Annotated in this window: 47 protein-coding genes and 1 tRNA gene (2 of these 48 only partly in view); 24 read left to right on the plus strand and 24 right to left on the minus strand. The window is 60.6% G+C overall.

The genetic code is table 11. The features are described 5' to 3' along the window. Together uraD and AC1DYR_RS04800 are read left to right on the plus strand one after the other, a co-directional pair. Positions 1 to 1,496, plus strand: the 3' portion of a protein-coding gene (gene uraD / locus AC1DYR_RS04795; protein ID WP_477704058.1) for a 2-oxo-4-hydroxy-4-carboxy-5-ureidoimidazoline decarboxylase. 280 nt of this gene lie to the left of the window's left edge; 1,496 of the gene's 1,776 nt are visible here — the last part of the coding sequence; its start codon lies off the left edge, out of view; its stop codon occupies positions 1,494 to 1,496. Then, complete coding sequence (locus tag AC1DYR_RS04800; RefSeq protein ID WP_477704059.1) at positions 1,493 to 2,758, plus strand: M20 family metallopeptidase; 1,266 nt, start codon at positions 1,493 to 1,495, stop codon at positions 2,756 to 2,758. Before uraD ends, AC1DYR_RS04800 begins: the two co-directional genes overlap by 4 nt. Positions 2,759 to 2,765: 7 nt before the next feature. Here the strand turns inward: AC1DYR_RS04800 and AC1DYR_RS04805 are convergent, their stop codons facing one another. The 3 genes from AC1DYR_RS04805 to AC1DYR_RS04815 are packed head-to-tail and all read right to left on the minus strand — an operon-like array spanning position 2,766 to position 5,626. Further along, positions 2,766 to 3,659 (minus strand): phosphate/phosphite/phosphonate ABC transporter substrate-binding protein, encoded by an 894-nt coding sequence (locus AC1DYR_RS04805; RefSeq protein WP_477704060.1) that lies wholly within the window; start codon positions 3,657 to 3,659, stop codon positions 2,766 to 2,768. Continuing rightward, on the minus strand, positions 3,656 to 4,735 hold the full coding sequence (locus AC1DYR_RS04810) for a hypothetical protein (protein WP_477704061.1): 1,080 nt from the start codon (positions 4,733 to 4,735) through the stop codon (positions 3,656 to 3,658). The genes AC1DYR_RS04805 and AC1DYR_RS04810 overlap by 4 nt, the downstream gene beginning before the upstream one ends. Before the next feature lie 3 nt (positions 4,736 to 4,738). Next, positions 4,739 to 5,626, minus strand: coding sequence for a phosphate/phosphite/phosphonate ABC transporter substrate-binding protein (locus AC1DYR_RS04815; protein ID WP_477704062.1), 888 nt, complete (start codon positions 5,624 to 5,626; stop codon positions 4,739 to 4,741). 782 nt (positions 5,627 to 6,408) lie between these two features. Here AC1DYR_RS04815 and AC1DYR_RS04820 point away from each other — a divergent pair. From AC1DYR_RS04820 to AC1DYR_RS04845, 6 genes are all read left to right on the plus strand, one after another. Further along, positions 6,409 to 7,410 carry an ABC transporter substrate-binding protein gene (locus AC1DYR_RS04820; protein ID WP_477704136.1) on the plus strand — a complete coding sequence of 334 codons (1,002 nt, stop codon included), beginning with the start codon at positions 6,409 to 6,411 and terminating at the stop codon, positions 7,408 to 7,410. 111 nt (positions 7,411 to 7,521) lie between these two features. Further along, complete coding sequence (locus AC1DYR_RS04825; RefSeq protein WP_477704063.1) at positions 7,522 to 8,343, plus strand: ABC transporter ATP-binding protein; 822 nt, start codon at positions 7,522 to 7,524, stop codon at positions 8,341 to 8,343. 2 nt (positions 8,344 to 8,345) lie between these two features. Continuing rightward, on the plus strand, positions 8,346 to 9,113 hold the full coding sequence (locus AC1DYR_RS04830; protein ID WP_477704137.1) for an ABC transporter permease: 768 nt from the start codon (positions 8,346 to 8,348) through the stop codon (positions 9,111 to 9,113). A 297-nt stretch (positions 9,114 to 9,410) separates the two neighbouring features. Then, the gene (locus AC1DYR_RS04835) at positions 9,411 to 10,328 is read left to right on the plus strand and encodes a DUF3034 family protein (protein ID WP_477704064.1); all 918 of its coding nucleotides are present in this window, start codon (positions 9,411 to 9,413) and stop codon (positions 10,326 to 10,328) included. Between the two features lie 33 nt (positions 10,329 to 10,361). After that, entirely contained in the window at positions 10,362 to 10,820 is a 459-nt protein-coding gene (locus tag AC1DYR_RS04840; protein ID WP_477704065.1) for a group I truncated hemoglobin, read from the plus strand. Beyond that, positions 10,817 to 11,485 carry a cupredoxin domain-containing protein gene (locus AC1DYR_RS04845; protein ID WP_477704066.1) on the plus strand — a complete coding sequence of 223 codons (669 nt, stop codon included), beginning with the start codon at positions 10,817 to 10,819 and terminating at the stop codon, positions 11,483 to 11,485. Before AC1DYR_RS04840 ends, AC1DYR_RS04845 begins: the two co-directional genes overlap by 4 nt. Positions 11,486 to 11,504: 19 nt before the next feature. On the opposite strand, the gene AC1DYR_RS04850 is transcribed toward AC1DYR_RS04845, so the two are convergent. Together AC1DYR_RS04850 and AC1DYR_RS04855 are read right to left on the minus strand one after the other, a co-directional pair. Continuing rightward, the gene (locus AC1DYR_RS04850; RefSeq protein ID WP_477704067.1) at positions 11,505 to 12,098 is read right to left on the minus strand and encodes a hypothetical protein; all 594 of its coding nucleotides are present in this window, start codon (positions 12,096 to 12,098) and stop codon (positions 11,505 to 11,507) included. 30 nt (positions 12,099 to 12,128) lie between these two features. Next, positions 12,129 to 12,704: a DUF3455 domain-containing protein gene (locus AC1DYR_RS04855; RefSeq protein WP_477704068.1), complete on the minus strand. Its 576-nt coding sequence runs from the start codon at positions 12,702 to 12,704 to the stop codon at positions 12,129 to 12,131. 225 nt (positions 12,705 to 12,929) lie between these two features. On the opposite strand from AC1DYR_RS04855, the gene AC1DYR_RS04860 reads away from it, so the two are divergent. From AC1DYR_RS04860 to AC1DYR_RS04880, 5 genes are read left to right on the plus strand one after another with little or no spacing between them, the layout of a single operon-like run. Continuing rightward, the gene (locus AC1DYR_RS04860; RefSeq protein WP_477704069.1) at positions 12,930 to 13,544 is read left to right on the plus strand and encodes an RNA polymerase sigma factor; all 615 of its coding nucleotides are present in this window, start codon (positions 12,930 to 12,932) and stop codon (positions 13,542 to 13,544) included. Then, on the plus strand, positions 13,541 to 14,284 hold the full coding sequence (locus tag AC1DYR_RS04865; RefSeq protein WP_477704070.1) for an anti-sigma factor: 744 nt from the start codon (positions 13,541 to 13,543) through the stop codon (positions 14,282 to 14,284). The genes AC1DYR_RS04860 and AC1DYR_RS04865 overlap by 4 nt, the downstream gene beginning before the upstream one ends. Before the next feature lie 55 nt (positions 14,285 to 14,339). Then, positions 14,340 to 15,092 (plus strand): alpha/beta hydrolase, encoded by a 753-nt coding sequence (locus tag AC1DYR_RS04870; RefSeq protein WP_477704071.1) that lies wholly within the window; start codon positions 14,340 to 14,342, stop codon positions 15,090 to 15,092. Positions 15,093 to 15,125: 33 nt separating this feature from the next. Next, entirely contained in the window at positions 15,126 to 15,800 is a 675-nt protein-coding gene (locus tag AC1DYR_RS04875; protein ID WP_477704072.1) for a phytanoyl-CoA dioxygenase family protein, read from the plus strand. A 49-nt stretch (positions 15,801 to 15,849) separates the two neighbouring features. Then, complete coding sequence (locus AC1DYR_RS04880; RefSeq protein WP_477704073.1) at positions 15,850 to 16,683, plus strand: PhzF family phenazine biosynthesis protein; 834 nt, start codon at positions 15,850 to 15,852, stop codon at positions 16,681 to 16,683. Here the strand turns inward: AC1DYR_RS04880 and AC1DYR_RS04885 are convergent. Beyond that, positions 16,670 to 16,894 (minus strand): hypothetical protein, encoded by a 225-nt coding sequence (locus AC1DYR_RS04885; RefSeq protein WP_477701847.1) that lies wholly within the window; start codon positions 16,892 to 16,894, stop codon positions 16,670 to 16,672. The genes AC1DYR_RS04880 and AC1DYR_RS04885 overlap by 14 nt on opposite strands. 58 nt (positions 16,895 to 16,952) lie before the next feature. Between AC1DYR_RS04885 and AC1DYR_RS04890 the strand changes: the two genes are divergently transcribed. From AC1DYR_RS04890 to AC1DYR_RS04915, 6 genes are all read left to right on the plus strand, one after another. After that, positions 16,953 to 17,864 (plus strand): serine hydrolase domain-containing protein, encoded by a 912-nt coding sequence (locus AC1DYR_RS04890; protein ID WP_477704074.1) that lies wholly within the window; start codon positions 16,953 to 16,955, stop codon positions 17,862 to 17,864. A gap of 187 nt (positions 17,865 to 18,051) precedes the next feature. Next, positions 18,052 to 18,522 (plus strand): tetratricopeptide repeat protein, encoded by a 471-nt coding sequence (locus AC1DYR_RS04895; protein ID WP_457279459.1) that lies wholly within the window; start codon positions 18,052 to 18,054, stop codon positions 18,520 to 18,522. A 126-nt stretch (positions 18,523 to 18,648) separates the two neighbouring features. Continuing rightward, complete coding sequence (locus tag AC1DYR_RS04900) at positions 18,649 to 19,026, plus strand: DUF6632 domain-containing protein (RefSeq protein ID WP_457279460.1); 378 nt, start codon at positions 18,649 to 18,651, stop codon at positions 19,024 to 19,026. Positions 19,027 to 19,041: 15 nt separating this feature from the next. After that, entirely contained in the window at positions 19,042 to 19,728 is a 687-nt protein-coding gene (locus AC1DYR_RS04905) for a cupredoxin domain-containing protein (RefSeq protein WP_477704075.1), read from the plus strand. 110 nt (positions 19,729 to 19,838) lie between these two features. After that, a complete protein-coding gene (locus AC1DYR_RS04910; RefSeq protein ID WP_477704076.1) occupies positions 19,839 to 20,168 on the plus strand; it encodes a hypothetical protein in 330 nt (109 codons plus the stop codon). A gap of 292 nt (positions 20,169 to 20,460) precedes the next feature. Beyond that, complete coding sequence (locus AC1DYR_RS04915) at positions 20,461 to 21,321, plus strand: enoyl-CoA hydratase-related protein (protein ID WP_477704077.1); 861 nt, start codon at positions 20,461 to 20,463, stop codon at positions 21,319 to 21,321. Between the two features lie 55 nt (positions 21,322 to 21,376). Here the strand turns inward: AC1DYR_RS04915 and queF are convergent, their stop codons facing one another. The 7 genes from queF to AC1DYR_RS04950 form a co-directional block, all read right to left on the minus strand. Then, entirely contained in the window at positions 21,377 to 22,204 is an 828-nt protein-coding gene (gene queF / locus AC1DYR_RS04920) for an NADPH-dependent 7-cyano-7-deazaguanine reductase QueF (RefSeq protein WP_477700284.1), read from the minus strand. A gap of 72 nt (positions 22,205 to 22,276) precedes the next feature. Next, positions 22,277 to 23,170, minus strand: a complete 894-nt coding sequence (locus AC1DYR_RS04925; protein WP_477704078.1) for an alpha/beta fold hydrolase — start codon at positions 23,168 to 23,170, stop codon at positions 22,277 to 22,279. Between the two features lie 255 nt (positions 23,171 to 23,425). Next, positions 23,426 to 24,259: a 2OG-Fe(II) oxygenase gene (locus AC1DYR_RS04930; RefSeq protein WP_477704079.1), complete on the minus strand. Its 834-nt coding sequence runs from the start codon at positions 24,257 to 24,259 to the stop codon at positions 23,426 to 23,428. Positions 24,260 to 24,274: 15 nt separating this feature from the next. Beyond that, positions 24,275 to 25,051, minus strand: coding sequence for a peroxide stress protein YaaA (gene yaaA, locus AC1DYR_RS04935; protein ID WP_477704080.1), 777 nt, complete (start codon positions 25,049 to 25,051; stop codon positions 24,275 to 24,277). Between the two features lie 83 nt (positions 25,052 to 25,134). Then, complete coding sequence (locus AC1DYR_RS04940; RefSeq protein WP_477694808.1) at positions 25,135 to 25,725, minus strand: DUF3501 family protein; 591 nt, start codon at positions 25,723 to 25,725, stop codon at positions 25,135 to 25,137. A gap of 9 nt (positions 25,726 to 25,734) precedes the next feature. Then, a complete protein-coding gene (locus AC1DYR_RS04945) occupies positions 25,735 to 27,084 on the minus strand; it encodes a (Fe-S)-binding protein (protein WP_477671241.1) in 1,350 nt (449 codons plus the stop codon). 103 nt (positions 27,085 to 27,187) lie between these two features. Next, the gene (locus AC1DYR_RS04950) at positions 27,188 to 27,610 is read right to left on the minus strand and encodes a rubrerythrin family protein (protein WP_477647317.1); all 423 of its coding nucleotides are present in this window, start codon (positions 27,608 to 27,610) and stop codon (positions 27,188 to 27,190) included. A gap of 390 nt (positions 27,611 to 28,000) precedes the next feature. Between AC1DYR_RS04950 and AC1DYR_RS04955 the strand changes: the two genes are divergently transcribed. The 3 genes from AC1DYR_RS04955 to AC1DYR_RS04965 all read left to right on the plus strand — a co-directional run bounded on the left by AC1DYR_RS04955 (position 28,001) and on the right by AC1DYR_RS04965 (position 33,021). Beyond that, the gene (locus AC1DYR_RS04955) at positions 28,001 to 29,782 is read left to right on the plus strand and encodes an FAD-dependent oxidoreductase (RefSeq protein ID WP_477704081.1); all 1,782 of its coding nucleotides are present in this window, start codon (positions 28,001 to 28,003) and stop codon (positions 29,780 to 29,782) included. Continuing rightward, complete coding sequence (locus AC1DYR_RS04960; RefSeq protein ID WP_477704082.1) at positions 29,779 to 29,979, plus strand: DUF2783 domain-containing protein; 201 nt, start codon at positions 29,779 to 29,781, stop codon at positions 29,977 to 29,979. Before AC1DYR_RS04955 ends, AC1DYR_RS04960 begins: the two co-directional genes overlap by 4 nt. Before the next feature lie 114 nt (positions 29,980 to 30,093). Further along, on the plus strand, positions 30,094 to 33,021 hold the full coding sequence (locus AC1DYR_RS04965; protein ID WP_477704083.1) for a valine--tRNA ligase: 2,928 nt from the start codon (positions 30,094 to 30,096) through the stop codon (positions 33,019 to 33,021). 305 nt (positions 33,022 to 33,326) lie between these two features. On the opposite strand, the gene AC1DYR_RS04970 is transcribed toward AC1DYR_RS04965, so the two are convergent. Further along, the gene (locus tag AC1DYR_RS04970) at positions 33,327 to 34,340 is read right to left on the minus strand and encodes an NAD(P)-dependent oxidoreductase (protein ID WP_477704084.1); all 1,014 of its coding nucleotides are present in this window, start codon (positions 34,338 to 34,340) and stop codon (positions 33,327 to 33,329) included. Between the two features lie 125 nt (positions 34,341 to 34,465). Between AC1DYR_RS04970 and galU the strand changes: the two genes are divergently transcribed. After that, a complete protein-coding gene (gene galU / locus AC1DYR_RS04975) occupies positions 34,466 to 35,386 on the plus strand; it encodes a UTP--glucose-1-phosphate uridylyltransferase GalU (RefSeq protein ID WP_457279474.1) in 921 nt (306 codons plus the stop codon). 18 nt (positions 35,387 to 35,404) lie between these two features. Here the strand turns inward: galU and AC1DYR_RS04980 are convergent, their stop codons facing one another. The 3 genes from AC1DYR_RS04980 to cysM form a co-directional block, all read right to left on the minus strand. Further along, a complete protein-coding gene (locus AC1DYR_RS04980; RefSeq protein ID WP_007867181.1) occupies positions 35,405 to 35,632 on the minus strand; it encodes a sulfurtransferase TusA family protein in 228 nt (75 codons plus the stop codon). Between the two features lie 65 nt (positions 35,633 to 35,697). Beyond that, a complete protein-coding gene (locus tag AC1DYR_RS04985; protein WP_477704085.1) occupies positions 35,698 to 36,264 on the minus strand; it encodes an NUDIX hydrolase in 567 nt (188 codons plus the stop codon). A gap of 124 nt (positions 36,265 to 36,388) precedes the next feature. Continuing rightward, complete coding sequence (gene cysM, locus AC1DYR_RS04990; protein ID WP_477704086.1) at positions 36,389 to 37,291, minus strand: cysteine synthase CysM; 903 nt, start codon at positions 37,289 to 37,291, stop codon at positions 36,389 to 36,391. Between the two features lie 39 nt (positions 37,292 to 37,330). On the opposite strand from cysM, the gene AC1DYR_RS04995 reads away from it, so the two are divergent. Continuing rightward, positions 37,331 to 37,415, plus strand: a tRNA-Leu gene (locus AC1DYR_RS04995). Positions 37,416 to 37,507: 92 nt separating this feature from the next. Here AC1DYR_RS04995 and AC1DYR_RS05000 read toward each other — a convergent pair. From AC1DYR_RS05000 to AC1DYR_RS05030, 7 genes are all read right to left on the minus strand, one after another. Next, positions 37,508 to 38,014 carry a 2OG-Fe(II) oxygenase gene (locus tag AC1DYR_RS05000; RefSeq protein WP_477704087.1) on the minus strand — a complete coding sequence of 169 codons (507 nt, stop codon included), beginning with the start codon at positions 38,012 to 38,014 and terminating at the stop codon, positions 37,508 to 37,510. A 162-nt stretch (positions 38,015 to 38,176) separates the two neighbouring features. Continuing rightward, positions 38,177 to 38,365, minus strand: a complete 189-nt coding sequence (locus tag AC1DYR_RS05005; protein WP_477687979.1) for a hypothetical protein — start codon at positions 38,363 to 38,365, stop codon at positions 38,177 to 38,179. 17 nt (positions 38,366 to 38,382) lie between these two features. After that, on the minus strand, positions 38,383 to 40,692 hold the full coding sequence (locus tag AC1DYR_RS05010; protein WP_477704088.1) for a YcaO-like family protein: 2,310 nt from the start codon (positions 40,690 to 40,692) through the stop codon (positions 38,383 to 38,385). A gap of 1 nt (position 40,693) precedes the next feature. Further along, positions 40,694 to 41,701, minus strand: a complete 1,008-nt coding sequence (locus AC1DYR_RS05015; RefSeq protein ID WP_477704089.1) for a hypothetical protein — start codon at positions 41,699 to 41,701, stop codon at positions 40,694 to 40,696. Between the two features lie 21 nt (positions 41,702 to 41,722). Next, positions 41,723 to 55,054, minus strand: coding sequence for a putative Ig domain-containing protein (locus AC1DYR_RS05020; RefSeq protein ID WP_477704090.1), 13,332 nt, complete (start codon positions 55,052 to 55,054; stop codon positions 41,723 to 41,725). Between the two features lie 15 nt (positions 55,055 to 55,069). Continuing rightward, the gene (locus tag AC1DYR_RS05025; RefSeq protein WP_477704091.1) at positions 55,070 to 56,128 is read right to left on the minus strand and encodes a hypothetical protein; all 1,059 of its coding nucleotides are present in this window, start codon (positions 56,126 to 56,128) and stop codon (positions 55,070 to 55,072) included. A 322-nt stretch (positions 56,129 to 56,450) separates the two neighbouring features. Then, positions 56,451 to 57,671: the 3' portion of an alpha/beta hydrolase gene (locus AC1DYR_RS05030; RefSeq protein ID WP_477704092.1), read on the minus strand. It continues 417 nt past the right edge of the window; only the last 1,221 of its 1,638 coding nucleotides appear in the window; its start codon lies off the right edge, out of view; the stop codon is at positions 56,451 to 56,453.

A 57,671-nucleotide genomic window follows, 5' to 3' on the forward strand; every position in this document is an offset into this window, starting at 1 on the left:
GCCTCACGGACTGCACGCCAGAAGAATTCGCCATCCTGCAAAAGCTCAATGCCGACTACAACGCGAAGTTCGGCTTTCCTTTCATCCTGGCGGTGCGCGGCCCGCGCGGTGACGGCCTCAGCAAGCAACAGATCATTGAGACCTTCACACGCCGCCTGCAGAACCACCCTGACTTCGAGCTGCAGGAAAACTTGCGCAATATTCACCGCGTGGTCGAGCTGCGGCTCAACGACAAGTTTTCTGCCACGCCCGCGCTGGGCAACGACGTGTGGGACTGGCAGGAAACGATGTCGCAGTACAGCGACCCGGGCTACCTTGAAAAAGGCCAGCTTACGGTGACCTACCTCACCGATGCGCACCGTGCCTGCGCGGCTTTCATCAGCAACACCATGCGTGAATGCGGCTTTGACGAGGTGAAGATCGACCCGGTCGGCAACGTGGTGGGGATCTACAAGGCCGCCTCCCCTAACGCCAAGACCCTGCTCACCGGCAGCCATTACGACACCGTGCGCAACGGTGGCAAATATGACGGCCGGCTCGGGATTTTTGTGCCCATGGCCTGCGTGCGCGAACTGCACCGCCAGGGCAAGCGCCTGCCCTTCAACTTTGAAGTCGTCGGCTTTTCCGAAGAAGAAGGCCAGCGCTACAAAGCCACCTTTTTGGGTTCAGGCGCGCTGATCGGCGACTTCAAGCCCGAGTGGCTGGAGCAGAAAGACGCTGACGGCATCACCATGCGCGAGGCCATGCACAACGCTGGCCTCAAGCCCGAAGACATCACGAAGATCAAACGTGACGCGGACAACTACCTCGGCTTTATCGAGGTGCACATCGAGCAGGGCCCGGTCCTCAACGAGCTCGACCTGCCGCTGGGCATCGTCACCTCCATCAACGGCAATGTGCGCTACCTGTGTGAGATCACCGGCATGGCCAGCCACGCCGGGACTACGCCCATGACCCGCCGCCGTGACGCCGCAGCGGCCGCGGCCGAACTGCTGCTGTACGTGGAACGGCGCGCGGCGCAAGACGGTAATTCCGTCGGCACGGTCGGCATGCTGCAGGTACCCAACGGCTCCATCAACGTGGTGCCCGGGCGCTGCCTCTTTTCGCTCGACCTGCGCGCGCCCATCGATGCGCAGCGCGACGCGCTGGTGGCCGACGTGCTGGCCGAGCTCAAAAGCATCTGCGAGCGCCGCGGTGTGCACTTCACGACCGAATTGACCGAGCGCGCCGCCGCTGCCCCCAGCGCACCTGCCTGGCAGCAGCGCTGGGAAGCCGCGGTGCAGAGCCTGGGCGTGCCCCTCTATCGCATGCCCAGCGGCGCAGGCCACGACGCGATGAAGCTGCACAAGGTAATGCCGCAAGCCATGCTCTTTGTGCGCGGCCAGAACTCGGGCATCAGCCACAACCCGCTGGAAAGCACCACCAGCGACGACATCGAACTTGCGATCCAGGCCCTGGCGCATCTGCTCACTAATCTCTCTCCTGAACAACAATGACCCTCACTACAGATTACGCCCGGCTTGACAGCTGGATCGATGCCCATTTCGACGAAGAAACAGCATTCCTGCAGCAGCTCATTCGCGTGCCCACCGACACGCCACCGGGCAATAACGCGCCGCATGCCGAGCGCACGGCGGAGCTCATCAAGGCCTTCGGTTTTGACGCTGAGAAACACCCCGTGCCGGAGGCTGAAGTGCGCGGCTACGGCATGGAGTCGATCACCAACCTGATCGTGCGCCGCAAGTACGGAGGTAGCGGCGAAGGAGAAGGCGAAGGTAAAACCATTGCCCTGAACGCCCACGGCGACGTGGTGCCGCCCGGCGAAGGCTGGACCAAAGATCCCTATGGCGGCGAGATTGAAGGCGGCAAGATTTATGGCCGCGCATCGGCCGTCAGCAAATGCGATTTCGCCAGCTTCACCTTTGCGGTACGCGCGCTGGAGTCGCTGGGCGCGCCGCTCAAGGGCGCTATCGAACTGCACTTCACCTACGACGAAGAATTCGGCGGCGAAATGGGCCCGGGCTGGCTGCTCAAAAAGGGCCTGACAAAACCCGACCTGCTGATCGCGGCGGGTTTCTCATACGAAGTCGTCACCGCGCACAACGGCTGCCTGCAGATGGAAGTCACGGTGCACGGCAAGATGGCGCACGCCGCCATTCCCGACACCGGCATCGACGCCTTGCAGGGCGCGGTGCACATCCTCAATGCGCTCTATGCACAGAACGCGCTCTACCAGCAGGTCACGTCCAAGGTTGAAGGCATCCAGCACCCTTACCTCAACGTGGGCCGCATCGAAGGCGGCACCAACACCAACGTCGTGCCCGGCAAGGTGATGTTCAAGCTGGACCGCCGCATGATCCCCGAGGAGAACCCTGCCGAGGTCGAGGCCAACATCCGCAAAGTGATTGCCGACGCGGCTGCCGGCTACAAGGGCATCTCGGTCGACATCAAGCGCCTGCTGCTGGCCAACTCGATGCGGCCGCTGGCGGGCAACAAGCCTTTGGTGGAGGCCATCCAGAAGCACGGCGAGGCGCTCTTCGGCCAGGCCATCCCGGCCATGGGCACGCCGCTTTACACCGATGTGCGCCTGTACGCCGAAGCCGGAATTCCCGGCGTGATCTATGGCGCCGGGCCGCGCACCGTGCTGGAGTCCCACGCCAAACGGGCCGACGAGCGCCTGGAACTCGAAGACCTGCGCCGCGCCACCAAGGTGATAGCGCGGACGCTACTCGATCTGCTGCTGCCCGGCCCGGGCTGATGGCAGGTTACTCGTGGGTGTAGTCCAGCAACGCAAGGTATTCCTTGCGTTCGGCCTTGACCCACTGCTTGACGCCGATCTCGGACATGATGCTGGCAGACTGGCTGTTCATGGCCAGCAGGGAGTCCTGCAGGCGGCTGATCATGTCCGCCGGCACACCGGGGGCGGCCAGCACCGACCAGTTCACCACGGGCTGGGTTTCACCAATGATGCGGCCCCCGCCCTCCTTCCATTTCCTGGCGATGGTCGGATTGACCGCACCCACTTCGGCAAGGCCTGCCGCCACCTGTGCCGACACGGAATCCTGGTAGCGTGTGTAGGAAATATAGGGTTCGCGCACATTCAGGCGGCGCATCTCGGCACGCGCGACCGCCACCGTGGCGGACGATTCGTCGGGCATCAGGATCTTCTTGCCGCTCAGTTGCCCGATGTTGTTGATGGGCGAGCTGTTCTTCACGATAAAGGCAGCCTGGTAGGGCTCGGGCCTTCGCACCAGGGGTTGGTAACCTCCATCGCGAACCAGCTTGGACAGCTGGTTGACGGATTTTCCGAACACCATGAGGGGCTTCTGCTCTGACGACGCCTGCCGCACGAAATTCTGGATGTCGATGACGGGGTCAACCACCACCTGCTTGTTGCGGATCTGCCCTCCCAGGTAGTCGGCCAGCCCCCGGTAGCGCAGGGCCAGCATCGAAATGCTGAGGTCTGCCGTAACCGCCTCATTGATCAGCAGCCTCCAGCGGTCTACACCCGCAAGCTGGCCAGCCGCCTGCTGGCCCGCCGCCTGCTGGCTCCAGCTGACCATGGGAAAGCCCTGCCAGGCCACGGCAACCGCGGTGCCCACCACACCGCGAAGAACCGCGCGGCGACCGGTAACTTGTGACAGCAACGGAGTATTCATTTGATCACCTTCAAAGGGTTAATTGCAGATTGCACGGTCTTCTTCGCTGCCTCGTCTTCCCATTGCCTGGCAGCTGTCAAGGTTGCCTTGAATGCCAGCGCACTCTCAAGCAGCCATTTCTTGTTTTCTTCCGACAGGGCGTAGCTCAACCTGAACTCGTCCATCGGCATGCGGTCTTCCCGCACCGCCTTGATCAACCGGTCCACCTCTGCCGCGGCATGCGCGGGTGTCGACAGCAGCACCAGGCGGCTCATCTTGTCGGGGTTGTTGGGTACATGGCAGTTCACACACTGCGACTCGCGCATCTGCAGCGCCAGATCCCGGTAGCGTTTGTCGACGCTGCCCAGGTACGGGTTTTCCGGCCGGTACAAGCCGTCGAACAGCGTTACCGCCGGCTGGGTGTGGCCTTTGTCGTCGGTCCAGAGCCATGGGCCCTGGTATTTTTCATGCTGCACCGCCTGCACCGGTTGCAACAGCGGCGTGGGCGCCACGTCGGTGAACTGCGCCACCTTGATGGTGCCCGTTTCGGGGCTGATCCACAGCATCATGCTGCGGGCGTTTTCGTACATCGACCACTTGGCCTCGTCGTGCCAGAACGGATAAGGAAACTGGCCCGGCGGCAGGCGATTGCGAAAGGCCGCCTCAAGCCGCACCAGGAACATCTTCTCGTCGGCCACCCACTCCACGGTATGCCGGCCGTTGAACATGAAGAGCGGCGCGTACATGCCGGTCCAGGCGTCAGGGGCGAACTGGGTCAGGTTGGTCTGGCGCAGCGTGGCGTTGTCTTTTTTGTTTTGCCGGCCCCACAGCATGATGGGCGCCACGTGCGCACGCAGCTGGCTCGGGCCGAACAGCGTTTGCCGGCACTGCGTGTAGGCGGTGACGTCACCGGCCGGCGCCAGCGGGCAACTGCTGGCGAGCTCCGCGGCAATTTCGGCCGCAGCCTGTGCGATGTTGGGCGGTATCGCCCTTTTTTCCTGGGCTTGTACGCCGCAGGAAAATGCCAAGGTGGCGGCCAGCAGTCCGGCCCGCCATGGCGAAAGTGAAAACAGACGTGCTTGAATCAACGTACCCATTTTTTACTCCCTCGTGTAGTCCAACAAATCCAGGTAGTCCTTCCGTTCCGCTTTAGCCCAGGCCTTCACGCCCATCGAAGCCATTACTGCGGCGCTTTCTGAATTGGTCGCCAGCAGCGCGTCGCGCAGCTGCAGCACCATGTCCGCGGCCAGGCTGGGGCCGGCCAGCACCGACCAGTTCACCACCGGCTGGGTTTCAGCCACCACGCGCCCGCCCTCTTCCACCCACTTTTTGGCAATGGTGGGATTGACCACGCCGATCTGGCCCATTCCGGACTTCACAAACTGCGCGACTTCCTCCTGGAAGCGAACATGTGTCACGCGGACCTGCCCAAGCTTTTGGCGCCGCAGTTCCGCCAGCGCCACCGCGCTGGTGGCGGCAAACTCGTCGGGCATGATGACTTTTGCATCAGCCGCATCCGCCAGGGTTTTAATGGGCGAATCCTTGGCCACGATGAAGGCCGCCTTGTAAGGGTCGGCGCGCCGCACCACCGGTTGGTAGCCGTTGTCGCGCACCAGCTTGGCCAGCTGGTTGACGGACTTCCCAAAGACAAACTCCGGCTTGCTGGCGCCTTGGGCCACCGCCATGAAGCGCTTGATATCAACCATGGGCTCCACGACGACAGGCCGCCCCTTGAGCTGGGTGCTGATGAAGTCGGCGGCAGGGCGATAACGGTTGGTCAGCAAAAACGAGTTGGTGTCACCGCCTACCGCTTCATTGACCAACAGCCGCCAGTTCGCGCCACCTGCCGGTTTTTTAGCCGCAGAAGCAGCGGCAGCAGCCGAAACCTGGGCCCAGGCGGTACCCGGCCCACCCATACCCCCTGCGAGGGCGCCCAGGCCCAGGATTGACAACATCTGACGGCGAAGCTGCGAGGAAGGTGTTTTCATGAAAGCCTTGTTTTGGAAAGCCCACTGACCCAGTACATCGTTGCTGGATGACTTCGGCTACTGCCCCAAGGCTTTGTCAAGGCTTCGGAACTGCATCGCCTTGCGGCTTAATCCTTGTCACCTACGCAAATACACTCTATGGACGGGCCGCAAAAATAGTCAAAGCCTGTTCATGGCGCCTGCCCTGTCAGGACTGACAGGTGAAACCTGCCATGGTCATGTGCGTGGCGGCGCCCGGCCCAAATCACCGGCAGCCCGCCCCGCCCAAACGTAAACAGCTGTAACACCCCAGCCTTCCTCCAGAACTTCCTGGTTGCCAGGAACAGGACGTGCCATCCGCCACCTTTTTCATAGCTGCCTCTGGGCATCCTCCCGGCCAGGCCGGTCAAGGTGTGGAAAGCAGGCCAGCCGTACCCTCAAAAATACGGACGCCGATACATCACAAAATGCATCCTGTGCGTAATCCCAGTGTGCGAAAACTGACAGCACCTGAACGCGGCAGTTGTTGCTCTTAGGCCAATCCGCATCGCTGGGCGGCAAGACCCATCAGCCCGTACAGCGACACCCGAACTGCCGGGGCAATGCCAAAGTTCTACTTCACAGCGTGGCAGGCATTGTTTTTGCTGTATCGTTTTGAGGTTCGCTTCGATTTCACGGCCACCGCGTTCTTATGCTGATGTGCTGGCCTGCCGGTCTCCCCTTTTTGCAACCCCTTCAAGAAAATTCCCGCCATGAAAAATCGTGCACCTGCCGCCTCTGCCCTTCCCAGCCTTGTCGCCAGGATGACCGGGGCGGTGATCGCCCTTGCAGCCATGAACGCCCATGCGCAAAACACGCCGATCAAGTTCCAGCTCGACTGGCGCTTCGAAGGCCCGGCGGCCCTCTTCCTCACGCCGGTGGCCAAGGGCTATTTCAAGGCCAACAAGCTCGACGTGACGGTGGACGCCGGCAATGGCTCAGGCGGGGCGGTGACCCGTGTTGCTTCGGGCACCTACGACATGGGTTTTGCCGACATGGCCTCCGTGATGGAGTTTCACGCCAACAACCCGGACGCACCCAACAAGCCGGTAGGCGTGATGATGGTCTACAACAACACCCCGGCCTCCGTCATGGCGCTCAAGAAGTCAGGCATCAGGACGCCCGCCGACCTGAACGGAAAAAAGATGGGCGCACCGGTGTTTGATGCCGGCCGCCGCGCCTTCCCGGTTTTTGCCAAGGCCAACAACATCACCGGCTTCCAGTGGACAGCCATGGACCCGCCGCTGCGCGAGACCATGCTGGCCCGCGGCGATGTGGATGCCATCACCGGCTTTACCTTCACCTCGCTGCTCAACCTGGAAGCGCGCGGCGTGAAGGCTGAAGACGTGGTGGTGCTGCCTTACGCCGACTTCGGCGTGAAGCACTACGGCAACGTCGTCATCGCCTCGCCCAAGCTCATCAAGGAAAACCCGGCCGCCATCAAGGCGTTTTTGCAGGCCTTTACCAAGGGCGTGAAAGACGTGGTGGCCGACCCCGCCGCCGCCATCGAATTCGTGAAAGCGCGCGACGGCATCATCAATGTGCCGCTGGAAGTACGCCGCCTGCGCCTGGCCATCGACACCGTCGTCAACAGCCCCGACGCGCGCGCCGAAGGCTTCGGGCGGGTCTTGGCGCCGCGCCTCTCGCTGATGGCCTCCCAGGTGTCGGACGCGTTCGGCACCAAGACCCGTGTCAACCCCGACGCGGTGTGGAACGGCTCCTTCCTGCCCACGGCAGCGGAACTCAATGTGCTGCCGAAAAAATGAATTCGGTTTCATGCACCGTTTCTGGTGCCTCGCCTGCCTGAATTTGCTATATTTTTAATAGCTGCTCGTGCAATCCCTGATTGGGCCAGAAGCCAATTTCATACCTAAAATATGTCTTTAGCAGCCGCTGACAGCCCTTTTGTTGACTTTCGCGATGTCTGGCTCGCCTACAACGACGAGTTGCTTGCGCGCAAGCAATTCTCCGTCGAAGCCATAGACCTGCAAGTGCGGCAGGGCGAGTTCATTGCCATCGTCGGGCCCTCGGGCTGCGGCAAGTCCACTTTCATGAAGCTGGCCACCGGCCTGAAGATGCCGTCGGCCGGGAGCATCCTGATTGACGGACGGCCTGTGACCGGCCCACTGAAAATTTCCGGCATGGCCTTCCAGGCGCCTTCGCTGCTGCCGTGGCGCACCACCGTCGGCAATGTGCTGCTGCCGCTCGAAATCGTCGAGCCTTACCGCAGCCAGTTCAAGGCAAAGCGCAAGGAGTTCGAAGAGCGGGCGCGCAAGCTGCTGCAAAAAGTCGGCCTGGCCGGTTATGAAGACAAATTCCCGTGGCAGCTGTCGGGCGGCATGCAGCAGCGCGCCAGCATTTGCCGCGCGCTGATCCACGAGCCCAAGATGCTGCTGCTGGACGAGCCCTTCGGTGCGCTCGACGCCTTCACGCGTGAAGAGCTCTGGTGCATCCTGCGCGACCTATGGACCGAGCAACGCTTCAACGTGATCCTGGTCACGCATGACCTGCGCGAATCGGTGTTCCTGGCCGACACCGTGTACGTGATGAGCAAAAGCCCCGGCCGCTTTGTCGTGCGGCGCGAAATTGAGCTGCCGCGCCCGCGCGACCTCGAAGTGACCTACACCCGCGGGTTCAGCGACATCGTGCATGAGCTGCGCGGCCACATCGGCGCGGTCCGCGGTGGAGCGCAGCCATGAACATGAACAACAAACAGCTGGAACGCTGGGCGCCCTGGGTGTTGCTGGTGATCGTCGTGGCGCTGTGGCAGGCAGTGTGTGCCGGGTTTTCGATAGCGGAGTTCATCTTCCCCGCGCCGCTGGCCATTGCCCAGGCCATGCACGAATTCGCGGGGCCCATTGCCGAAGCCACCTGGAAAACCTTCTGGGTCACGATGGTCGGTTTCGGCCTGTCCATCGTGGTGGGCGTATTGCTGGGCTTTCTGGTGGGCTCGTCACGGCTGGCCTATGCCGCGGTCTATCCGCTGCTGGTGGCCTTCAACGCGGTGCCCAAGGCCGCGATTGTTCCCATCCTGATTGTCTGGTTCGGCATCGGCGTCGGCCCCGGCATCCTCACGGCCTTTCTGATTTCGTTTTTCCCCATCACCGTGAACATGGCCACGGGCCTGGCCACGCTGGAGCCCGAACTCGAAGACGTGCTGCGCGTGCTGGGCGCCAAACGCTGGGACGTGCTGGTCAAGGTCGGCCTGCCGCGCTCCATGCCCTACTTCTTTGCCTCGCTCAAGGTTGCGATCACGCTGGCTTTTGTCGGCACCGTGCTGGCTGAAATGACGGCGGGCGATTCGGGCATTGGCTACCTCATGCAAAGTGCCGGGTCGCAGCAACGGCTGGCGCTGGCTTTTGCCGGGCTGGTGGTGATTGGGGCGATGGCGATGGCGATGTATGAGCTCTTCAGTTATGTGGAGAAGCACACTACGGGGTGGGCGCATCGGGGGTCGCAAGGGGACTGAGGTATTCAGCCGGGTCTTGCTCCGGCGTGGCGCTCTCCTCTAAGTCCTGCTGGCCGGGGGTAGCCCGGCGGCTACTTACTTTTCTTTGACGAAGCAAAGAAAAGTGAGTTGCATGCCGGGCAACCCCCGGCCAGCCGCCCTCAGCAAAAACCACAAAGACCGAAAACACCCCCAATCAGGCAACTCCCAAAAAAAAAGTTGAATCCAGTCCACCCCACCCCCCGTATTCCAACCATCAAGCCCGTTTATTCGAATCCCTTGCCCAACCTTCCCCCCAGCCGACACCCCCAAAAAACCATGCGCAAAATCTTCACCCCCCTCCCCCTACTCGCAGGCCTGCTGGTCAACGCAGGCGCCCACGCTGACACCGGCAAGCTCCTCCTGACCGGCGGCGTCAGCACCATTGAAGGCGCGGCCGGCGGCGGTCTCACGCCCTGGGCCGTCATCGGCAGCAACGCCACGGCAGACGAGATTGGCGGCTCTGCCTATGTCACCCACGCCGGCACCACCGACTACGGCCTGAATGTGTACGGCGCGGCCGTCGGCATCCATGACCGCTACGAGCTGTCAATTGCGCAGCAGGACTTCAACACCCGCGGCACCGGTGTGGCTCTGGGCCTGCCCGGGCTGCACCTGAAGCAGACCATCGTGGGCGCCAAGGTTCGCGTGCTGGGCGATGCCATCCTGGACAGCGATACGCTGATGCCGCAGGTGGCAGTGGGCGTGCAGTACAAGACGCTGGGCTCCACCGGGCTGGACTCGACGCTGACCGCACTGGGCGCCAAACGCCACGGCGTGGATGTGTATGTCAGCGCCACCAAGCTCTTCCTCGGGCAGAGCCTGCTGCTCAACGGCACGCTGCGCGCCACCAAGGCCAACCAGAACGGCCTGCTGGGCTACGGCGCCACGCTGGGCGGCAACGAAGACAAGTACACGCTGCAGCCGGAATTCTCGATGGCTTACCTGCTCAGCAAAAACATCGCCATCGGCGCCGAATACCGTTTCATGCGCAACAAGCTCGAAGGCGCCGGCCGCGCGGCCGGCTTGGGCAACGGCCTGCGCTCTGAAGACTGGAAAGACATCTTTATTGCCTGGGCGCCCAACAAAAACCTCTCGCTCACGCTGGCCTATGTGGACCTGGGCGTGATCGTACCTGCCACCACCGGCAGCCGAAAGCAGACCGGCTACTACCTCTCGGCCCAGGTCGCTTTTTAAGCCCGACGAAACACCCCTTCAAGGAAGCGCCCCATGAAAAACCCTTTTGTTTCTTTTGCCCTCGCAGCAGGCCTTCTGATGGCCGGATCTGCATTTGCCCAGGCGGCACCCAAAGACGACCAGCTTTACAAGGCCTTCGGTGAAAAAGCCGGCCTGGTGGCGCTGATGGACGACTTCATGGTTCGCCTGCTGGCCGACCCTCGCACCGGGCCGCATTTCAAGCCGTCGAACCAGCAGCGCGTGAAAGAGCAACTGGTCGACCAGCTCTGCGCCCTGAGCGGCGGCCCCTGCATTTACAAGGGCGCAGACATGAAGAGCGCGCACGCCAACCTTGATATCAAAAAGTCGGACTTCCACGCCCTGGTGGAGGTGCTGCAGCAAAGCATGGACGCCAGGGGCATTCCTTTTCGCAAACAGAATGAAATGCTGGCGCTGCTGGCCCCCATGAACCGCGACATCATCACCACTCCCGAAACGGCGATCAAACCATGAAAAAAGCAATCCAGCTCACAGCGATCACCGCGCTCTTCGCTTTCGGCACAGGGGCGCACGCGGCCAGCCTCATGGTGTCGGTACTCGACAAAGACGGCAAACCGGTGCCGGACGCTGTGGTCGTGGTGGCGCCCGCCAACAAAAGCGCCCAGCCCAGGACGCCGCTGGCGGCGCAGGCCACCATCCACCAGGAAAAGATGCAGTTCGTTCCCGCGGTGACGGTGGTTCCCGTGGGGGCAAAAATTCAATTTGTGAACAACGACCCCTGGGACCACCACGTGCGCAGCTCACCTGCCGGCATGGGCCAGTTCAACGCGACGAATGCCGGCTTCGAGCTGCGGCTGGAAGGCAAGCCCGACGGGAAACCGGGCAAGTCCAGTGAAGTGACGCTGGACAGGGCCGGCGTTGTCGGGGCCACCTTGCTGGGCTGCTTCATCCACGGCTCGATGCGCGGCTATATCTACGCCAGTGAATCCCCCTGGGCGGCCAAAACCAGTCTGGAAGGCATCGCGAGCTTTGAGGACCTGCCTGAGGGTGCCGCGCAGCTGAAAGTCTGGCACCCGGACCAGCTGGTGGACATTGCACCGCAGCAGGTCACGGTGAGCGCCGCGCCGGCCAAAACCGTCATGCAGCTCACAGTGGTGCCGCGGCGGCGCAGGTCTTGAACGGCCGGCCCCGAGGTTGTCAGCGCCGGCTGTCGTCCTTCTGGGAATCAGGCTCCAGCGGCGACAGGTCGGACGAATAGACCCGGTCGCCGATATGCAGCGCCCGCCCCTTCTCCCAGGCGGCTTCAAAGGCCGCGAGCTCTTCTGCCGTGGCGCGCTCCCGGCGTTGTACCGGTGGCGGTGGGCTGGCCGCATCCTGGCTCGCGGGCAAGGAGACGGGCCGGCTGGGCGCGAAGGCCTGAATCTGCTCGTTGATCTGCCAGTACACGCCGCTGACCAGCAGGTTGTAACGCGCAGCAGCATTTTTGGCGATAGCCGCACCCACCTCGACCAGCCGGGCGGGCCCCCCTTCCCGGTTGTCCAGGAAGTCGGTGGAAAGGTCCACCAGCACCATGTACTGGTGGCCTCGCTTGTCGTTACGCACCACGCGGAATTTGTAGCTGGCCGACAAAATTCCGTGGGCCTGCATCGTGACCCTGATGGCCTCGAACAGCATCTCGCGCCGGAACGCCATGCGCTCGTCAAGGTTCATCTTGACCGGACCTGTCTCAGGCCCCGTGGCATCGTGCCTGGGGCTCTTGCTGGCGCTGAAAAGGTTCTTGAGCACGGACATGTCAGGCCTCGCTTCCTCTGGCTTTGTGGGTCAGGCGTTTCTGGCTGTGAAAAACACGTAGTCGGCGGTATAGCCTTCCTTGACGCGTTTGCCCGCATCGGCCGGCGCGGTGCAGCCTTTGGCCGGTGCATTGCCGCCCTCGGTGTTCAGGCGCTGCACGCTGGTGACGGTAGCCATCTTGCCGGGCATGCCGGCGGATTTGGCCGTCAGCAGCAGCAATGGGATGTCGGCAGGACGCTCGCCGTCGGCGCGTGCTTTTACCGTGCCCACGGTTTTGCTGCCGTCCAGCGCGGTCCAGTTCGGACCGGCGCCATGCGTGCCGACTTTTTCGTCTTTCTGGTTGAAGAGGTCCGCTTCTGGCGCAACAAACACCCAGGCCCAGCCCTTGTCGCCGGCGCGGCATTCGTAGATCTGCGAGCCCACCGCGTGCCAGGTGAAGGCCACGCGTTCGCCGTCGGCCGGCTTGAGCGCGGCGGGCACCGGCTTGGCATCCATTGGTGCGGCCGGGCCACCAGCGCAGGCGCTTAGCAGCAGTCCAGTGCACAACGCGGCAGCGGCAAGGCCGGCGTGAAGCCTGGGTTGGGTGGCGGTTGCTATCGGTGTCATGGCGATCTCCTGAGAGGAGCCCTGCAAATATTGACAGGTCTCCGGGTTAAAAGAAAGTAAAAAAGTCCCAACAACCACATGGTGGAAGGGGGCGTGGGCCGGCGCGGCGCCCGGCCTACCAGGGACAAACGACAGCAAGCGCCGATTGGATGCAGATTTTTCTGAAAAAAATGCCATGACGGGGGAAGATTTGCCGCCTGGGCGTAACTCCCTATACTCAGCCGCATGAAACTGGCCCCCGACACGGACACCCGTAGCCTGCAGGCGCTGATTGCCGGCGCAGGGCAAGGCGACCACGCCTGCTTTGCGCAGGTCTATGAACGCACCCACACGCATCTGTTTGGCGTTGCCGTACGTATATTGGGACAAGGACACGCGGCCGAAGATGTGCTGCAAGAGGCTTACGTGAGCATCTGGAAAAACGCCGCCGGCTACCGCAGTGAGGTAGACGGGCAAACCATTCAACCCATGACGTGGCTGATCGCCATCGTCCGCAACAAGGCGCTGGACGCCCTGCGCTCCCGCACGCGCCGCAAGGAAAGCGAGTTGCCCGGCTCCGGTGATGTGGATGAGGAAGACACTGAAACCACCGCCACGCCCACCCCCAGCGCCATGCAGCTGCTGGAGCAGGCCACCGAGGCCCTGCACATCGAAGGCTGCATGAACGCACTGGAAGGCAGCCACCGCCAAAGCCTGGCGCTGGCGTATTACCAGGGCCTGTCGCATACCGAAGTGGCCGCGCAAATGGGCGCGCCGCTGGGCTCGGTGAAAGCCTGGATACGGCGCGGGCTCGAAAAACTCAAGGGGTGTCTGGCGGCGCAAGGGGTGGTGGCGTCATGAGATATTCCAGCCCCGAATTGCTCGAACACCTCGCATCGGCCTACGTGCTGGGTACGCTGAGCGGCGGCGCGCGCCGCCGCTTTGAGCGCCTGCAGCGCGACCGCGTCGATGTGCGCGTGCGCGTCACGCAATGGGAAGCCCGGCTGGGCCAACTCGCCATGTCGGTGCCGGCGCACAAACCGTCTCCCAGGGTGTGGGCCGCCATCGCCGCACGCACCAAACCTGCGCCGCCGCAACAGGCGCCGCAAACAAAACCGTCCTGGCTGGGCTGGCTCAAACCTGCTGGTTTCGGCTTCGGCGGTCTGGCCGCCGGGGTGATCGCAGCAAGCGTGTTTTTTGTCGCCATGCCCACCCTGTTCATGTCCAGCGATCAGATCGCGATGCGCTCCGGCGAAAGGCTGCCGCAAAGCTATGTGGGCCTGCTCACCGACGCACAGGGCAACGGCAAGCTTCTGGCCAGCTCGCTGCGCCACGGCAAGACCATGACAGTCAAGGTCATAGGCCCGATCACACCGCCGGCCACCGGAAAGCTGGTGCTGTGGGCTGTGCCGGCCAACGGCCCGGCATTCTCGCTGGGCACCGTGCCCACGAGCGGATCGGCGGTTTCAATGCTGCCCGACACGTCGGAAAAGCTGCTGTCCAAAGTCAGCAAGCTGGTGGTGACACTGGAAACCAGCGCCACACCCGCCAGCCCGAGCGGAACCGTGGTGTTCAGCGGCAATTGCGCCAAGCTGTGGTGAGCGGGCCGGCATCCGGGCTTTGCGACATCCATTCCCTTCATTTATGGCACGTGCAATGACGTTTTTTTTGATCGCCCTTGTGCTCGCTTACCTGGGCATCTGCGCGGCGTTGTTTGCGTTTCAGCGTTCGCTGATCTACTTCCCGCAGCCGAGGTCATGGGGCGGCCCGGCCACGACGCTTCACCTCCAGACACCCGATGCGGCGCTCGTGGTCACCGCCCGGCAAACGGCCGGGCCCAAAGCCATCATTTACTTCGGGGGCAATGCCGAAGACGTTTCACCGAATTTGCCGTCTTTCTCGGAAGCATTTCCAGGCTATGCCCTCTACCTGCTTCACTACCGCGGTTACGGCGGAAGCACCGGAAGCCCCACCGAGGCGGCGCTTCAAAGCGACGCCCTGGCCTTGTTCGACCATGTCAGCCGGATGCATCCGGATGTCACCGTGGTTGGCAGGAGTCTGGGTTCAGGCGTTGCGATTGGGGTGGCCAGCCAGCGGCCGGCCTCGCGCCTGATTCTGGTGACACCCTACAACAGCATCCAGGAACTGGCCGCACAGCGCTTTCCCTGGTTCCCCATCCCCTGGCTTCTTGTCGACAAGTTCGAGTCCTGGAAGTACGCGGCCAAAGTCACAGTACCCACGCTGCTGATTTCGGCCGAATACGATGAAGTCATTCCGAAAGCCAGCACCGACCAGTTGCACGCGCACTTCAAGAATGGCACGGCGGTGCTGAAGATGCTGCCCGGAACCTCCCACAACACGGTCTCGCAGCATCCGCAGTACCTTTCGCTGTTTCAGTCGATGCTGTGACCTTTCAGCACCCCTTCGCAAAACACGCCCGGAATGGACCACGCTGCTTTCACCACCCAAGGCTTTGCGCTTGTTCCGCAGGTGCTCAACGCCACCCAGTGTGAGTCGGCCGCCGCACGGCTTGCCGGTATAGCTGCCGACTCGGCAGGAACACGTTGCCTGCTGTCAGAGGCCTGGTGCCAGACGCTTGCGGCAAGGGTGCGCCAGCATCCGTCGCTGGCCTCGATGGTTCCAATCGATTTCGCTGCGGTGCAGTGCACTTACTTCGAGAAGTCGGTGTCGCGCAACTGGCTGGTTCCGGTGCATCAGGACCTGAGCATTCCAGTGGCAGATCATGTAGAGCACGCGAGCCTGGGCGGCTGGTCCAGGAAGGAAGGCATTCTTTATGTCCAGCCGCCCGCCGAGGTGCTGGAGCAGCTGGTGGCGGTGCGTTTGCACATCGATGCCTGCGGCCCGGGGGACGGTCCACTGCGGGTGGTTCCGGGGTCACACCTGTACGGCCGCATGCAGGCGAAGGACGCCGCAGCAGCCCGCCAGGCCCAAACCGGGTTCACCTGCACGGCCGGGCAAGGCAGCGCGCTGGCCATGCGCCCGCTGCTGCTGCATGCTTCGTCCAGATCCACCAGCGGCAACATGCGCAGGGTGCTGCATTTTTTGTTCGGCCCGCGAGCATTGCCTTTCGGCCTGCGGTGGCAGCGCGCAATATGAATTGCGCCGGACAGGCAAGCAGCCCGCCTTCCATTTCACAAGGAAAACGATGAGTGTCTTGAAGATTGCAGCCTTTTCTGACGGAAACACCGGCGGCAACCCCGCCGGCGTGATGATCGCCGGCCAATTTCCGGATGACCGTGAGATGCAGCGGATCGCTGCGGAGCTTGGCTTCTCGGAAACAGTTTTTGCCGTTGCAAGCGGCGCCGGCTGGCGGGTACGCTATTTCTCGCCGGAATCCGAAGTGCCCTTCTGCGGCCATGCAACGATAGCCCTGGGCGCAGCACTGGCCCTTCAGCAAGGCGATGGCGTGTTTGCGCTGACCCTGAACCAGGCCAGCATCACGGTTGAAGGCCGGCGCAACGGGGAAACGATCACCGCCGCGCTGCAATCGCCGCCCACGCGCAGCCAGGCTGCCCCACAGCCGCTGGTGCTGGCCACCCTGGCGCTGTTCGGCTACACACCGGATGACCTGGACCCGCGCATTGCCCCCGCGCTCGCCCACGGCGGCGCAGACCATCTGGTACTGGTTCTGAAGAGCCGCGACAAACTGGCGGCCATGCAATATGACCTGGACACGGGCCGCGAGCTGATGAACAACGCGGGGCTGGTGACGATCCTTCTGGCCCATGCACAAACGCCTCGGCTTTTTCACACCCGGAATCCGTTTGCTTCGGGCGGCGTGTATGAAGACCCCGCCACAGGTGCAGCCACAGCCGCTTTTGCAGGCTACCTGCGCGACCTGAAGTGGCCGCACGGCGGCGCCATCGATATCGTGCAGGGTGAAGACATGGGCATGCGCTCGTGCTTGCGCGCCGAAATTCCACCCAACCCCGGCGCCTCGATCAAGGTGTCAGGGACAGCGCGGGTCATGCACGACTGAGTTTGCCGTGCCCGCGAGAAACATCTCGCCTGGCACCAGAAGGCTCTTTGGTTTGGCGATTGATACAACCTTGCGCAAAGATTTGACCAAGAATGAAGCATTTTTTTCTTGCCTCCGTCACGGCCTTGCTGGTTTCGATGCCGGCAGCCGGATGGGCAACAACGCCGGCAGCCCCTGCGCCCGTCTTTCCGGCGAAGGCGTGGGAACCCATTTCCCCCACTTCACTAAGCCCCGCGTGTCATGAGCGCCTGGATGCTGCACGCGACTACTTGCGAACCCTTGATTCCACCGCAGTTCTGGCAGTGCAGGACGGCCGGGTGTTGTTCAGCTATGGCCCCGTCGATACCGTCAGCATCGTGTTTTCGGCTCGCAAAAGTGTGCTGGCGATGCTGTATGGGAAATATGTCGCAGATGGCACGATCGATCTAGAGAAAACACTGGCCGACCTCGACATTGACGACCTGGGTGGTCTATTGCCTCTGGAGCGCCAGGCAAAGTTGCGCCACCTTCTGACAGCGCGCTCTGGCGTCTATCACCCGGCGGCCAACACAGGCGATGACCTGGCATCGGCGCCACCGCGCGGCTCACAAGTGCCCGGCACTTATTTTCTGTACAACAACTGGGATTTCAACGCTGCGGGCACAGTCTTCGAGGCGCTGACAAATCGCAGCATCTACCGCACATTCGCGGACGATCTTGCGACGCCGCTGCAGCTTGAAGACTTCGACCTCGCTCGTCACCAGCGCACCGGGGACCTTACAAAGTCCCGGCACGCCGCCTATCATTTTTTCTTGTCAACCAGAGACATGGCGCGGCTGGGCTACTTGATGCTCCAACACGGCAATTGGCGCGGCCAGCAACTCATTCCCCCAGAATGGGCCACTCGAATCACCACACCCGTCACCGCGGCCGCGCAAATGCATCCGGCGCGCACGGCCAGCCGTCACTTTGGCTACAGCTACCTTTGGTGGACGCTGGAAGAGCCGGCCGATTCGCCACTAAGTGGCGCTTACATGGCCTGGGGCGTCCATGGGCAATACATCCTCGTGGTACCAAAGCACCGCATGGTCATCGCTCACAAGCGTCAAGTCCCTGTATCCGGCGACTGGAACGTGAGCTGGGTCAAACCGGGCGACTTTTTGACCGCGGTAAAAATGCTGACTTCAGCGCCCTGCCAGTGATCCCGCGGCTGCCCAGCTTTCCCCATCAGATGAGAAATCAGCGAGCCTGCCATCGATCAAGCGCAGCCGCCGTTGTGTTTACAAATAAATTACAACTCGCCCTGCATCCGTTTTCCCTGTCATACCGTTTGTATAAGGTGCTGGTTTGCAGCGCGTTTCAATCAACTGATATCTCAAGGAGCCCGACATGAACACTTTTTCCATCCGCAACTTGGTCGCATTGCCCGTCATCGCCCTGGCCCTGGCCGGTGCAGCCATGGCTGCCGACATCGAAACCACACCAGCCAAAAACGCCCAGGTCGACGACTTCGCGGCGGGTAAAAAAGCCATCAGCGCCAAGAACTGGTCGGAGGCCGTGAGCAGCTTTAACAAGGTGGTGGCCAAGGACCCGAAAAATGCCGACGCCTACAACTACCTCGGCTATTCCAACCGCTGGATGGGCAAGTACGACGATGCCTTTGCCGCCTATGGCAAGGCGCTGGCGCTGGACCCCAAGCACAAGGGTGCGCTGGAATACTCGGGCATTGCCTACCTGAAGACCAACCAGAAAGCCCAGGCCGACGCGCAGCTGGCCAAGCTGCAGGCAATTTGCGCCACCTGTGAGGAAACCCGCGACCTGGCCAAGGCCGTGGCCGAGTACAAGCCGGCCGCCAAGTAAGCCGCCCTTGAACCGCCACCATTGCGGCGCGGTATGCGCTGCAATGGTCTCCTGTTGCCACTCACCTCCCGGCGCACAAAGAGCGGGTCTCTGAGTGCGCGACCTCTGATGATCCGAAAGAAAACAATGACTGACGCTGATCGCATCAAATACCTGCGCATTGCCCTGGTGCTGATAGGGGTGACGTTCACTTTCGGCTTGTGGCCGCTCACCATCATCTGGCCTTCAGGCTGGTCGTGGCATGCGGAAGGTCGTTCGTACTACCTGGAGATGATCCTCGCCCTTTACGCAACGCTGGGGATCTTCCTCATGCTTGCCGCCCGTAACCCTCTCTTGCACCGCAGCCTCATCTGGTTTACCGTCTGGTCCAGCATTGCACACGGCGGGGTGATGGCAGTGCAGTCGTTTCAGGGCCACCACAACATGGGGCACCTCTGGGGTGATGTCCTGGCGCTGTTCGCGGTGGCGGCTGTGCTGGCATTGCTGACTCCCCGCGAAGCTTAAGCCGAAAGAAATCCCATGCCCAAGCTGACACGCCCTGCCTTCCGGATGCTGCCAACTGCTCTGTTTTTCATAGCTGCTTGCGCACTACCTATATGGTCTGCAGCCGGAAACATTTCCATTCAAGTGCTCGACAAGGAAGGCAAGCCGGCGCCGGACGCCGTAGTCGTCGTGGTGCCTTCCGCCAAAACCGGGGCGCCCCAAAGCCCTTTGCCCGCCCAGGTGACGATCCACCAGGAAAAGATGCGTTTTGTGCCGGCCGTCAGCGTGGTGGCGCTGGGCGCCAAGGCCCAGTTCGTCAACAATGATCCGTGGGAACACCATGTGCGCGGCTCGGCCGCCGGCGCGGCGCAGTTCAACGCAACGCCGGGCGAGGGATTCGAGCTACGGCTCGACGGCAAGCCCGAAGGCAAACCCGCCAAAACCGCTGACGCTACCTTCACCAAGGCCGGCGCCGTGCTGCTGGGCTGCCATATCCACGGCTCCATGCGCGGCCATGTCTATGTGAGCGAATCGCCCTGGGCCGTGCTGACAAACGCCGACGGCGTAGCGCAGGTCGAGCAGTTGCCCGAAGGCGCTGCGCAGATCAAGGTCTGGCATGCCGACCAGCTGATCGACATAGCGCCGCAGGCTTATACCGTGACGGCCTCGCCCGGCAAGCTCACGCTGCAGCTGAGCGTGGTGCCGCGCCGCCGCCGGATTTAGCTGGCCGTATCCAGAAATCTTTCGACGCTTTTTTGGCGTCTTTCAGGCCTCTCGGGTCATTGACAGAACCTTTCACGAAACTTACATTGAAGCTTCCGCACGGAGGCTTTATGTCTGATCCCTCTGACCCGTCCAAGGCATCACTACCTGTCCGGTCGTCGTACTGGCACCCCATCACGCTGGCGCAGTTGCAGCGCGTCAAGGACTGGCGCGAGACGCAGCGAGCGGCGCACCCGCTTGAATGCCAGCTCTGGGAGATAGTGCTGACGGCCTGGGTGATGGGCTGGATGGGCTGGCTGCCGGCCTTTACTTTTGAGGCGGCCTGGGCCTACCCGCTGTGCGTGCTGGGCACAGTGGCGCCGCGGCTGTATGTCTATGTACGGGCACGGGCGCACATTGCGCGGCGTCTCAGGTGTGACTGGCTGGACCTTGTGGCATAGATGGGGCAAGAACCTATTTACGACCTAAATGGGGCCGCGTTGGGGTGCAATCGGGATGAGTGGGCCGACCGGGATCGCCGCATGGGCTAATGCCCATGCAAGAGCCTGGGTGGCTCAATCGCCCGATTTCACCCCAACCCGGAGGGCAAGCGCCTTCTCGGGCGGTCTGCGGCGTTGCGGCGCTAGCCCATAGCTGGCTATGGGCAGCGCACCGCGCCTTGCATCCCATCCCGAGAAGGCGCTTGCGCGGCCCCATTTAGGTCGTAAATAGGTTCTAGCTTAGAGTGGCGGCATGAACGCCACCCCCCTCCCCCCTCTTACCTGCTTCACCCTCAACATCACCGGCCACGTCGCCCACCTGGTGCTGAGCCGCCCCGAGGCGATGAACACCATGCACCCGACCTTCTGGCGCGAGCTGGACGCGGCGCTCACACACATCCACAAGGCTGGCGAGGCGCGCGTGCTGGTGATCTCCAGCACCGGCAAGCACTTCAGCGCCGGCATGGCACTGGAAACCTTTGGCAGCGACATCGCCATGGACGACCAGAGCCCCGAAGGCCGCGCCGCCATCTTTGACATGCTGGGCGACATGCAGGCCACCTTCACCAAGCTGGAGACGCTGCGCATTCCGGTGATTGCCGCCATCCAGGGTGGCTGCATAGGCGGGGCGGTCGACATGGTGACGGCCTGCTGCCTGCGCTACGCCACGGCCGACGCATTCTTCTGCATCCAGGAAATCAACATCGGCATGGTGGCCGACGTGGGCACCTTGCAGCGCCTGCCCAAACTGGTGCCGCTGGCGGTCGTCAAGGAATTGGCTTATACAGGGCGGCGAATGCCGGCGGCCAAAGCGCTGGGCTACGGCCTCGTCAACGAGGTGTTTGACTCAGCCGAAGCGATGCTGTCAGCCGCCATGCAGTGCGCCGGCGAGATTGCCACCAAGCCACCGGTGGCCATCTGGGGCACCAAGCAGGCGATCCACTACACGCGCGACCATTCGGTGGACGATGCGCTCAAGCAGATGGGCTGGCTGCAGGGCGCGATCTGGAGCAACGCGCATGTCCGTGAGGCGGTTACCGCCATGAAGGAAAAGCGCGCGGCGAGCTTTCCCGGCCTTGCACCGATCAAGAATTTCAATGAATTCGGGCTCTAGCCCATACAGGACGAGCGCAAGCAGCTATTAATTTAATAGCAAACTGCATTGGCAGTTATTGGCGGGCTGTACGAATGGCAGGCGGCAGCGCCTGCGGATGGCTGGTGCGAAACGGATTGATGTCCAGCCCGCCGCGGCGTGTATAGCGCGCATACACAGAGAGCTTCATGGGTTTGCAGCGCGTCCAGATGTCCATGAAGATGCGCTCCACACATTGTTCATGGAACTCGTTGTGGTTGCGAAAGCTCACCAGGTATTGCAGCAGGCCTTCCTGGTTGATCTGCGGGCCCGCATAGCGGATCTGCACACTGCCCCAGTCGGGCTGGCCGGTGACCAGGCAATTGCTCTTGAGCAGGTTGCTGGTCAGCGTCTCTTCCACCGGCGGTTCGTCGAACTCGGCAAACAGCAGCTCGGGCGTGGGGGTGAAATGAATGCACTCGACGTCCAGCCGGTCCAGGTTCAGGCCGTCGAGCTCATGCACGGGCTCGCGGTCGAACAGCTCGGGGCCCAGCGTCTTGATGCCCACGCCCATGCCGACAGCACCGTTCAGGTCGGCGCGAATGCGTTCCCGCACATCGCGCGCATCGGCAAAGCGCGTGTTGTTGAAGCTGTTGAGATAAAGCTTGAAGGACTTGCTTTCGACGATGTTGGGTGACTCGCAAGGCACGGTGATGTGGGCCAGTGCCACCTGCGGCTTGCCGCGCATATTGAGCCAGCTCAGCTCAAACGCCGTCCACATGTCTGCGCCAAAAAACGGCGGTGTACCGGTGACGCCGATCTCGGCACGCTTGCCTTCGCGCGGTATCGGGAACAGCAGCGAGGCGTCGTACTGGTCGATATAGGCCGACGTTTTGCCGAGCTGGGATTGTTCAGGGGTGTTCATGCACCCATTTTCGCCGCTAACCGCTGCCAGGCTGAAAGCGCCCCGCACAAAGCCCCAAGCCATGGGGCTGTATCAGCTTGTCGCTTTGAAGTGGGGAATCAGCAGAGCCAGCAAACGGTCGACAACACCCGGCGGCAAATCGTGGCCCATGCCTTCAATGCTTTCGAAACGTGCGCCAGGGATGCGCCTGGCCGTGTCCTGCCCGCAGGCCATGGGCACCAGCCGGTCTGCCTGGCCGTGCACCACCAGCGTCGGCGCCGTCACCCTGGCAAGTGCGGAGGCGCGGGCACCGTCAGCGGCAACGGCCACCATCTGGCGAAGAACGCCCTGCGGATGGAAGCTGCGCTGCGCCGCCGCAGCGACTTTTTCGCGTATCTCGGCATCGTCCATGGGAAAGCCCGGGCTGCCGATGGCCTTGAGCAGCTTCACCGTGTGGTCGATGGCGGCCTGCACACCTCTGCCGGCAGGCCGGCTGAGCAGCACGCGGGTCACCGCCGGGCTGGCTTCTGGCAGGCCGCGCGCACCGCTGGAGCTCATGATGCTGGTCAGGCTGAGCAGGCGCGATGGCGCCAGCACCGCAACGCGCTGCGCGATCATGCCGCCCATGCTCACACCCACCACATGTGCCTTGCCGATTTGCAGCGCGTCCAGCACGCCCACGGTATCGGCGGCCATGTCTTCAATGCTGTAGGGCGGCCGGATGCGCCAGCCCATGCGGAATTTGAGGCCCTCCCACAAAAGGCTAGGCGAGCCGAGGTGGTCAAAGTGCTGCGAAAGCCCGATATCGCGGTTGTCAAATCGCACCACACGAAAGCCCGCATCAGCGATCGCCTGCACCATGGCCGGCGGCCAGGCAATCAGCTGCATGCCCAGCCCCATGATGAGCAGCACCACCGGCCGACCGGTGGCGTCGCCCGGGTGGGTGTCTTCAACTTCGATGTCAATGTGGTTGGCGCGTATTTTCATAACTGATTATGGTCTGCACTCCCCGAATCGCGTCAATCACCGCGTCCCCCATGCGTCACGCAGGCTCACCCGCAAGCAGGGGCCGCGGAACTGGCTTTGCCAGGCCGCTGGCACCGCCCCCTTAAGGGGGGAACGGGCTACACGAAGTGAGCCCGGACGGGGGTGAAACTATTTCTCCGCGGGACTGGCTTTGCCAGACCGCAGGCGCCGCCCCCTGCAAGGGGGGGGCTAACGCAGTGAGCCCCAATAGAGGTGTTAATCAAATTGTTTTTGCCGAAGCCATTTGGTGGCGATCCATTTCTCGCCAGTGGTAACCGGCTCGCCGCCATGCAGCGTGAGGCTGGAAGGCAGCGCTTGCGGATAACTGAAAAACACCGCATTGCCGCGCCGCGGCGCCACCCGCACCTCGATATCGGGGAACACCGTGGCGCCGCCCTCTTCGGGCTCATGCAGGTACATGATGAGCGTCGCCACGCGCTGGCCGCCGCGCTGCAGTATGGCGGGCGTGCCGGGCTCGGTCGGGTCAAAGTAGTCGTAGTGCGGCTTGTATTCGGTGCCGGGCCCGTAGTGAAGCACCTGCAGCCCTTCGCCGTTTTCCTGCGGCCAGCCGAAGATTCTGGCAATACGTGCCTCCACCTGGCGCACCACGGCGTTTTCAGCGCGCCTGAAAAACATGCCCTCGCTGGTACGGTCAGGGTTGAGCTCCTCTCCGCCGGTCTTGGTGTCCACCGTCAGTGAACGCACCAGACGCGGCCGGGCGGCCTCCATCAGCGCCTCGCATTCACTCGGGCCCAGCAGGTTGCCCAGCACGATGACATTGGGCACCTGGGCGAAAAAAAGTATTTCCACCCACTTGTCGCCGGCATCGACCATGTTGTTGGTGACCGGCAAAGCCAGCGCAGGCACAACCACTGCGGCGAGATCTTCGGGCGTCAGCCGCACCGCCCGCGTGGCAGCGTCGCGGTTCCAGCCGGCTGCCAGCATGGCGTTAAAAATCTCGTCCCTGGAGTGGCCGAGGTTTGCCTGCGCCGTCATCCACGCCAGCACTTCCGGCGTGAGCTGCTGGTCGGTGCGGGCGGGGGTGCTCATGCGGGGCCGGGCTGCTCAGGCGGCCTGTTTGCGGCGGAACACCAGCCGGTCAGGCTCGGACACTTTGGGGTCAAACCGGTAGCCTTCGACGTCAAAGCTCTCGAGCTTCCTGACGGTAGACAGCTTCTTTTCGATCGCATGGCGCACCATCAGCCCGCGGGCGCGCTTGGCAAAAAAACTGATGACCTTGTACTTGCCGGCCTTGTATTCCTCAAACACGCAACTCACCACGCGCGCCTTGAGCGTCTTGCGGTCCACGGCCTTGAAGTATTCCTCGCTGGCGAGATTGACGATGACCGGTGTGGTGTGGGCAGCCGCGCGCTCGTTCAGATAAGCGGAGATTTGCGAACCCCAGAACTGGTAAAGATTTTTGCCTTGGGGTGTGGCCAGCGGCGTGCCCATTTCAAGCCGGTAGGGCTGCATGCGGTCCAGCGGGCGCAGCACGCCGTAAAGGCCGCTCAGGATGCAGACATGGTCCTGCGCCCAGGCGAGTTGTGCGTCGCCTAGCGTTTTTGCATCGAGGCCGCCATACACATCGCCGTCAAATGCCAGCGCGGCCTGTTTGGAATTCTTCGCGGTGAATTTCGGCGACCAGGCCTGGTAGCGCGCGACATTCAGGCCTGCGAGCGAATCTGACAGCTTCATCAGTTCGCTGATCTGCTGCGGGGTCCGTGTTTTGAGCACGTCAATCAACTGGGCCGACTGGCGGGTGAAGAGGGGTTGGGTGTGGGTCGCGACGTGCGGCGGCGTGTCGTAGTCCAGGGATTTGGCCGGCGAGATGAGAAACAGCATGCTTTGAGTCGTAGGGGTAAGGCAAGTAAGGCGAAACCCCCACTTTACGACAGGAGGATGGCGCCACGGCCATGAACCTTCAACTACTGCAGATCGCTGGCCAAAGAGGCGAGCGTTTCCGCTGCAATCGTCGTATGCGCCGGGTAATGCGTGTGGTCGCAGCCGAGCTTGACACTGGCGCCTGCCTTGACGGCCGCGCACATGGCCGGGTCCAGCTCAAAGCGCACAAAGTGCACGGCCGAGGTCTTCTCGTCGTTTTCGCGGTCCATGTCTTCGTCAGCAATGGCGTAAACACGCTTGTGGCCTTCGACTTCGACAAACATGCGGTCTTCCACACCGATGAGCCGGGCCAGTTCGCGCTTGCGTTCGTTGACGTCGGGGTACTCCAGCATCAGTGTGCCCTTCCAGTTGCTGCCGTCGGGCATCAGTGGGGCATAGGCTTCGATCTCCTGCTCTATGCCCTCTTCTTCAAAGATTTTCTCGACGCGCAGCATTTCCTGGATCTGGTAGCGGATGCTGGTTTCGCTTTCAAACTGCAGGTTGATGTGCTCACCCAGGCGCACGCTGCGCAGCTTGCGGTGGGCGATGATGGCCGGCTTGTTCTCCTTGCGGTATTTACTGTAGGCCTCCAGCGTCATCAGGGATTCGCGGGTGATCTTTCCGGTGGTCTTCATGGTGTGATCTCATTTCAGGCCGTAGGCCGTGCGTATCAGCGTGAGCGGGTGCTTTTGCGGCGGTGCACCCAGGCTGTTGACGTCAAAGCCCTGGGCGATGTGGTGGCCGCCCAGCGGGCAGTCGCTGCTGATGACGTCAGGCAGGCCGCCGTCTTTGTGGCTGGCCATGGCTTTAAAAAGCGGCTTGCCGATCTTCATGGCCTGCTGGTGGTAGGGCACCTTCACGCCAAAGGTGCCGGCGTGGCCCGAGCAGCGCTCATGCGTGTGCACACTGGTGCCCGGCACCATCTTGAGCATTTCCTCGGTTTTCTTGCCGATGTTCTGTACGCGGCCATGGCAGGGGATCTGGTAGCTGATCTTGCCCAGCGGCTTGCTGAATTCGGTCTTGAGCAGGCCGTCGCGCTTGCGGGCCATCAGGTATTCAAACGGGTCCCACATGTGTTCCTTGACGAGCTGCACGTCGGCATCGTCGGGATACATCAGCGGCAGCTCCTGCTTGAACATCAGCGTGCAGCTGGGTACGGCGCTCAGGATGGCGTAGCCCTCTTTGGCGTATTTCACCAGCACCGGGATGTTGGCCTCCTTGCTGGTGTTCACCGAAGCGAGGTCGCCGAGCTCCAGCTTGGGCATGCCGCAGCATTTTTCTTTTTCGACCAGCACATAGGGCACTTCGTTGTGGTCCAGCACCTTGAGCAGGTCGTCACCTATGCCAGGCTCGTTGTAGTTGATGTAACAGGTGGAATAAATCACGACCTTGCCGGGCGTCTTGGCGCCGTCTTTCACCGCGTGGGGCGGCGACTCCAGCGCGCCGGAGCGGAATTTTTTCGTGGCCAGGTCGGGCAGCCAGGCGTTTTTGTCGACGCCCAGCACTTTTTCCATCACGGCGCGGGCCGGTTTGGTTTTGTTGACCGCGTTGGCCACCTGGACCACGATGGGAATGCCCGCGAACTGGCCGTGCACATCGGTGGACGACAAAAACCGTTCACCCGCACCCACCTCGCCCTTCTTGAACTTGATGGCTTTGGCGCGCAGCATGGTGTGGGGGAAGTCGAGGTTGAACTCGTGCGGCGGCACATAAGGGCACTTGGTCATGTAGCAGAGGTCGCACATGTAGCACTGGTCGACCACTTTCATGTAGTCCTTCTTGTCCACACCATCAACCTCGCCGGTCTTGCTTTCGTCGACCAGGTCAAACAGCGTAGGGAAAGCGCCGCACAAACTCACGCAGCGGCGGCACCCATGGCAGATGTCGAAGATGCGTTCCATCTCGTGAAGGGCAGCGTCTTCGTTGTAGAAGTCCGGGTTTTTCCAGTCGATCGCGTGGCGCGTGGGCGCCTGGAGGTTGCCTTCTGTGGCCATGCTTGCCTCTTCTTTTTAAATCTCAGGTGGGGTTTGAGAAAAGACTCTCGTGCGGAATCTTTTCCAAAACCCGCCACGCCTTGGCGGCGCAGCGAGGGATCAATCAGTCAACCAGTTCGGCCAATGCCTTGGTATAGCGGTTCGCGTGTGAGCGTTCGGCTTTTGCCAGCGTCTCAAACCAGTCAGCCACTTCGTCGTGACCCTCGTCACGGGCGGTTTTGGCCATGCCGGGGTACATGTCGGTGTACTCGTGGGTCTCACCGGCCACGGCGGACTTGAGGTTGTCGCGCGTGGCGCCAAACGGCAGGCCGGTGGCGGGGTCGCCGCATTGCTCCAGCCATTCGAGGTGGCCGTGGGCGTGGCCGGTTTCACCTTCCGCGGTAGAGCGGAACAGCGCCGCGACATCGGGCTGGCCTTCAACGTCAGCCTTGTTCGCGAAATACAGATAGCGGCGGTTGGCCTGTGATTCGCCGGCAAATGCGGCTTTCAGGTTCTCTTCCGTCCTGGAGCCTTTAAGAGCAGCCATGGGAAATCTCCTTCGTGGTTGATGGATGAACAAATCGCCAATGCTTCAACGCCGCGCACTTCAAAGCCACGAACAGCCGAAGACCAGAACACCTTAGACCTGTTGAGGCGCTTCGTCTAATTGCTGGAATCAATGTAAAACCTCAACAAAAGCTATTGGTGCGACCCAATTGATAACAATTCTCAATTGAGAGGCTGTTCGCCATAGTCGCTTCGTTAAAAGGGAGGCGTTGAATCTCGCCTCCGGAGTTACGCTATAGTAAATTTATTACGAATAGGTAAATTCAAAATCCGCCGTAACGGCATCTATTTGCTATTTTTTTTATAGCCATTAGCCAAGGCAGTACCTGGGCTAGACGCCTAAAATACTCATAAACCCGCAGGAACACCCATGCAGGAGACAAACCCGATTCGGGGCGCAGTACCGGCAAAGCTGAGCACAGCTTTTACCAACGGCTATGAATTCGCCCAGGGCTCGGGCTACACCCTGCCCGAATACCCCTTTGTGGCACCGCCCGAGTTGCGCACCGGCGAAGTCAAACGCCACCCGGTCGTCATCGTGGGCGGCGGCATCACCGGCCTGACGCTGGCCTGCGCGCTGGCGCAGTACGGCGTCAAGGCCTTGCTGCTGGACGAAGACAACACCGTGGGAGTCAAGGGCGCATCGTCGCGCGGCATCTGCTACGCGCAAAAGACGCTGGAGATCTTCAAGCGCCTGGGCATTTACGAGCGCATCGCCGCCAAGGGTGTGCAGTGGAGCGTGGGCCGCACCTTTGCCGGGGCCGACGAGGTCTATGCCTTCGATTTGCGTCAGCAGCAGACCCATTCATTGAGCCGCCAGCCGCCTTTCATCAACATCCAGCAGTTTTATGTCGAGGGCTTTCTGGTGGAGCAGCTTTATCAGCCTGCGCCGGAAGACCGCCTCGCCGACATCCGCTGGAGCCACCGCGTCACGGCGCTGGAACAAAACGACGACTTCGCCACGCTGCAGCTTGAAACGCCGGCGGGCAGTTACGCCCTGCAGGCCGAGCACGTGATCGACTGCAGCGGCTCGCGCAGCCCGTTTCGCGCCTGGTGCGGCGCAACGGTGACCGCGCAAAAAGGCGATGATCGCTGGTGCATTGCCGATGTGCGCTTTAAAAACCCGCCGCCGGTGGAGCGCCACACCTGGATCGAAGCGCCCTTTAACGAAGGGCGCGCCGTGTGGCAGCACCTGATGGCCGACGGCGTCTGGCGCATCGACTACCAGATGCCGCCCCACGCGAACCCCGAGGAAGTCAGCCGCGAAGAGGTGGTGCGCGCCCGGCTGGAGGCGCAGTTCAAAAGCCAGGCAGGCCAGCTGCTGGACGACGCCGACTACGAGATCGTCTGGGTCGGCCCCTATGCCTACCGTAGCGAATGCCTGGACAGCCTGCGCCATGGCCGGGTGTTTTTTGCCGGCGATGCGGCCCATGTGATGAGCCCTTTCGGCGCGCGCGGTGGCAACTCGGGCGTGCAAGATGCCGACAACCTGGCCTGGAAGCTGGCGGCGGTGCTGCAGGGCCGCGCCGCGCCTGCGCTGCTGGACAGCTATCACCATGAGCGGCATGAGGCGGCGAAACACAATGTGCTGGTGACCAACCGGACCGCGCGCTTTTTACGGCCGGCTGATGGCGCGGAACGGCTGTTTCGTACGGCGGCGTTGAGCCTGGCGCGGGAGCACCTGTTTGCCCGGCAGCTTGTCAACACGGGGCGCATGTCGGCCCCCAACCACTACACACGGTCAGGCGTCTGCGGGCCTGCGGGCGGCCGGGCCACGCAGAACGTGGGCTTCACCTGGGCCGACGGCAGCCCCGGCGAGTTGCTGGACTTGCTGACCTGGGCGCATGGGCGGCTTTTGCTGCTGGTGTTTGGCGATGTGTCCGGCGCCGGGCTGGCGCGACTGGCGGCGCTTTCAAAAGAGGCCGGTATCCGCTGCGTGCAGGTGCTCGGGCCTGACGAACGGGCCACGGCGGTGGAACACGTGATAGACCGCGAAAGCCATCTGCAGGCGACTTGTCATGTCTTTGGCCATGCCTGGGCGCTGCTGCGGCCTGACGGCCATGTTGCCGCGACCGGCGAAAGCGTGGACGCCTCGGTGGTTCATGCCGTTGCCGCCGCGCTGGGCGCTCACACCGCAAAGGACACCGCATGAAGCCCGACACCCCTTTGATGTCACGCCTGCATTTTCAGGACGCGGACGCGTTTTACGAGTGCCTGCTGGACGCCCACCAGGGCCTCTCCCGGGAGGAATCCGAGCTGCTGAACGCCCGGCTGATCCTGCTGATGGCCAACCAGCTGGGTGACACGGCGGTGCTGAAAGCCTGCGTGGCTGCCGCGCGCAAGACCTGAGCCCGTGCAGGCTACCGGGCGCACCGAGGGCTGGCGGCCCGCCAGTCGAATAAAATCAAGGGTGTTTCACCCAACCCAAGGCGGCATCCCTTCGATGCCGTTTTTCATTGCCCCATGACCAACGCTGCCGCCCCTGCCCTTTCCGACACCGCCAACACCGCTCCTGAGGCCGTGAAAGTCGCCACGCCGGGGCTGGACGGCCTGGCCAAGTCCTTCGAGCCGGCCGCGATTGAAAGCCGCTGGGGCCCCGAGTGGGAGCAAAGCGGCCAGTACGAGCCCACACTGGACGCAGCCAAGCCTTCGTTCTCCATCCAGCTGCCGCCGCCCAACGTGACGGGCACGCTGCACATGGGCCACGCCTTTAACCAGACCATCATGGACTCGCTCACGCGTTACCACCGCATGCGCGGGCACAACACGCTGTGGGTGCCCGGCACCGACCACGCCGGCATCGCCACGCAAATCGTGGTGGAGCGCAAGCTGCAGGGCGAAGGCAAAAGCCGCCACGACCTGGGCCGCAAAAATTTCGTCGCCAAGGTGTGGGAGTGGAAGGAAGAGTCCGGCACGACGATCACGCGCCAGATGCGCCGCATGGGCGACTCGGTGGCCTGGAAGCACGAGTACTTCACCATGGACCCGAAGATGTCGACGGTGGTGACCTCGACCTTTGTGAAGCTGTATGAGCAGGGCCTGATCTACCGCGGCAAACGCCTGGTGAACTGGGACCCGATTCTCAAGTCCGCCGTGTCCGACCTGGAAGTCGAGAACGAAGAGCGTGACAGCTTCATGTGGCACATCGAATACCCCTTCAGCGACGGCCCGCAAAAAGCTGCTGACGGCTCGCCACTGCGCGGCATGCACATTGCCACCACGCGGCCCGAAACGATGCTGGCCGACGGCGCACTCGCGGTGCACCCGGACGACGAGCGCTACAAACACCTGGTCGGCAAGATGGTCGACCTGCCACTGTGCGACCGAAAAATCCCGGTGATTACCGACGACTATGTTGACCCGGAATTCGGCAGCGGCGTGGTCAAGATCACCGGCGCGCACGACTTCAACGATTACCAGGTCGCCCTGCGCCACAACCTGCCGCTGATCACCATCTTCACCCTGGACGCCAAGATCAACGAGAACGGCCCGGCGCAATACCAGGGCCTGGATCGTTATGACTGCCGCAAGGCCGTGCTGAAAGACCTGGAAGCCCAGGGCTTCCTCGAAAAAGCCGTGCCGCACAAAAACATGGTGCCCGTGTGCGCACGCACCGGCGCAGTGGTCGAACCCATGCTGACCGACCAGTGGTTTGTGGCGCTCAGCAAGGTGAGCGACCAGGACCCGACCGGAAAGTCCATTTCGCAAAAGGCGCGCGATGCGGTGGCCAGCGGCGAGGTGAAGTTTGTGCCCGAGCAATGGGTCAACACCTACAACCAGTGGATGAACAACATCCAGGACTGGTGCATTTCGCGCCAGCTCTGGTGGGGCCACCAGATTCCGGCTTGGTATGACGAAGACGGCAAGGTCTATGTCGCTGAGAGCGAAGCCGATGCGCAGAAGCAGGCACCGGGCAAAAAGCTCACGCGTGATGAAGACGTCCTGGACACCTGGTACTCATCGGCACTCGTTCCTTTCTCCTCGCTCGGCTGGCCTGAGAAGACGAAAGAGCTCGACCTCTTCTTGCCATCAAGCGTGCTGGTCACCGGCTATGACATCATCTTCTTCTGGGTCGCCCGGATGATCATGATGACGACACACTTCACGGGTCAGGTGCCCTTCAAACACGTGTACATCCACGGCCTGGTGAAAGACGCACAGGGCAAGAAGATGAGCAAGTCCGAAGGCAATGTGCTGGACCCGGTCGATTTGATCGACGGCATCGAGCTTGCGCCGCTGCTGGAGAAGCGCTCGCAAGGACTGCGCAAGCCCGAGACTGCGCCACAGGTTCGCAAGAACACCGAGAAAGAATTTCCGGCCGGCATCCCCGGCTACGGCGCCGACGCGCTGCGTTTTACCTTTGCCTCTCTGGCCAGCCTGGGCCGCAGCATCAACTTCGACAGCAAACGCTGCGAGGGTTATCGCAACTTCTGCAACAAGCTGTGGAATGCGACGCGCTTCACGCTGATGAACTGCGAAGGACAGGATTGCGGGCTCGAAGAGCACACCAAAGAACAATGCGCACCCGGCGGAGAGTTTCACAACTACCTGAGCTTCTCGCAGGCCGACCGCTGGATCTCATCGACCATGCAGCGCGTGGAAGCCGACGTGGCCAAGGGCTTTGCCGACTATCGCCTGGACAACGTCGCCGGAAGCATTTACCAGTTCGTCTGGGATGAGTTCTGCGACTGGTACCTGGAAATCGCCAAAGTGCAGATCCAGACCGGCAATGACGCGCAAAAGCGCGCCACGCGCCGCACGCTGATCCGCACGCTCGAAGCCATCCTGCGCCTGGCGCACCCGGTCATTCCGTTCATCACGGAAGAGCTGTGGCAGACCGTGGCGCCCGTCGCGGGCAAAACAGGCAAGTTCATCGGCGTCGCGCCGTACCCGCAAAGCCAGCCCGAGAAGATCGATGAGAAGGCTGAAGCGCACGTCAACAAACTCAAGACCCTGGTGGATGCCTGCCGCAACCTGCGCGGTGAGATGAAGGTGTCGCCTGCCACACGCATGCCGCTTTATGTGCTGGGCGACACCGCCTTCATGCAGGGCGTTGCCCCGGTGCTTAAGGCACTGGCCAAGCTCAGCGAAGTGAAGGTGTTCGACGACGAAGCCAGTTGGGCCGCTGCGGCGCAGTCTGCACCTGTGGCCATCGTCGGCGAAGCGCGGCTGTGCCTTTACATGGAAGTCGACCTGGCGGCGGAAAAGGTTCGCCTGCAAAAGGAAGAGGCTCGGCTGGCGGGAGAGATCACCAAGTCCGAAACCAAGCTCGCCAATGAAGCCTTCGTCAACAAGGTGCCCCCGGCCGTGCTGGAACAGGAACGCAAGCGCCTGGCCGATAACCAGGCAGCGCTGGCCAAGATTCGCGAACAACTGGCACGCTTGAAATAAGCGCCAGGCTACCGCCAGAAAAAAGCCCCGCAATGCGGGGCTTTTTTTATTATTGTGATGCGGAAGCCAAGCCTTGGCAACGTAAGCATCAGTTAAAGGGGTGTTTCTTCGCCAGCAGGGGCCGCGGGACTGGCTTTGCCAGACCGCAGGCGCAGCACCCCCTCGGGGGGCAGAGAGCTACGCGAAGCGAGCGAACGTGGGGGCTTTATCTCTCCGCGGAACCGGCTTTGCCAGACCGCAGGCGCAGCGGCCCCCTCGGGGGGGGCAGGAAGCTACACGCAGTGAGCGACCGTGGGGGCCAACATCTATCTGATCATGAATTCGGGTTCAGACCACTGCGACGGCGGGACACTGCCTGCATCCAGGCCCATGGGAGTGCTGGTCAACTGGTCCATGCCGCTATGCTGCGTGCCCAGGGCTTCATGCATGCGGTGGGCTACATACCAGCTCGAGCGCAGGCGTGCCTCGCGTGTGTGGGAACCCAGACGGGGCGTAACAAACAGGTTCTTCAATCCCTTGAGCGGTGAGGTGTCACCCAGGAAACTTGCTTCAGCACCATCCAGGATGCAGGCTTCAATGCGGCCGTCGCACAGCGCAGCGGCCAAAGCGCCCTCATCAAACAATTCGCTGCGGCTGATGCCGACCCACAATTGGTTGCGTTTGCAGCCCGCCAGCAATTTGTCATTCACGAAACCCCGGAAACGGGTGGCGTACAGCATCTGCACAGATACCGCATCAGACTGGCTAACCAGCTCGGACAGCGAAACAGGCTGTATGCGCAGGCGCTCCCAAATGGGCGCGGTGTGGTGGACCGCAGGGTCGTAGCCGACAAGCCGCACGCCGAGCCCGCTTAACATGCCGGCCAGCGTGTGCGCCGTCGGGGCCAGGCCCAGAATGCCCACCGTGCTGCCGTGAAGCTCGCGCCCCATTTGCGTCGTGGGATGACGGCGTCCCATCAAGGCCGAGACAAGGCCGCGGCGGTACAGCAGCAGCAGGCTGCTCAAAAGGTATTCTGCGTTGGAGCGGACGTTGGCGCTGCTGGCATGCACGACCTTGATGTCGCGCTCCTTGCAGGCCTCCAGGTCGGTGTTGTCGGTGCCCACGTGCAGGCGCCCGATGGCCTTGAGCTTGGGCAGGAAATCGAGGAACTCGCGCGTGACCACAGTCTGGCGCGGAAAAACGATGCCTTTGGTTTTGTACGCAATCTTGCGCAGCGAGATCAGGTCGTCGGCGAGTTCCGGATGGTAGGCGACGCCATGGCGGGTTTCAAGCCAGGCCATTGCTTCGGGCACTAACGCATCAAGAAGTAAGATGTCCACTCAGTCAATCCTTTTTCCTGCAAACTCTCGATCGCGTGCTGTGCTCACGCAGATTCGGGCATTTGTCCGACCCCATGCGCTGTACCAACAACGCAACACTTTAGGCTTTTATTCGGTCAAAGTCGATGCAAAAATTTACATTAAATAAAGCTGTTTTCCCGGTTGCCGGTCTCGGCACCCGTTTTCTGCCAGCCACCAAGGCCCAACCCAAGGAAATGCTCCCTGTGGTCGACAAGCCATTGATCCAGTACGCAGTGGAAGAAGCCTACGCCGCAGGCATCCGACACATGATTTTTGTTACTGGACGCAATAAACGGGCCATCGAAGATCACTTCGATACTGCTTATGAACTAGAGAACGAACTTGAAGTAGCCCAAAAGCACGCACTGCTATCACTGGTGCGCTCTGTCCAACCGGACGACATGAATTTTTCCTATGTGCGCCAGCCCCGCTCGCTGGGCCTCGGCCATGCCGTGCTGTGTGCCGAGCACCTGGTGGGCCAGGAGGCTTTTGCCGTCTTGCTGGCCGACGACCTGATGGTCGGTCCGAAAGGCGGCCAGCCGGTATTGGCCCAGATGGCGGCGCAGTTTGCCGAGGTCCAGCAATCCATCCTGGCGGTGCAGGAGGTCCCTCTCGATCAAACCCGCCGTTACGGCATCGTAGCCACGGAAGGCGCCAGCACCGGTCTGATGAAAGTCAAAAGGATTGTCGAAAAGCCGGCGCCTGAGGTGGCGCCTTCACGCATGGGCGTGGCCGGACGCTACATCCTGACCCCCGCGATTTTTGGGCACATCCGCAAACAGACATCCGGCGTGGGCGGCGAATTGCAGCTCACTGACGGGATCTCGAGCCTGCTGGGCCAGGAGAGCGTGTATGCCTTCCAGTACGAGGGCAAACGTTATGACTGCGGAAGCAAGGAAGGTTTCCTGGAAGCGACCGTAGAGTTGGCTCTGGAGCACCCGGAAGTGGGTGTGTATTTCCGGAATTACCTCGACAACCTGCAAATTGGCTGGTCTGGCCGGGAACGCCGCAAACAGGTAGCCTGATAACCGCCTGTTACAGAATCAGCGGCGCTTTAAAACGTGAATAAAGTCACTACCGGCAACCTGCTGCTCGACCAGTTCGTTGCCGGTTTGTTTGGCAAATGCCTGGAAATCACGCGTAGAGCCGGCGTCGGTTGATACAACTCGAAGCAGCTGGCCGCTGAGCATTTCCGTCAGCGCTTTTTTGGCTTTCAGGATGGGCAACGGGCAATTGAGGCCGCGGGTGTCGAGTTCTTTGTCGATGTTCATGAAAATCCTTGGGTTGCCGCGATTTTAAGCAAAGCGCAAAGCCCCTTTTGTCCGTCCATCCGGTTTTACCCGGCCTTGCTGTCGCCGTCCGGTTCCACTTTGCTCAGCACGGTAGCCCAATCCACAAACTCAGGTTCATGGCCGCGCGTGCGCAGCCAGTCGGCCAGCGCGTAGCCCGTGCCCGCAGGCCAGCATTTGAGCTTGTCCAGGTCGTAGAGCCGGTAGTCCACCAGTTCTGGCGACAGGCTGACATCTCCCGTGCAGACTGCGTGGTAGGCAATGATGATCTGGTTCATGCGCTGGAAGTCATAGACGCCAATCAAATCAAGCGAGGTGGTGTCCAGGCTGGTTTCTTCCTTGATTTCGCGTGCTATGCCACCTTGGGGCGTTTCCCCGGCCTCCATGAAGCCGGTGATCAGCGCGTACATTTTGCCGGGCCAGGCGGCATTGCGGGCCAGTAAAACCTGGCCGTTGTACTCAATCACGGCTGCCAGCACGGGGGTGGGGTTGTTCCAGTGGGTATAGCCACAGGCCGGGCAACGCAGCCGCGCCTTCTCGCCGCCGTCTTCCATCTGCGACACCATGGCCAGCGGCGTCGCGCAGTTGGGGCAAAACCTGAATTCGTGGGTCATGGTCAAAAAAGGAGGAGAAGGAAAGGATAAGAGGGAGTTGAGGAGCGCAATTCGCTATCGTTTTAATAGCTGCTTGCGCAAGTCACATATGGGCTAAAGCCAATTTTTGGCCTCAAAAAATGGCTCAAGCCGGAAATACGCCGGTAGACAGATAGCGGTCGCCGCGGTCACACACGACAAAGACAATCACAGCGTCTTTCACGGTTTTGGCGATTTCCTGCGCGACCCAGAGCGCCCCTGCCGCCGAAATGCCGGCAAAAATGCCTTCCTCGCGCGCCAGGCGGCGGCACATGTCTTCAGCGTCAGCCTGGCTCACCAGCACCAGTTCGTCGACCTGGCGGGGGTCATAAATTTTGGGGAGGTACTCTTGTAGCCATTTGCGGATGCCGGGAATGCGGGACCCTTCGCTGGGCTGGGCGCCGATGACCTTGATCGCCGGGTTTTTCTCTTTCAGATAGCGGGAAACGCCGGTAATCGTGCCCGTTGTACCCATCGCACTGACAAAATGTGTCACCTTGCCTGACGTATCTGTCCATATTTCGGGCCCGGTGGTCTCGTAATGGATGCGCGGATTGTCCGGATTCGCGAACTGGTCCAGCACCCGGCCTTTGCCCTCTTTTTGCATCTGGTCGGCCAGGTCGCGCGAATATTCGATACCGGCGCTTTTCGGTGTCAGGATCAACTCGGCACCAAAAGCCTTCATGGTCTGGGCGCGTTCGATGCTCAGGTCCTCCGGCATGATCAGGACCATCTTGTAGCCCTTGATCGCCGCGGCCATGGCCAGTGCAATGCCCGTGTTGCCGGAAGTGGCTTCAATCAGCGTGTCGCCGGGTTTGATGTCGCCGCGCTCTTCCGCGCGCTTGATCATGGACAACGCCGGGCGGTCTTTCACGGAGCCGGCCGGGTTGTTGCCTTCGAGCTTGCCCAGGATGACATTGCCGCGGGCGGCGTTTTCGGCGGCGTAAATGCGTTGCAGCGCGACCAGAGGCGTTTTGCCAATCGCGTCTTCAATGGTTGGATAGTTCATGGCCACACTGTGCCATAATTTGAGGCTTCGCTCCTCGCGGCCCGGGTGGTGAAATTGGTAGACGCAGGGGACTCAAAATCCCCCGCCGCAAGGCGTGCCGGTTCGATTCCGGCCCCGGGCACCACATCCCGAAAGCCGGACGGTTTCAGACCGATCCGGCTTTTTCTTTTGTCGCCGCTGCGGGCACAACGCACCCGGCACTGGCGAACAGTGCGACTAAGCCGACGCCAGCCGCCAGAATTTGAAGACCAGCACGCGCCGGTCGTTGGGGCAGATTCGCGATACAGACCTCCCAACGTGCTTCGGGTCCCCTTCGGCAATCACTACGCGGCCGGGTTTTGGCATAACAGCACTGGTAATTTCGTCCTGCTCATCAAAGAAAAGTGTTTCGCCTGCCCACGCAATGTTCCATTCTTTGCTGCAATAGACGAGCACCGTCACATGGTGGATTCGATGATCCTCTTCAACGATGTCCTGGTGCACCTGGCCCTCAGTGCCGAAAGTATTGGCGCTCAGCATGCATTCATAAAGACGCACCGGGAACCCCAGATGGGCTTTGACCTGATTCCAGCAATCAACAATTGCGTACAGGCTTTCATCCAGCGCCAGCAATTTAGGCTCTACATCCTCCTCAAACGGCTTCTCGGTGAACGCGATAGGGTAGTACCAATGCATGTCCAGCTCGTGGGACTTGAAGCGCTCCCAACGATTGAGGAAATACATGGGCATCCAGGAAACCGTTTCGATTAACCGGCCCTTGAATTCATCTGAAAACAGATCGTCAGAGACTCTGACATTCGACCCTAAAAGCATGCGTGAGCCCAGAAATAAAAAAACTACAGAACGCGGTGAGAATGCCGAAGCGATCTCACCGGCCCTGCCCGATCAGCGCTCGATGTTATCGCCACCGCCACCACAACCCAGAGGCAGGCCGACCTTGTGCGGCAAACGGACGCGTTGCACGGCGCTCCACTTGCTATGGGTGCTTAGCGTGTTACCCACGGGATTGATCTCCTGTTCACGTGACGGAACGCCCTTGGCGGTTTGAGGTTTTGGGGTCTGGTTTTTTTTCATGAAAGCTCCTGTGAAAGTTAAGGAAAGGGATGCGGGAATTTTGATCCAGGATGGACGCGAGGAACCATTCCCAAAGGTTCTCGCAGGTGACCGAAAGAAATAGGCAGCAACCCGGGGACCAGCACTTTTACCACCGAAAGTGGCGTCCGGCCCTGGTCGATAAAGCAATGCCGGGGTGTGATGTCCACCATGACCGGGCTCAGCCCACGGGCCGTAAACCGTTTGATCAGTTGCGCGGCTGTCTTGAATTGCAACGGGGCAATACGTGCGTCGGAGGCATCCGTAGCCGGGAAAAGAACATGGTCGGCGCGCCTGAAGTAGCGCTTCAAACCGTACAGCTCAAAATGATGGTCTGTTGTGGTGACCTCTGCCGGCCCGGTGATCTGCGGCTCATGGCCGTGAATCCATGCATAGACCCGGGCCTCCGTCTCATCCAGCGCGCCTTCGAGTGCCCTCCTGAAATCCGCGCTGGCCGCCGTGCCCATGGTGGTGAAGTGAAGTGTTTGGTTCTGAACCGCAACCAGGCACACATGAGCCCAGGCAGAATCCAGTTTCTGGATGACCACCTTGCAGCCAGCCTGCTCAAGCGCCCGGATGCGGCTCTGGGTTTGCAATGACAGGGACGACTGCTTTACAACATGACCGGGCGACTGGGCGAGCCAGTGCCTCATGAAGGCATCTCGTTCGATGACCTCCAGCAGGGCCCGAAAAATCGCATCATCCATCGACGTACTTGCCGCACAACCTGATGACGTCACTTGGGAAAAAGGCCGCCGCTGGATTTTTGCATGGGGCGCGAGGCTCGCGCGCGAAAACACCAGTTCGGCCAGAATTTGCACCGCTTCCCCGGACCTCATATCAACGCCGGCAGTCCACAGATGGGGCACTTCGGCATCGAAGCGTTCATACGGAAATTCCGGATCTGCGTATTGCTCGTCGGTGTATTTGACGAACTGGGCCGGATCGAGTCCGTTCGGAAAAGAGTCCAGCCGGCCCCAGGCAAGCTGGCGGGGCTCCCGAAATCCTTCGCGCTCAACGGCTTCCGCAGACGCCTTGCGAAAAGCAAGCCAGGGGTCGGCGTCCCTGCCCCAGGTGTGGGGCCTGTTGTCGTCGGACTTGACCAGCTTGGCCCGTCCCAGGTGAAAGGGCATGGCAAAGCGTGCCGAGTCACCGTCTACCCACGCGAAGTCCAGCTCCGGTGAGCGATCAATCAGGCGTATCTGTTCAGGCGTGGGCTTTGCACCAAATATCGCCGACCCCAGCACCAGCTCTCCCTGGAGCCGGCACATCTTGCCAACGATGGTTTCGTAATAACCCCCGATCGTCGCGAAACCCAGGCCGAGTTGCGATGCGCTCAGGCCGGCATTGTGCAAGCCCGCCCCCGCTTCCATAAAGAGGTACTGCAAGGAACGGTTGCGATACCGCATGGCCGCCACCCGGGTGTCCGCCGCCAGAAAAACGGCTCCGGTGGCATAGGTCAGCTCCCACGGCTTGGAAAACGCCCTTGGCATCAACTGTTGACCATCACCCAGGAGTTCCAGCGCAACCATCCCTTCATCCGGATAGCTGACGCGGTAGACACCAGGTTTGTATACACCCACATTTTTCTGCAGGGCCACAAAGACCTGCACGAGCTGCATTCCGCCGGCCGAAGCAATGGTCCGCTTGGGCGTGACATAACCGACGCGCTCATGCTTGACGCTCACCACACCCGCCACCGACCACAGCAAACCCAGCAGGGCGCGCTCGGAAATATCCTTTTCGTCAAAGGTATACGTCGACACGCGCCCGGCAAAGAAATCCCGCAATGGCTGCGCCGTCACCTTTCGGGCGTGGAGTGGAAGCTCTGCAGCGGCGGCGTCCCTGTTCCAGAGAAATCTCCGGCAGATCTGGTTCGTAATGGCCGCATCCGCAGACAGGCCAAAAGGACTGCCCTGAAACGCGTAGCGCGCTGCATGCGCACTGACCAGATTGGCATCAATCAGGGCGCCCTGATTCAGCAGGAACTCAATGAACTGCCCGAATTCCCCTGCATCAAAACTCGCAGGCAAGCGCTGCAATATCTCGGTGACGGTTCGCGTACCGTCGCACAGTTTGAATACCTGTGCCAGCATGGCCTTCGGCGCTCGCACTTCCACATCCCGCGTCGCACTGCGAACCACGAGCAGCGCTCCCTCAAGCCGGCAAGAGCCAGCCATCATGGGGGACAGCCGGTCGGGATCCATAAAGCTCGCCCTCACATCCGCGGGCGTGGCGTCATTGAGCACCCTGTTAGGCACCGACGCAGCCGTTTTGCGGGAAAGTGACGCGGCAGACTTCTCGGTCATATCAGGATTTCTTGTCTGCGCCGAACAAGGATAAAAAGACTAACGGATATCCCTCGGGGGGCAGCATCGGGTTGGAATTGATTTCCAGCCACCACACCTTGCCGGCCTCGTCGACCACTCCATCAATCGCGTAAAGCACCGGCGCCTTGAAGCGGCGAAAGCTTTCCTGTGCAGCTTTCACGCCAATCGCATCAATCTGCTGCCTGACCTGCGCATTGACGCGGCCCAGGTCGTTGTCCGACTCCGTACGAGGTGCTGTAGAGGCGTAATGGCGGCCGTAGCGGAAGTCGATCCAGACCTCGCGCCCCTCATCGAGTATCTGGGTGGGCAAGACCTGCTGGAAGGCAAGCGAAGAAAGTACGTTCCCATTGCCTCCGTCGGCACCAAGTGTTTGACCCGTGCGCGCCAGTCGCGCTTCGATCAGTGCCTGTGCGGTCGATACGCCATCGCCGACCACGGTGGGATAGGCATGAACGTGCGCATAAAAAGCCGTTGCCCCCCAGAACCAGACTTTCAGGTTGGTACCAACAATAAATTGCTCGGCAAAATCAACACCCCGATTCTGGCTCTCCGGTCCCGCATACTTGATTTTTGGCACTTCGCCAGCATCCCGGTAAGGACCCAGAATCTGGTAACCAAACGACCCCGTCGATTGCTTCACCAGGAAGCCACCTTTGGCATCGCTGATAGAGGGCCACGTTTCCGGAAAACCGAGTTCGGCCTTTTTCAGAAACTCCTTGAACACCAATTTGTCCTGCGCAAAATCCCATCGCAGGATGTCATAAGGCAACCAGCCGATGAAACCTGTCACGTTTTTAGCCAGTTCCGTCGAATAGGCCATCTGCCCATTGTTATTCAACAGAAATCTGGGTTTGAGCGTGTAGTAGCGATTACGGAGCTTCACCTCGAGGTTAAAAGTTCTGACGTCCAGGTCGACCTGGGCGTCGGAACTGTCGGCCCAGGTTTTGAGAGCCCGGAAATGATTCAGGGTAACGGGTATGTAGGACATTAATAAAGAGGAGTCTTGCGGTTACTGCCAGTTGGCGGCAATCACCGGCGCAAGCGCGGTTGAATAGTTGGAAGGCAAGGTAGTTTGCCCTGCTGCAGGCGGAGAGAAAGAAGCCATTGCACTCACCAGGTTCTGCACCTGACTGGCCAACAACGTCTTGCTTCCGTCAGTGGTTTTGAATTCTTCCACCCTGTATTGCGCGCCCAGGTACCAGTTCGAAATGATGAATTTGTCGCCTGTCCCTACGATGCTGGCCTCCAGATCGTTATTGACCTGGCGGAACCATATCTGGTCGGTGGCTACAGAAGGCATGAACTTCACAACGTCATTGTTACCCGCAGTGCTGTCGTTCTCCTGGATGGTGTCGGTATTCCCTCCTCTGCCCAGCAGATAGGTATCGTTACCGCCTCCTCCAGCCAACACATTATTGGCGCTGTTGCCGGTCAGAACATTGTTCAATGCGTTGCCGGTGCCGTTGATGGCCGCGCTGCCGGTCAGCGTCAGGTTCTCCTGGTTCGTGCCGAGCGCATAGTTGACGGAGGCATTGACCGTATCCACACCGCCCGAGTCCGACACCACTGTCTGTGCCACCACGTTGGGCACCCAGTAGGTATACGGGACCAGCACGGACACCCACTGAGGGGTGTACATCGGGCTCCCATACTCGTCATAGCCTTGGCCTGCGCTGTAAATCGGGGTTCCATATTCGTCGATGCCCACGTAGTACCGGTAGTAGCCCTGGTCGGTGTAAGCGGTCGCGTAGTGCCCCTGGTCCACATAGGTCGTGGTGCTGGTGGTCTCCACTACGCTGTCGCCAGCGTTGTCCACCACATAGATGTCGTCACCTGCGCCGCCGTTGAGCACATCCGCACCCACCCCACCGTCCAGCAGGTCGTTGCCTGTGCCTGCGTTGAGCGTGTCGTTGCCGTCCAGCCCGTACATCAGGTCTCGGGCTGCCGTGCCTGTCAGCGTCTCTGCCGAAGCGGTACCGTTGATCACATTGGCAATGTCCAGCGAGAACCCTGCCAGCACAAAGGCCCCGGCTACGTCAGTCGCCTTGATTGCCAGATTCAAGATGCCGGATGCCGTGTCGGGCGGCGTTCCGGACAGTGTGCGCGTTGACGAACTGAAGGTCAGCCATGAAGGCAACGCAGCCCCACCGGCCAGCGTTGCACTCAGAACCAAACTGTCGCCGACATCCACATCACCAAACGTACCAACAGGCAATACGTAACTGAATGCCTGGGTTTCGTTGGCTTGCTGGTTCTGCAATGGTGCCAGGACAGTGGGGGCATCATTGGTATTGGTGACCGTCACGTTGAAAACGCTGCCGATCGCGGCTCCAGCCGTGTCGGTTGCAGTTACCTTGAGCGCCAGGGTGCCGACGTCGGCATTCAGTGGCGTGCCGCTGAACGTACGGGTTGTCGCATTGAACGACAGCCATGCAGGCAACGCGGCGCCAGTGACCAGGCTGGCACCGAATGTGAGCACATCGCCAGCGTCCACATCACCAAAAGCATTCGCCGGCACCACGTAGCTGAATGCCTGGTCTTCGTTCACCTGTTGATTCTGCAAGGCGATGAGAACCGTTGGCGAATCGTTGGTGTTGGCAATCGTCACATTAAAAGCGCTACTGACTGCCGCCCCCGCCGAGTCTGTCGCGGTGACCTTGAGCGCCAGAACGCCCACATCGGCGTTCAGCGGCGTTCCGCTGAACGTGCGGGTTGCCGCATTGAATGTCAGCCATGAAGGCAACACAGCGCCATTGGCCAGGCTGGCGTTATACGTGAGGGTGTCGCCCAGGTCCACATCGCCAAACGTACCCAATGGCACGACATAACTGAAAGCCTGGTCTTCGTTCACCTGCTGGTTCTGCAGGGAAGCCACAACAGTCGGCGCATCATTGGTATTGGTCACCGTCACGTTGAAGGTTCCGCTGACAGTCGCTCCCTGCGTATCGATCACTGTCACCTCCAGGGCCAGCAGGCCCACATTGGCGTTCAGGGGCGTTCCGCTGAAGGTGCGGGTGGCGGCATTAAAGTTCAGCCAGCCCGGCAGCGCACTGCCATCGGCCAGACGGGCGCTGTAGCTCAGCACATCGCCTGCGTCCAGGTCTGCAAAGGTTCCCACCGGCAGCGTGTAGCTCCATACGGCGTCTTCCGCTGTACTCTGGCTGGCCGGTGCGGCAAACGTCGGCGCGCGGTTGCTCATCAGCAGCAGGTCGCTGGCCGTCCAGACCGTTCCGTCGGAAAACTCCACACGTTCAATGCGTTTGCCGCTGGCCACGTCCCAGTCAATCAGCACCTGGTCTGACGCACTCAAGGTCAGCACCATCTGGGTGGCCGTGCGGCTCACCGTCACATCGCCGGCGGCAATTCCTGCCTGCATGACGAGTGTGTCCACGTTGTTAGCGGTGGTGTCGGTGTCGGAGACCGTGTCCCGGCCGTAGCCGCGGGCGTAGATGTAGCGGTCGTTGCCTTGCCCACCGATCAACAGGTCGTCGCCAGCGCCGCCGTCCAGCGTGTCGGCACCGGCGCCACCATCGAGCGTGTTATTTGCGCTGTTGCCGGTCAGCACATTGTTCAATGCGTTGCCGGTGCCATTGATGGCCGCGCTGCCGGTCAGCGTCAGGTTCTCCTGGTTCACGCCCAGTGCATAGGTGACGGAGGCGTTGACCGTGTCCACACCGCCAGAGTCCGACACCACCGTCTGTGCCACCACGTTGGGCACCCAGTAGGTATACGGGACCATCACAGACACCCACTGAGGGGTGTACAGCGGATTCCCATACTCGTCATAGTTTTGGCTTGAGGTGTAATGAGGGATTCCATTTTCGTCGACGCCAATGTAGTACCGGTAGTAGCCCTGGTCGGTGTAAGCGGTCGCGTACTGCCCCTGGTCCACATAGGTCGTCGTGCTGGTGGTCTCCACCACGCTGTCAGCGGCGTTGTCCACCACATAGATGTCGTCGCCTGCGCCACCGTTGAGTACATCCGCACCGGCCCCGCCGTCCAGCAGGTCGTTGCCTGTGCCTGCGTTGAGCGTGTCGTTGCCGTCCAGACCGTACATCAGGTCTCGGGCCGACGTGCCCGTCAGTGTTTCCGCAGAAGCGGTACCGTTGATCACGTTGGTGATGTCCAGCGACAGGTTCGCCAGAACAAATGCACCGGCGCTGTCGGTTGCCTTGATCGCAAGACCAAGGACACCCGCGGCGGTATCCGGCGGTGTTCCGGAAAGGGTCCGGGTCGCCGCATTGAACGTCAACCACGAAGGCAAGGCGGATCCATTGGCCAGCACCGCACTCAGCACTAGGGTATCGCCCACATCCATGTCGGTAAAGATATTGGCCGGCACCACGTAACTAAAGGCCTGTGTTTCAGTTGCCAGTTGGCCTGACAGAGGAACAAGGACCGTCGGCGCGTCATTGGTGTTGGTGACCGTCACATTGAAGGTACCGCTGACAGTCGCTCCCTGCGTATCGATCACTGTCACCTCCAGGGCCAGCAGGCCCACATTGGCGTTCAGGGGCGTTCCGCTGAAGGTGCGGGTCGCGGCATTAAAGTTCAGCCAGCCCGGCAGCGCACTGCCATCGGCCAGACGGGCGCTGTAGCTCAGCACATCGCCTGCGTCCAGGTCTGCAAAGGTGCCTGCCGGCAGCGTGTAGCTCCATACGGCGTCTTCCGCTGTGCTCTGGTTGGCTGGTGCGGCAAACGTTGGTGCGCGGTTGCTCATCAGCAGCAGGTCGCTGGCCGTCCAGACCGTTCCGTCGGAAAACTCAACACGTTCAATGCGTTTGCCGCTGGCCACGTCCCAGTCAATCAGCACCTGGTCTGACGCACTCAAGGTCAGCACCATCTGGGTGGCCGTGCGGCTCACCGTCACATCGCTGGCGGCAATTCCTGCCTGCATGACCAGCGTGTCCACGTTGTTAGCGGTGGTGTCGGTGTCGGAGACCGTGTCCCGGCCGTAGCCGCGGGCATAAATGTAGCGGTCGTTGCCTTGCCCACCGATCAACAGGTCGTCGCCAGCGCCGCCGTCGAGTGTGTCGGCCCCTGCGCCGCCGTCCAGCGTGTTATTGGCACTATTGCCGGTCATCACGTTGTTCAATGCGTTGCCGGTGCCATTGATGGCCGCGCTGCCGGTCAGCGTCAGGTTCTCCTGGTTCGTGCCGAGCGCATAGTTGACGGAGGCATTGACCGTATCCACACCGCCCGAGTCCGACACCACCGTCTGCGCCACCACGTTGGGCACCCAGGACGTTTGTGGAACCACATTCGGCACCCAGTACGTTTGCGGCACCATCACGGACACCCATTCGGATGCGTACATTGGTTGCCCATACTCGTTATAGGCCTGAGCTGGGAGGTAAACCACGGAACCTTCGTCGATGTAGTAGTACCGGTAGTACCCCTGGTCAACGTAAGTGGTCGCGTAGTGCCCCTGATCGACGTACGTCGTGACGTACTGCCCCTGGTCCACATAGGTCGTCGTGCTGGTGGTCTCCACCACGCTGTCAGCGGCGTTGTCCACCACATAGATGTCGTCGCCTGCGCCGCCGTTGAGCACATCCGCACCCGTCCCGCCATCCAGCAGGTCGTTGCCCGTGCCTGCGTTAAGCGTGTCGTTGCCGTCCAGCCCGTACATCAGGTCTCGGGCCGCTGTGCCCGTCAGCGTCTCCGCAGAAGCGGTACCGTTGATCATGTTGCCTATATCGAGCGAGAAGCCGGTCAGCACATATGCACCCGAGCCGTCGGTTGCTTTCACTGAAATCTTCACTATCTCGTCTGCATTCGCGGGCGGGGTTCCAGAAAAGGTGCGGGTCGCCGCGTCGAAGATCAGCCACGACGGCAGGGGCGCACCATTTGATCGCGTCGCCTCCAGGGTCAGGGCATCCCCCACATCAACGTCCGCGAAAGTGTTGTTCGGCAACACGTACACAAACGGCTGGTTTTTGCCCGCCTGCTGGCTGCCCAGCGCCGTGGCTGTCGGGGCGTCATTGGTATTTATGACTGAAAACTGAACCAATGTGCTACCGATTGCACCATAGCTGTCCCTGGCATAGAGGCGCATCTCGAGTGCACCGACATCCGCGTTCTGCGGCAAACCACTGAATTTTCCGGTTGTCGCATCAAGGCTTAACCAAGCCGGCAGGGCGCCCCCATTAACGAGCGTCGCCCAATAGGTCAACCCTGCAGAACTGTTGCTGAACCAGCCGCCAGCTGATACATCTTCAAACAACTGGTCTTCTACCGCCAGCTGCAACTGATGTACCGGAGCCGACGCAGGCACAGGGGTGGAGACAATCCCCGACATGACTGCAGCCTGGTCCCAGATGGTGCCATCCACGAAACGGACGGACTCGATGCCGATGCCGCCTCCGTCCAGGCGTGCAATGGCCAGGCGATCCGTACCGTCAAGCAGATTGAAATACACATAGTTTGAATCCGCGCTGATCCAGACCTTGTCGGCTACAACACCTGGCGTGAACTGCACAACGTCGTTGCTGATGCCTGCTTCAGCGGCTTCGACCAGGATGTCCTGACCGCTGCCGAACCCAAACATATAAACATCGTCTCCCGCGCCACCTGACAGCGTATTAACCGCACTGTTGCCACTGAGCACGTTGGCGAGACTGTTTCCCCATGCATTGACTGCGGAAGTGCCCGTCAAGGTGAGGTTTTCCAGGTTGTTTGCCAGCGTGTAACTCACACTGGAGAACACCGTGTCGGTGCCTTCAAAAGCATTCTCAATGACCAGGTCGTCGAGGCTGTCCACGAGGTAACTATCGTTGCCGCCGCCACCTATCATGGTGTCGCGCCCTCCCGCGCCATCCAGCAGGTTGTCGCCCGCATTCCCTCTCAGCACATTGGCCATGCTGTTTCCATGACCTTGAATATTTCCCACACCAGTCAACGTGAGGTTTTCTACGTTGTCGCTCAAGGTGTAATTCACACTGGCTTCAATCGTGTCGATACCTTCCGCGAGTTTCTCCACCACGGTGTCGCCGAAGTTATCGACCACATACGTATCGTCGCCTTTACCGCCTGACATCGCATCCGCGCCAGCGCCGCCATCCAGGCGGTTGTTGGCCGTATTGCCAACCAGAACATTGGCCGACCCGTTGCCTGTTGCATTGATCGCCACGGCGCCCGTGAGGATGAGTTGTTCAACGTTGTCAGTCAGGGTGTAGCTCACGCTGGCCTTGACAACGTCATTACCCCATTGATTTCCCGTAAAGCCCTCATGACCATACGTGTTGAAGTAGTTGCTGCCGAGCAGGTTATCGCTGGAAATTACCCCTCCCATCTGAGCAGCCTGGCTCGCAGTCAGGCCGTTTGCAAGTTCAATGACCTGGTCGGCGGCGTTGTCCACGATGTACACATCGTCGCCGGCACCGCCGGACATCAGGTCTGTCCCTGCGCCGCCGTCAATATAGTTGTCGCCCTGATTGCCGTAGAAGGACTCGGCGGTACTGCCGCCCAGAACTTCAAGGTCTTCCTTGCCGCCCAGAATGACATTTTCAATATTCGGAATGGCCCTTATATCCACATAAGCGAGAACCGTGTCGACACCACCAGCAGCGGTCTCTATCACCTCGTCCTGGTCATTGCCAACAACGTAAACGTCGTTGCCCGCATCGCCCTGCATGCGGTCTGCACCGCTTCCGCCGTAAAGCCAGTCGTCGCCCGCTCCACCATAGAGAATGTCGGCGCCGTCTCCGCCGGACAGCAAATCGTTGCCGTCTCCACCCATGACCACGTCGTTGCCATCATCGCCATGCAGCAAGTCCGCGCCGGCGCCGCCATCGAGCCGGTCGTCGCCGGCATCGCCGTGGATCAAATCGACGCCGTCGCCTCCGCTCAGGGCGTCGTCGCCCCTCCCGCCATACAGCTTGTCATCGCCCGTTTCGCCAACCACAACGTCGTCACCGGCGTCGGCATGGACGGAATCGTCGCCCGCACCTGCAATAACGCGGTCATCACCGGATCCCGCATAAATATCGTCTGCCCCGGTTCCACCCCGCACCTTGTCGTCCCCAGCTCCCGTACTGATGAAGCCATTGCCAGTGACATCGTCTGCAGGATTGATTTCCTGCTGCTCGCTGCTGACATTGAATTTCACGTCGGCAAGTTTGGCCGTGCTGCCATCGATTCGTGTATAGCTACCAGTGCCATAGATGGTATTTCCCGCGATGGTCTGCAGAACGTTGTCGCTGGTCAGATTGATCGACGAAATACCGCGCTGGGAAAGTGTCGTCAACTCATTTGAGGTCTGAATTCCATCTTCGTTGATGTCCTGCCATACAAAAAACTTGTCCCACTGCGTATCGGCGGCCGAGAGTTTTCCATCGTTATTTGTGTCGAACGCCGCCAGACCCTCCAGGTCGGTACGGGCGCCCGCTTTGTAACCCTTAAACCGGACTTCGTCACGCGATGTGATTGAGCCGTCGTTGTTCGCGTCATAGGCAAGCAGGCCATCCAGGCCGGATGTCCAGCCCGTGCGTTCCCGAATGCCGTCGCCGGTGAAGTCATAAAAAGCCTGTGAGTCGCGCGAAGAGATGAAATGAAAGCCGTTACCGTTAAGGTCCAGCACGATGGGGGCGCCGCCCTCACCTCCTCCCTCACCTCCTCCCTCACCTCCTCCCTCACCTCCTCCCTCACCTCCTCCCTCACCTCCTCCTTCACCCGCTCCTTCCGTACCCTCGGTACCTTCCGTACCCTCAGTTCCTTCCGTACCCTCAGTTCCTTCCGTACCCTCGGTACCTTCTGTGCCCTCAGTTCCTTCCGTACCCTCAGTTCCTTCCGTACCCTCGGTACCTTCTGTGCCCTCAGTTCCTTCCGTACCTTCTGTGCCTTCGTCTCCCTCGTCTCCCTCGTCTCCCTCGTCTCCCTCGTCTCCCTCGTCGTCGCCACTGGTGGCACTGTTCGGATCGTCACCTGGCGCGCTGGGATCGTTGGCGTCAGGTCCTGGCGCCGCTGGTGCATCGACTGACTCTTGGGATTTTTCCGCACTCGTAACAGAGTCCACCGCGTCTTTTGCCGAAAGAGATGCCCGGTCGCACTGTCCCATTGCAGCATCGAGATCATTCTCATTCATGTTGGCAAGTGAAGCGTAGCAATCTACGACGCTTTCAACTGCCAGGCCTGCAAAATCACGTGCGGCTGCCAGATTCCCCACTGCAAGAGCATCCTTGGCATTCGTGGCGGCTTGTTCGGCAGCTGCAGCAAACCCCGCGGCCTGAGCGGCCGAGTTTTCTGCATTGACCTTGTCAATTTCTGCAGCCAGCATCTGCGTCTCTGCTAGCAAATCATTGAGAGCCTTTTCCGCAGCCTCCATAGCCGCAATAGAGGCGTTTAGTGCGACGTCAGACCCCTCGCTTTCATCCGTATGACTCCATGAAGGAGGTTCAGGGTTTTCAATCACCACTTTCAACTGCGAGCTCGCGCCGCCGGCATCGGTCACCTGGACTACAAACGCATCGTCCAGGCCCGTGCCGCCGGTGTGGACATAACTCCAAGCTCCCGTCTGCGAATCCAGCGTCAAAGTACCAAAACGCGTGGTGTGGGCCAGCTGATAGGTCAATGTGCTGGCCGCCGTTTCCGCATCGGTCGCCTTTACGATACCGCGGTATTTGTCTTGCACATACGCCGCTTGCCACTGGGTCGTTTGTCCGGAGCCGGTGTTGCTCACGTACATATTGCCATCCTTGAACCCGATCAGCGATTCTCCGGCGGTGCCGAGAAGCGCCAGTCCGGTGGCGTCTGTCAGCGCCGCGCCCAGCACCAGGTTCTCAGGGAGGCCATAAACAACCATCTGGCCTGGCCCCTGAGCTGTCGCGGACATGTCATCCCATGTGGCAGCCCGCGTATAGGCGGCGTTGGTGATGACAGGGTTGTCGTTAACGGCCGCCACGTTCACCTGTGCGGTCGCCTGGCTGCTGCGCCCTTGCCCGTCCACCACGGTATAGCTGAAACTCGCCATTCCATTGAAGTTGGCCGTGGGGTTGAAAGTAATGGTGTCGCTGTTCTGGTCAAAGCTCACGCTGCCGCCCACCGCAGTACCGACGGAACTGATGCTCAGCGCGCCGGTGAGCCCACCACGATCGTTGTCCAGCAACTGCGCTGCGCTGACTTTGATGGCAGTGTCTTCCAGCCCATCCATGAGTTCGTCAACTGCCGACACGGTGCCGTCGGCACTGGTGTGTGTGTGTGCCGCGCGCACGGCCGCATCCGCGCTCTGCCCATAATCCGCCAGCGCACCGGCCAAAAGGCTAACCTCACCTGTTTCCTGTATCACCATCAGGCTATTGCCCAGGTTCTGGGTGATGAACCCTGCCGAATCGGCGTTCAGGCCGGTCGCCTGCATGCCATGGCTGGCGCCACCCATCACAAACTGCCCTGTGCCGATGTTCAGCTCAGTGATGCCTTTGGCACTCAGACTGGCCAGCTCGTAGGTTTGCGCGATCCCGTCATGGTTGATGTCTTGCCAGACCCTGAGGTAATTGAAAGCGTAATCACTGCTAGTGATTTTGTTGTCGCCATCGGCATCGATAGCCTGGAGCACATTCAGGCCTCGCACAGCCGTATTGACCTGAGCGTCGTTGAACATCTCTGCCCCGCCGCTGATTTGCCCGTCACCGTTTTTATCGATCACCAGAATGCCGTCACGCGGGTTGATCCAGTCGGTCTCTTCCGCAAAGCCGTCGTCATCGACGTCCACCATAACGCTGCCGCCCTGCGCGCGAGTCGTCACACTGATGCCGTTGCCATCAAGATCCAGAACAATGGGGCGAACCGTCTGGCTGCTGGATGCAGTGACACCACCTGGGTTACCCGTCGCCGCATTGCCAGGGTCGGTAGCCAGCCACTGGCCCTGGGCCCTGGCGCGCTGTTCGGCATTCAGGCCGGCCAGAGCGTCGCCGCGGTTCGCCTGGGCATAAGCGGTCTGGCTTTCCCAGTCACGCACCACAGCGGAATCACCTTGCAGGTTCCCCATGGCAATTTCAATGAATTGCTGGCCCATGCTTTTGTAGAAGTCATCAGAGTTGGCGACTTCGGCAACATCGCTGGAGCCAATGAAATCCCCGTCCACGCTGAACACCCTGGAATGCACGGCACCGGACTGGCTGTCTCTCCAGCTCATGTTGAATGTGCCACCGCCGTTTTCATAGCCGGTAAAGTGAAGCCATGGCAACCGGCTGGCAATAATGCCCCAGTCTCCCTCGGGCATATAAGCGTTGACGACCGTTTGAAGGCCCGCCAGAAGGTTGCTCATGGCGCTCATGACCGGGCTTCCGCCACCGTCGGCTCCTTGCGCGGTCAGAAGCGCATGTACGTTCCGGCCATCGGCATTGGCGCTAAAGACTGCATCGCCGGAAATCTCGACATCGTCGTCGTCAAAGAGAGAGGTAAATATCTGAATCCCTGCGATAACCCATCCGACCGGTCCGGCCCAAGCGTACCCGAGCGATTCGAGAATGGCCAGACTGGCTGTGACCATGCCCACTTCGTCACCCTTGGAGATAGCGTTAATCAGGTTCAGGTAAGGCAGGCCTTTCGCGATACCGTCGATCACTGCGGTCATGCCATCAAACTGACCGATCAACTCCTGCGCAGCTTCGTCACCCAGATCAATGGCTTCACGCGCGGCGGCTACGCTGCCAAACTGGCTGCTAATCTGCCTGCCCAGCAGACCCCTGACGCCCTCCACTGCATATTTGACAAATCCTGCGCCACTGGCAAGGGCTCCCAATTCATCACCACGGGCCAAGGCATTCCTGAACCCGTCAAGGCTCGCCACCACATTGATGCCGCCGGCAATACCGTTCAATTCGACGTTCTGTGAAGCCGAACTCGCGGCCAGATTAAAGACCACCACGGCAATCGGAAGCGGCTGGCCGCCCTTCAGGGCCGCCAGCAGGCTTTGTATCTGTGTTAGCGCGCCGCCAAAGCGCTGAGCCTCGGCGGTTTGGTACCAGGCGGTCTCCTGGCCAGGCTGATTGCTCGCACCTTCCACGGGAGCGATACCCGTTGGATTTTCAAGGTCGTGAGCGTAAACAAGCTGAATGAGCTCGCCAGTGCCCCGCCCCAACAAAATGTCGTGGGCGTTGATGTTGGCGTCTTGCACGGCGGCGTTGAACATTGCGTCGTTCACAGGAAGTTGACCATTGATGGAATTAACGCGTACCACGTCAATGGTTCCTGCATCACTCACTTCGAGAGCTAGTACAACGTTTTCTCCATTCACCGTCGCCAACATTTCAAGCGGCTCAGTCACATTGGCCTTGATATAGCTATGCACTCCGGCCCAGGCCTGACCGGGCGACACCACCGCAAAGCCGGCGTCGGTCAAAACAACTTTCTCGTCGCTTCCCAGATTGACTTTTTGCCCCGCGATATCCGTCAGCTGACGCTGCCCTGTAGCCGGGTCGTAGCGCTCCCACGCACCGGCGCCCACCGACCGATAAAACTCACCGGCCGCATCGCTGGTATAGACATTCCCATCAAACTGAACGGATGCGGCTTTGACCAGTGCGAAGCCATTTGGCAAAGATAGAGACACGGTATCGCCATTTGCTGCTTGATCGCGAAGTTGATCGAGCAACTCTTGCGTACGAAAACTGGCTTGGGGGTCAAGATTGGCCAATCGTTCGCGCATGGCCGCAGGGCTTGAAACCACTTCACCGGTTCCACTGTGAAGCAACCCGTGCTGAAGCGAAATAGCGTACATCTCGCCGTCCAGCAATATCTGCTGTCCATTGCGATAGACCATTCCATCTGCTATGGGCCGAAACCCTTCTCCGATGACCTTACCGGTTTTATTGTCATAAAACAGCACGTCGTAGCCGTTTCCGTCTGCGCGCGGCGTGTCAATCTCAGCGGGGTTGTTGCCCACGCCCTGCCGGTATTGGCCATCGGCGGGCATGCTGACCTCCACCCCATTGGCAAAGCGGATCTTGAACGGATCGCCTGGGTTACCCGCCACCGCCATCGACCGAGCCTCCTCCGCAGGTAAGGCTGTGCTCAAGATCGCACCGTTGGTACCAGAAGCAACGGAACCCTGAGACGCGCCGCCAATGATTTTGGTACCATCGCCTCCCGGGGTAAGACCTAAGCCCAGAAATCGGCTGATACGCGTCGTGTTGCCGTCCGTGCCATTTATTGTGCCGTTGCTATTGACAAAGTCCAACGTATTGCCCGGCAGATTGTGCATACCAGCCAACAAACCTTCACGAGTAATTGTCACACCCGCGATGGTTTTACCTTCGGCGAGGTCGAGATTGCTGCGCACTATCCACGCGGCGTTGTAGGCATTGAGACGGCGCAACGCATCGTCCTGCGCCGCTGGCGAGTTCAAAAAGTCCGCAGTGCTGTTAACTCCCTGTGAGACGGCATAGGCTGTCCAGTTACCGCTGGCGTCCTTGTAACCGGCGGACTGGAAGGACTCAGGTCCGAACGAATAGCGTCCCACATACTTGCCGGATGGCTTGGTCAAACCATACCCATAATTGAAAGTATCGGGGTTGTCCCATTTGCCATATGACTCAACCGTGGCCAGCCGTGTCTTGTACAAATCAAACTGCGCATCGGTCATGGTAAAGCGGTCGATGCGTTCCTGCTTGCTCAAGCCACTCAGGTCAACCACCACCGTTGGCGTAGCGAACACGCTGCGCTGGTCGGTACGGTCCTGGTAGTTGAAGTCGAAGTCCTTGGGCAGCGGTAGCGTGGGACTCGACACCCATCCGACAGTTCCGTCCCGGGCTATACCGTCCGCCCTGTATTGCTTGACGGCTGCCACCTCATCCGCAATGCGCAACTGCAGGCGCTCCTCGGCAATCACCGCATTGCCGTTTTGTTGCCATTCGGCTTTGGGGCGAACCGTACCGAGGTAGGGTTTGCCGCCTCCGATCATTCCACTTACCAAATTGAAGTCCAATGGCTGGATGCCCGTGCTTCCCGCCTGAAAGACCTTACCGCTTTCCGTGCTTGTATTCCATTCCGCAACAATGCCCACGTGCCCGGCGAAATAGACCATATCGCCCACTTTAATATCGCTGGTATTGACCTGGGTGTAATACTTGTCCGCACCTTTCTCCAGAACTCCGGCGCTCTTCATCACGGTTTTCGTGGGGGCGTAGGGGATGTTGTAGCCATTCTCCAGAAGCCAGCGCTCTTGCAGGCCGGAGCAGTCAATGCCCAGACCTATTTGTCCGCTGTAAGCGGTTAGCCCACCCGGAAGATCTTTGCCCCATTGGTTCAGATAAATAGCGTTACCAAAATTCTTCCCGGATTCGGTGTGATAGACATAGCCTTGCTCGTAACGCGCTTTAAATTGGGCGATAGTAATGGTCATGACAATTCCTGAAGTTTATTTTGCGAAAACGGGTGGGCTTGATATTGAGGCAGGAGGCGTCGACAAAGGCGGTGTGCCGGAATCGAAAACCCGGTTCTTTCGGATTTGGTCTGGAACAATGGGTTGCACCGACGCGCGATTGATTTCCCGCAGGTCGCATGGCCATTGCCATAACTGGCCATCCACAAAGGCTGCGTTGCACTCCTCGGGTTTTCCATCGGTTTGCCAGATACGCTCAACGCTACCTTGCTGCGGAGAAACAAAAGGGCAGACATACTTAGCACCGTCGTACTGACGGTGCTCAACAACGCGACAAATGGAGTCCCCATCTGCCCAAGCGGTGACCTGCCCATCCACCAACAGGCCATAGGCGGCATCATGAAAAGCAATCACGTCCCGGTACGCGGGAAATCCGAATATCGGCATCACGGTGAAATCAAGCACTGGCACATGATTTTTCTGCTCCTTGGGCAGCGCGTGCCAAAACTCACTACCGTCGTGCGTACCCCAGGTAAACACCTGCCGCGAACGAGTCAACGCCACCACCCAAGTCTCGCCCGCGGCCACTTTCACTACGTCCTTAAAGCCAGTTATCTGCTTCCATTGCCCTTTGGTATCGAGCATGTGACGAGGGCCTTTGGGACGACAGTCGGGGCTCACCGAGCACTCATGAACGCGGTAGTCCCAAATCACACCGCGTATCCAAACCGTGCCGTCGGTCTTGCTGACCACTACCATATTGGCGTCGTGTGAGCGCTGCATCAGACTGGAGCAATTCAACACCGACTGGGCCACCGTCTGCACATCCGCGATATCTTTGACGAGTGTGCGTTTGCCCGTCTGTGTTTCGTGCCGCCAAAGCTGCTGATTCAGCATTTCGTAGATGACAGGTCTTTGCTTGGGCGCTTCCGCCTCGGGAACACATGACTGTGCATGGCAGATGCCCGAAAAAAGCAACCCGCCGACAAGAAGAATTGCGGGATATCCCGCCTTTTTAAATTTGCTCTGAACAGCGTTGCATAGGCGGCTCCAGTTGGATCGCGTACCAGTCTGTGAGGTCAAAGTGTTTATCATGATGTTCTCCTGTGCCCAGCATTCCAGCCAGGCCGCGATTAGCGCACTGCACGAACTCAACATAGCGACGACAATGAAGCCGACGGGAAGTGAATTAGTCGGTAGCTCATGCCGCGCCCCTCTTGTACGCATCGTTAGCTGTCATTTCAGAGCAGTTGTTGTAGTCGCCCTCACGTGGGCCGGCAGACGTGAATCTCTCCTATGCAGCCGCCTCTGGATTGCAGACTGAATCCCCATAACTTGAATATCCAACCGTCGAAGGCAGTTTTTAGACTCATCATCAATGAACTCATCGCAGAAACACCGGACCATTTCGGATGAGTCACTCAGCATGGCCCACCACTCCTATCTCTTTCAGATACTCCTTGAGTGCCACCCGCCAAAAACTGGGTTTGGCATAAATAAAGTGTCCGTCACCTTCAATCGGCGGGCTCAGCAATAGACTCCCCTTGCCCCCAGCCTTCTGAAATGCATCGTATGAAGCCCGAATCGTGGTTGGGGTGTAACGGCTGTCGTTTTCCGCGAACACCCACAATGTTGGGGGGCGGGTGGTTTTGCCAAATTCAGCAAAGCCGTTCACCATCATCTGATTGAGATTCGTGGGGCCGCTTGCGCCGGTCATATTTGTACGACCTCCCGAAAAATCGATTGCGCCTATCAGGCCAGCAGGGTTCTGGCTGGCGATATACATGGTGGTGTAACCCCCGGCGGACTGACCCGACAGAATGACCCGTCCGGCATCAAGATCCTTGCGTGTCTTGAGCCAGGCAAGCGCCGGCAATATGTCTTCAGCATGCACGCGGGCTTTGTACGTAGCGTCGGCGTCTCCTGCCGAAAACCCCGTGGGGTAGGTTCCCTCGGACATACCGACCCCGCGCCGTGCCGGCATCAGCACGGCGACACCCAGTTGCAGGAACTCACGTGCCACCACCATGTCGCGTATCCGGCTTTTGTAACGCATGGCGGCGTTGTCGCGCTGGATGTCACCATGACTCCACACCATAACGGGATAGGGCCCGGGGCCAAAGCTGCGAGCTTCGGGCAACAACAGCGTGGCTTCCAGCTGGTTATGGCCAAAAGCAGCAGGGGCCTGGTAGGTGATGATTTCCTCTCGCCACGCGATTTGAGCATCCGCGTGCCCTATAGCCGAAGGAGGTTCCTTTCCATCCAGCCAGTCGGCCACGGCCTTCGCAACGTCCGTCTCTTTTCCATAAAAAAGATGCTGACTGGTGCGCCCGCAACCAGGCGCCGGATCTTGCTGCTCATAACCCACCTGGATAAAGGTGAAACGGTTGCGGGCGGCAATCTCTCTCGCCTCCAGGAAAGGCGCACTATCACACTGGGCGCCGAGGGCATGCAGCACTAGGACCGGACTACGCACCCCGCTCCACTGAGCAGCGCGGTAGTTTCCCAATGCGCTGGCAGAAAGCACAATCTTGTTGAACCCGTCCAGATCACTGGCAACGTCCAGCAAAGGGCCCACCAGTCCGAACCCAGCGAGATGAATCTGTGCGTCGGGAAACAATAGTTTCGCTTCTCTGGC

This window comes from Polaromonas sp. P1_F9 (assembly GCF_056405615.1).

What these genes read in the sequence shown, in the direction of transcription:
- AC1DYR_RS04965 (WP_477704083.1), top strand. Translation starts at nt 30,094, where the DNA reads ATGACCAACGCTGCCGCCCCTGCCCTTTCCGACACCGCCAACACCGCT.
- AC1DYR_RS05020 (WP_477704090.1), bottom strand. Translation starts at nt 55,054, where the DNA reads ATGACCATTACTATCGCCCAATTTAAAGCGCGTTACGAGCAAGGCTAT.
- AC1DYR_RS04800 (WP_477704059.1), top strand. Translation starts at nt 1,493, where the DNA reads ATGACCCTCACTACAGATTACGCCCGGCTTGACAGCTGGATCGATGCC.
- AC1DYR_RS04945 (WP_477671241.1), bottom strand. Translation starts at nt 27,084, where the DNA reads ATGGCCACAGAAGGCAACCTCCAGGCGCCCACGCGCCACGCGATCGAC.
- cysM (WP_477704086.1), bottom strand. Translation starts at nt 37,291, where the DNA reads ATGAACTATCCAACCATTGAAGACGCGATTGGCAAAACGCCTCTGGTC.
- AC1DYR_RS04885 (WP_477701847.1), bottom strand. Translation starts at nt 16,894, where the DNA reads ATGGGTTCCCACGCCTTCGCCGGAAAGACGGGCGCAGGGGCTGCCGGC.
- AC1DYR_RS04925 (WP_477704078.1), bottom strand. Translation starts at nt 23,170, where the DNA reads ATGAAAATACGCGCCAACCACATTGACATCGAAGTTGAAGACACCCAC.
- AC1DYR_RS04805 (WP_477704060.1), bottom strand. Translation starts at nt 3,659, where the DNA reads ATGAATACTCCGTTGCTGTCACAAGTTACCGGTCGCCGCGCGGTTCTT.
- AC1DYR_RS04905 (WP_477704075.1), top strand. Translation starts at nt 19,042, where the DNA reads ATGCCCAAGCTGACACGCCCTGCCTTCCGGATGCTGCCAACTGCTCTG.
- AC1DYR_RS05015 (WP_477704089.1), bottom strand. Translation starts at nt 41,701, where the DNA reads ATGTCCTACATACCCGTTACCCTGAATCATTTCCGGGCTCTCAAAACC.
- AC1DYR_RS04860 (WP_477704069.1), top strand. Translation starts at nt 12,930, where the DNA reads ATGAAACTGGCCCCCGACACGGACACCCGTAGCCTGCAGGCGCTGATT.
- AC1DYR_RS05005 (WP_477687979.1), bottom strand. Translation starts at nt 38,365, where the DNA reads ATGAAAAAAAACCAGACCCCAAAACCTCAAACCGCCAAGGGCGTTCCG.
- AC1DYR_RS04940 (WP_477694808.1), bottom strand. Translation starts at nt 25,725, where the DNA reads ATGAAGACCACCGGAAAGATCACCCGCGAATCCCTGATGACGCTGGAG.
- AC1DYR_RS04955 (WP_477704081.1), top strand. Translation starts at nt 28,001, where the DNA reads ATGCAGGAGACAAACCCGATTCGGGGCGCAGTACCGGCAAAGCTGAGC.
- AC1DYR_RS04855 (WP_477704068.1), bottom strand. Translation starts at nt 12,704, where the DNA reads ATGACACCGATAGCAACCGCCACCCAACCCAGGCTTCACGCCGGCCTT.
- AC1DYR_RS04835 (WP_477704064.1), top strand. Translation starts at nt 9,411, where the DNA reads ATGCGCAAAATCTTCACCCCCCTCCCCCTACTCGCAGGCCTGCTGGTC.
- AC1DYR_RS05025 (WP_477704091.1), bottom strand. Translation starts at nt 56,128, where the DNA reads ATGATAAACACTTTGACCTCACAGACTGGTACGCGATCCAACTGGAGC.
- AC1DYR_RS04915 (WP_477704077.1), top strand. Translation starts at nt 20,461, where the DNA reads ATGAACGCCACCCCCCTCCCCCCTCTTACCTGCTTCACCCTCAACATC.
- queF (WP_477700284.1), bottom strand. Translation starts at nt 22,204, where the DNA reads ATGAACACCCCTGAACAATCCCAGCTCGGCAAAACGTCGGCCTATATC.
- yaaA (WP_477704080.1), bottom strand. Translation starts at nt 25,051, where the DNA reads ATGCTGTTTCTCATCTCGCCGGCCAAATCCCTGGACTACGACACGCCG.
- AC1DYR_RS04870 (WP_477704071.1), top strand. Translation starts at nt 14,340, where the DNA reads ATGACGTTTTTTTTGATCGCCCTTGTGCTCGCTTACCTGGGCATCTGC.
- AC1DYR_RS04930 (WP_477704079.1), bottom strand. Translation starts at nt 24,259, where the DNA reads ATGAGCACCCCCGCCCGCACCGACCAGCAGCTCACGCCGGAAGTGCTG.
- galU (WP_457279474.1), top strand. Translation starts at nt 34,466, where the DNA reads ATGCAAAAATTTACATTAAATAAAGCTGTTTTCCCGGTTGCCGGTCTC.
- AC1DYR_RS04815 (WP_477704062.1), bottom strand. Translation starts at nt 5,626, where the DNA reads ATGAAAACACCTTCCTCGCAGCTTCGCCGTCAGATGTTGTCAATCCTG.
- AC1DYR_RS04875 (WP_477704072.1), top strand. Translation starts at nt 15,126, where the DNA reads ATGGACCACGCTGCTTTCACCACCCAAGGCTTTGCGCTTGTTCCGCAG.
- AC1DYR_RS04825 (WP_477704063.1), top strand. Translation starts at nt 7,522, where the DNA reads ATGTCTTTAGCAGCCGCTGACAGCCCTTTTGTTGACTTTCGCGATGTC.
- AC1DYR_RS04895 (WP_457279459.1), top strand. Translation starts at nt 18,052, where the DNA reads ATGAACACTTTTTCCATCCGCAACTTGGTCGCATTGCCCGTCATCGCC.
- AC1DYR_RS04830 (WP_477704137.1), top strand. Translation starts at nt 8,346, where the DNA reads ATGAACAACAAACAGCTGGAACGCTGGGCGCCCTGGGTGTTGCTGGTG.
- AC1DYR_RS04900 (WP_457279460.1), top strand. Translation starts at nt 18,649, where the DNA reads ATGACTGACGCTGATCGCATCAAATACCTGCGCATTGCCCTGGTGCTG.
- AC1DYR_RS04865 (WP_477704070.1), top strand. Translation starts at nt 13,541, where the DNA reads ATGAGATATTCCAGCCCCGAATTGCTCGAACACCTCGCATCGGCCTAC.
- AC1DYR_RS04985 (WP_477704085.1), bottom strand. Translation starts at nt 36,264, where the DNA reads ATGACCCACGAATTCAGGTTTTGCCCCAACTGCGCGACGCCGCTGGCC.
- AC1DYR_RS05000 (WP_477704087.1), bottom strand. Translation starts at nt 38,014, where the DNA reads ATGTATTTCCTCAATCGTTGGGAGCGCTTCAAGTCCCACGAGCTGGAC.
- AC1DYR_RS04980 (WP_007867181.1), bottom strand. Translation starts at nt 35,632, where the DNA reads ATGAACATCGACAAAGAACTCGACACCCGCGGCCTCAATTGCCCGTTG.
- AC1DYR_RS04950 (WP_477647317.1), bottom strand. Translation starts at nt 27,610, where the DNA reads ATGGCTGCTCTTAAAGGCTCCAGGACGGAAGAGAACCTGAAAGCCGCA.
- AC1DYR_RS04880 (WP_477704073.1), top strand. Translation starts at nt 15,850, where the DNA reads ATGAGTGTCTTGAAGATTGCAGCCTTTTCTGACGGAAACACCGGCGGC.
- AC1DYR_RS04960 (WP_477704082.1), top strand. Translation starts at nt 29,779, where the DNA reads ATGAAGCCCGACACCCCTTTGATGTCACGCCTGCATTTTCAGGACGCG.
- AC1DYR_RS04840 (WP_477704065.1), top strand. Translation starts at nt 10,362, where the DNA reads ATGAAAAACCCTTTTGTTTCTTTTGCCCTCGCAGCAGGCCTTCTGATG.
- AC1DYR_RS04845 (WP_477704066.1), top strand. Translation starts at nt 10,817, where the DNA reads ATGAAAAAAGCAATCCAGCTCACAGCGATCACCGCGCTCTTCGCTTTC.
- AC1DYR_RS04820 (WP_477704136.1), top strand. Translation starts at nt 6,409, where the DNA reads ATGACCGGGGCGGTGATCGCCCTTGCAGCCATGAACGCCCATGCGCAA.
- AC1DYR_RS04910 (WP_477704076.1), top strand. Translation starts at nt 19,839, where the DNA reads ATGTCTGATCCCTCTGACCCGTCCAAGGCATCACTACCTGTCCGGTCG.
- AC1DYR_RS04810 (WP_477704061.1), bottom strand. Translation starts at nt 4,735, where the DNA reads ATGGGTACGTTGATTCAAGCACGTCTGTTTTCACTTTCGCCATGGCGG.
- AC1DYR_RS05010 (WP_477704088.1), bottom strand. Translation starts at nt 40,692, where the DNA reads ATGACCGAGAAGTCTGCCGCGTCACTTTCCCGCAAAACGGCTGCGTCG.
- AC1DYR_RS04850 (WP_477704067.1), bottom strand. Translation starts at nt 12,098, where the DNA reads ATGTCCGTGCTCAAGAACCTTTTCAGCGCCAGCAAGAGCCCCAGGCAC.